The 57,671-nt window shown below is 27.5% G+C and carries 59 protein-coding genes (2 of these 59 only partly in view); all 59 read right to left on the reverse strand.

Annotation, left to right across the window (positions count from 1 at the left end):
* A protein-coding gene (locus AACH12_RS13485; protein ID WP_338535899.1) for a Wadjet anti-phage system protein JetD domain-containing protein crosses the window boundary here: on the reverse strand, nucleotides 1-129 show its beginning. 888 nt of this gene lie to the left of the window's left edge; only the first 129 of its 1,017 coding nucleotides appear in the window; it begins with the start codon at nucleotides 127-129; its stop codon lies off the left edge, out of view.
* Nucleotides 130-230: 101 nt separating this feature from the next.
* A complete protein-coding gene (locus tag AACH12_RS13490) occupies nucleotides 231-533 on the reverse strand; it encodes a nucleotidyltransferase domain-containing protein (protein ID WP_338535900.1) in 303 nt (100 codons plus the stop codon).
* Nucleotides 534-535: 2 nt separating this feature from the next.
* On the reverse strand, nucleotides 536-937 hold the full coding sequence (locus AACH12_RS13495; protein ID WP_338535901.1) for a nucleotidyltransferase substrate binding protein: 402 nt from the start codon (nucleotides 935-937) through the stop codon (nucleotides 536-538).
* 368 nt (nucleotides 938-1,305) lie between these two features.
* Nucleotides 1,306-2,640 carry a hypothetical protein gene (locus AACH12_RS13500; RefSeq protein ID WP_338535902.1) on the reverse strand — a complete coding sequence of 445 codons (1,335 nt, stop codon included), beginning with the start codon at nucleotides 2,638-2,640 and terminating at the stop codon, nucleotides 1,306-1,308.
* On the reverse strand, nucleotides 2,637-4,385 hold the full coding sequence (locus AACH12_RS13505; RefSeq protein ID WP_338535903.1) for a hypothetical protein: 1,749 nt from the start codon (nucleotides 4,383-4,385) through the stop codon (nucleotides 2,637-2,639). Before AACH12_RS13505 ends, AACH12_RS13500 begins: the two co-directional genes overlap by 4 nt.
* 113 nt (nucleotides 4,386-4,498) lie before the next feature.
* Complete coding sequence (locus tag AACH12_RS13510) at nucleotides 4,499-4,978, reverse strand: VanZ family protein (protein ID WP_338535904.1); 480 nt, start codon at nucleotides 4,976-4,978, stop codon at nucleotides 4,499-4,501.
* A 158-nt stretch (nucleotides 4,979-5,136) separates the two neighbouring features.
* Nucleotides 5,137-7,341 (reverse strand): S-layer homology domain-containing protein, encoded by a 2,205-nt coding sequence (locus AACH12_RS13515; protein ID WP_338535905.1) that lies wholly within the window; start codon nucleotides 7,339-7,341, stop codon nucleotides 5,137-5,139.
* Between the two features lie 188 nt (nucleotides 7,342-7,529).
* Nucleotides 7,530-7,721, reverse strand: coding sequence for a hypothetical protein (locus AACH12_RS13520; RefSeq protein ID WP_338535906.1), 192 nt, complete (start codon nucleotides 7,719-7,721; stop codon nucleotides 7,530-7,532).
* A gap of 86 nt (nucleotides 7,722-7,807) precedes the next feature.
* Entirely contained in the window at nucleotides 7,808-8,002 is a 195-nt protein-coding gene (locus AACH12_RS13525) for a hypothetical protein (protein ID WP_338535907.1), read from the reverse strand.
* Between the two features lie 368 nt (nucleotides 8,003-8,370).
* Nucleotides 8,371-8,655 carry an SEC-C metal-binding domain-containing protein gene (locus AACH12_RS13530; RefSeq protein ID WP_338535908.1) on the reverse strand — a complete coding sequence of 95 codons (285 nt, stop codon included), beginning with the start codon at nucleotides 8,653-8,655 and terminating at the stop codon, nucleotides 8,371-8,373.
* A gap of 512 nt (nucleotides 8,656-9,167) precedes the next feature.
* Nucleotides 9,168-9,485 (reverse strand): type II toxin-antitoxin system RelE/ParE family toxin, encoded by a 318-nt coding sequence (locus AACH12_RS13535; RefSeq protein ID WP_338535909.1) that lies wholly within the window; start codon nucleotides 9,483-9,485, stop codon nucleotides 9,168-9,170.
* 1 nt (nucleotide 9,486) lies between these two features.
* Entirely contained in the window at nucleotides 9,487-9,744 is a 258-nt protein-coding gene (locus tag AACH12_RS13540; protein WP_338535910.1) for a type II toxin-antitoxin system Phd/YefM family antitoxin, read from the reverse strand.
* A 256-nt stretch (nucleotides 9,745-10,000) separates the two neighbouring features.
* Nucleotides 10,001-11,230 carry an ATP-binding protein gene (locus AACH12_RS13545; RefSeq protein WP_338535911.1) on the reverse strand — a complete coding sequence of 410 codons (1,230 nt, stop codon included), beginning with the start codon at nucleotides 11,228-11,230 and terminating at the stop codon, nucleotides 10,001-10,003.
* A 256-nt stretch (nucleotides 11,231-11,486) separates the two neighbouring features.
* The gene (locus AACH12_RS13550; protein ID WP_338535912.1) at nucleotides 11,487-11,861 is read right to left on the reverse strand and encodes a type II toxin-antitoxin system PemK/MazF family toxin; all 375 of its coding nucleotides are present in this window, start codon (nucleotides 11,859-11,861) and stop codon (nucleotides 11,487-11,489) included.
* A 5-nt stretch (nucleotides 11,862-11,866) separates the two neighbouring features.
* Entirely contained in the window at nucleotides 11,867-12,124 is a 258-nt protein-coding gene (locus AACH12_RS13555; RefSeq protein ID WP_338535913.1) for an AbrB/MazE/SpoVT family DNA-binding domain-containing protein, read from the reverse strand.
* Nucleotides 12,125-12,634: 510 nt separating this feature from the next.
* Nucleotides 12,635-13,246 carry a Panacea domain-containing protein gene (locus tag AACH12_RS13560; protein WP_338535914.1) on the reverse strand — a complete coding sequence of 204 codons (612 nt, stop codon included), beginning with the start codon at nucleotides 13,244-13,246 and terminating at the stop codon, nucleotides 12,635-12,637.
* A gap of 177 nt (nucleotides 13,247-13,423) precedes the next feature.
* The gene (locus tag AACH12_RS13565; RefSeq protein WP_338534919.1) at nucleotides 13,424-14,227 is read right to left on the reverse strand and encodes an ExeA family protein; all 804 of its coding nucleotides are present in this window, start codon (nucleotides 14,225-14,227) and stop codon (nucleotides 13,424-13,426) included.
* Nucleotides 14,227-15,471: a DDE-type integrase/transposase/recombinase gene (locus AACH12_RS13570; protein ID WP_338534918.1), complete on the reverse strand. Its 1,245-nt coding sequence runs from the start codon at nucleotides 15,469-15,471 to the stop codon at nucleotides 14,227-14,229. Before AACH12_RS13570 ends, AACH12_RS13565 begins: the two co-directional genes overlap by 1 nt.
* Nucleotides 15,472-15,535: 64 nt before the next feature.
* The gene (locus AACH12_RS13575) at nucleotides 15,536-16,003 is read right to left on the reverse strand and encodes a DUF6431 domain-containing protein (RefSeq protein ID WP_338534917.1); all 468 of its coding nucleotides are present in this window, start codon (nucleotides 16,001-16,003) and stop codon (nucleotides 15,536-15,538) included.
* Nucleotides 16,004-16,246: 243 nt separating this feature from the next.
* Nucleotides 16,247-16,702, reverse strand: a complete 456-nt coding sequence (locus tag AACH12_RS13580) for a type II toxin-antitoxin system MqsA family antitoxin (protein WP_338535915.1) — start codon at nucleotides 16,700-16,702, stop codon at nucleotides 16,247-16,249.
* Between the two features lie 10 nt (nucleotides 16,703-16,712).
* Nucleotides 16,713-16,880, reverse strand: coding sequence for a hypothetical protein (locus tag AACH12_RS13585; protein WP_338535916.1), 168 nt, complete (start codon nucleotides 16,878-16,880; stop codon nucleotides 16,713-16,715).
* Nucleotides 16,881-17,088: 208 nt separating this feature from the next.
* A complete protein-coding gene (locus AACH12_RS13590) occupies nucleotides 17,089-18,546 on the reverse strand; it encodes an IS1182 family transposase (RefSeq protein WP_338535917.1) in 1,458 nt (485 codons plus the stop codon).
* 137 nt (nucleotides 18,547-18,683) lie between these two features.
* Nucleotides 18,684-19,010, reverse strand: a complete 327-nt coding sequence (locus AACH12_RS13595) for a hypothetical protein (protein WP_338535918.1) — start codon at nucleotides 19,008-19,010, stop codon at nucleotides 18,684-18,686.
* Nucleotides 19,011-19,157: 147 nt separating this feature from the next.
* Nucleotides 19,158-19,226, reverse strand: coding sequence for a VanZ family protein (locus tag AACH12_RS14280; protein WP_422388923.1), 69 nt, complete (start codon nucleotides 19,224-19,226; stop codon nucleotides 19,158-19,160).
* A gap of 811 nt (nucleotides 19,227-20,037) precedes the next feature.
* A complete protein-coding gene (locus AACH12_RS13600; protein WP_338535919.1) occupies nucleotides 20,038-20,754 on the reverse strand; it encodes a YecA family protein in 717 nt (238 codons plus the stop codon).
* Nucleotides 20,755-21,005: 251 nt separating this feature from the next.
* Nucleotides 21,006-21,221, reverse strand: coding sequence for a hypothetical protein (locus AACH12_RS13605; protein WP_338535920.1), 216 nt, complete (start codon nucleotides 21,219-21,221; stop codon nucleotides 21,006-21,008).
* A 392-nt stretch (nucleotides 21,222-21,613) separates the two neighbouring features.
* Complete coding sequence (locus AACH12_RS13610) at nucleotides 21,614-21,898, reverse strand: helix-turn-helix transcriptional regulator (protein ID WP_338535921.1); 285 nt, start codon at nucleotides 21,896-21,898, stop codon at nucleotides 21,614-21,616.
* The gene (locus tag AACH12_RS13615) at nucleotides 21,891-22,256 is read right to left on the reverse strand and encodes a type II toxin-antitoxin system RelE/ParE family toxin (RefSeq protein ID WP_338535922.1); all 366 of its coding nucleotides are present in this window, start codon (nucleotides 22,254-22,256) and stop codon (nucleotides 21,891-21,893) included. Before AACH12_RS13615 ends, AACH12_RS13610 begins: the two co-directional genes overlap by 8 nt.
* Nucleotides 22,257-22,818: 562 nt before the next feature.
* Nucleotides 22,819-23,667 (reverse strand): transposase, encoded by an 849-nt coding sequence (locus AACH12_RS13620; RefSeq protein WP_338535923.1) that lies wholly within the window; start codon nucleotides 23,665-23,667, stop codon nucleotides 22,819-22,821.
* 3 nt (nucleotides 23,668-23,670) lie between these two features.
* On the reverse strand, nucleotides 23,671-24,666 hold the full coding sequence (locus AACH12_RS13625; protein WP_338535924.1) for a DNA-processing protein DprA: 996 nt from the start codon (nucleotides 24,664-24,666) through the stop codon (nucleotides 23,671-23,673).
* Nucleotides 24,667-24,680: 14 nt separating this feature from the next.
* Nucleotides 24,681-26,192: a YifB family Mg chelatase-like AAA ATPase gene (locus tag AACH12_RS13630; RefSeq protein WP_338535925.1), complete on the reverse strand. Its 1,512-nt coding sequence runs from the start codon at nucleotides 26,190-26,192 to the stop codon at nucleotides 24,681-24,683.
* A 277-nt stretch (nucleotides 26,193-26,469) separates the two neighbouring features.
* On the reverse strand, nucleotides 26,470-27,447 hold the full coding sequence (locus tag AACH12_RS13635) for an IS66 family transposase (RefSeq protein ID WP_338535926.1): 978 nt from the start codon (nucleotides 27,445-27,447) through the stop codon (nucleotides 26,470-26,472).
* Nucleotides 27,448-27,522: 75 nt separating this feature from the next.
* Nucleotides 27,523-27,882 carry an IS66 family insertion sequence element accessory protein TnpB gene (gene tnpB / locus AACH12_RS13640; protein WP_338535927.1) on the reverse strand — a complete coding sequence of 120 codons (360 nt, stop codon included), beginning with the start codon at nucleotides 27,880-27,882 and terminating at the stop codon, nucleotides 27,523-27,525.
* Nucleotides 27,876-28,202, reverse strand: a complete 327-nt coding sequence (gene tnpA, locus AACH12_RS13645) for an IS66 family insertion sequence element accessory protein TnpA (protein ID WP_338535928.1) — start codon at nucleotides 28,200-28,202, stop codon at nucleotides 27,876-27,878. The genes tnpB and tnpA overlap by 7 nt, the downstream gene beginning before the upstream one ends.
* Before the next feature lie 50 nt (nucleotides 28,203-28,252).
* The gene (locus tag AACH12_RS13650; RefSeq protein WP_338535929.1) at nucleotides 28,253-28,567 is read right to left on the reverse strand and encodes an Abi family protein; all 315 of its coding nucleotides are present in this window, start codon (nucleotides 28,565-28,567) and stop codon (nucleotides 28,253-28,255) included.
* A gap of 922 nt (nucleotides 28,568-29,489) precedes the next feature.
* Nucleotides 29,490-32,093: an amidohydrolase family protein gene (locus AACH12_RS13655; RefSeq protein ID WP_338535930.1), complete on the reverse strand. Its 2,604-nt coding sequence runs from the start codon at nucleotides 32,091-32,093 to the stop codon at nucleotides 29,490-29,492.
* Nucleotides 32,086-35,508, reverse strand: a complete 3,423-nt coding sequence (locus tag AACH12_RS13660) for a hypothetical protein (protein WP_338535931.1) — start codon at nucleotides 35,506-35,508, stop codon at nucleotides 32,086-32,088. The genes AACH12_RS13655 and AACH12_RS13660 overlap by 8 nt, the downstream gene beginning before the upstream one ends.
* A 546-nt stretch (nucleotides 35,509-36,054) precedes the next feature.
* Complete coding sequence (locus tag AACH12_RS13665; protein WP_338535932.1) at nucleotides 36,055-36,267, reverse strand: hypothetical protein; 213 nt, start codon at nucleotides 36,265-36,267, stop codon at nucleotides 36,055-36,057.
* Nucleotides 36,268-36,677: 410 nt separating this feature from the next.
* Entirely contained in the window at nucleotides 36,678-37,130 is a 453-nt protein-coding gene (locus AACH12_RS13670; RefSeq protein WP_338535933.1) for a NanQ anomerase/TabA/YiaL family protein, read from the reverse strand.
* The gene (locus tag AACH12_RS13675; protein WP_338535934.1) at nucleotides 37,120-38,160 is read right to left on the reverse strand and encodes an N-acetylneuraminate synthase family protein; all 1,041 of its coding nucleotides are present in this window, start codon (nucleotides 38,158-38,160) and stop codon (nucleotides 37,120-37,122) included. Before AACH12_RS13675 ends, AACH12_RS13670 begins: the two co-directional genes overlap by 11 nt.
* Nucleotides 38,160-38,969, reverse strand: a complete 810-nt coding sequence (locus AACH12_RS13680; protein ID WP_338535935.1) for a cytidylyltransferase domain-containing protein — start codon at nucleotides 38,967-38,969, stop codon at nucleotides 38,160-38,162. Before AACH12_RS13680 ends, AACH12_RS13675 begins: the two co-directional genes overlap by 1 nt.
* A gap of 37 nt (nucleotides 38,970-39,006) precedes the next feature.
* Nucleotides 39,007-39,684, reverse strand: coding sequence for a PIG-L deacetylase family protein (locus AACH12_RS13685; protein ID WP_338535936.1), 678 nt, complete (start codon nucleotides 39,682-39,684; stop codon nucleotides 39,007-39,009).
* Nucleotides 39,684-40,574 (reverse strand): formyltransferase family protein, encoded by an 891-nt coding sequence (locus tag AACH12_RS13690; protein ID WP_338535937.1) that lies wholly within the window; start codon nucleotides 40,572-40,574, stop codon nucleotides 39,684-39,686. Before AACH12_RS13690 ends, AACH12_RS13685 begins: the two co-directional genes overlap by 1 nt.
* Before the next feature lie 14 nt (nucleotides 40,575-40,588).
* Nucleotides 40,589-41,749: a UDP-N-acetylglucosamine 2-epimerase gene (gene neuC / locus AACH12_RS13695; protein ID WP_338535938.1), complete on the reverse strand. Its 1,161-nt coding sequence runs from the start codon at nucleotides 41,747-41,749 to the stop codon at nucleotides 40,589-40,591.
* Nucleotides 41,746-42,741 carry an N-acetylneuraminate synthase gene (gene neuB, locus AACH12_RS13700; RefSeq protein ID WP_338535939.1) on the reverse strand — a complete coding sequence of 332 codons (996 nt, stop codon included), beginning with the start codon at nucleotides 42,739-42,741 and terminating at the stop codon, nucleotides 41,746-41,748. The genes neuC and neuB overlap by 4 nt, the downstream gene beginning before the upstream one ends.
* Nucleotides 42,738-43,382, reverse strand: a complete 645-nt coding sequence (locus AACH12_RS13705; RefSeq protein ID WP_338535940.1) for an acetyltransferase — start codon at nucleotides 43,380-43,382, stop codon at nucleotides 42,738-42,740. Before AACH12_RS13705 ends, neuB begins: the two co-directional genes overlap by 4 nt.
* On the reverse strand, nucleotides 43,375-44,418 hold the full coding sequence (locus tag AACH12_RS13710) for a sugar phosphate nucleotidyltransferase (RefSeq protein WP_338535941.1): 1,044 nt from the start codon (nucleotides 44,416-44,418) through the stop codon (nucleotides 43,375-43,377). Before AACH12_RS13710 ends, AACH12_RS13705 begins: the two co-directional genes overlap by 8 nt.
* Nucleotides 44,419-44,443: 25 nt before the next feature.
* Nucleotides 44,444-45,616 carry a LegC family aminotransferase gene (locus tag AACH12_RS13715; RefSeq protein WP_338535942.1) on the reverse strand — a complete coding sequence of 391 codons (1,173 nt, stop codon included), beginning with the start codon at nucleotides 45,614-45,616 and terminating at the stop codon, nucleotides 44,444-44,446.
* A gap of 15 nt (nucleotides 45,617-45,631) precedes the next feature.
* Entirely contained in the window at nucleotides 45,632-46,612 is a 981-nt protein-coding gene (locus tag AACH12_RS13720; RefSeq protein ID WP_338535943.1) for an NAD-dependent 4,6-dehydratase LegB, read from the reverse strand.
* A 147-nt stretch (nucleotides 46,613-46,759) separates the two neighbouring features.
* Nucleotides 46,760-47,899, reverse strand: coding sequence for a hypothetical protein (locus AACH12_RS13725; RefSeq protein ID WP_338535944.1), 1,140 nt, complete (start codon nucleotides 47,897-47,899; stop codon nucleotides 46,760-46,762).
* A gap of 284 nt (nucleotides 47,900-48,183) precedes the next feature.
* Nucleotides 48,184-49,554, reverse strand: coding sequence for a hypothetical protein (locus tag AACH12_RS13730; RefSeq protein WP_338535945.1), 1,371 nt, complete (start codon nucleotides 49,552-49,554; stop codon nucleotides 48,184-48,186).
* A 25-nt stretch (nucleotides 49,555-49,579) separates the two neighbouring features.
* Nucleotides 49,580-51,034: an oligosaccharide flippase family protein gene (locus tag AACH12_RS13735; protein WP_338535946.1), complete on the reverse strand. Its 1,455-nt coding sequence runs from the start codon at nucleotides 51,032-51,034 to the stop codon at nucleotides 49,580-49,582.
* Nucleotides 50,982-51,512, reverse strand: coding sequence for a CatB-related O-acetyltransferase (locus tag AACH12_RS13740; RefSeq protein WP_338535947.1), 531 nt, complete (start codon nucleotides 51,510-51,512; stop codon nucleotides 50,982-50,984). Before AACH12_RS13740 ends, AACH12_RS13735 begins: the two co-directional genes overlap by 53 nt.
* Nucleotides 51,513-51,616: 104 nt before the next feature.
* Nucleotides 51,617-52,996, reverse strand: a complete 1,380-nt coding sequence (locus AACH12_RS13745; RefSeq protein ID WP_338535948.1) for a mannose-1-phosphate guanylyltransferase/mannose-6-phosphate isomerase — start codon at nucleotides 52,994-52,996, stop codon at nucleotides 51,617-51,619.
* Nucleotides 52,997-53,031: 35 nt separating this feature from the next.
* Nucleotides 53,032-53,961, reverse strand: coding sequence for a GDP-L-fucose synthase family protein (locus AACH12_RS13750; protein ID WP_338535949.1), 930 nt, complete (start codon nucleotides 53,959-53,961; stop codon nucleotides 53,032-53,034).
* The gene (locus tag AACH12_RS13755; protein WP_338535950.1) at nucleotides 53,961-55,127 is read right to left on the reverse strand and encodes a DegT/DnrJ/EryC1/StrS family aminotransferase; all 1,167 of its coding nucleotides are present in this window, start codon (nucleotides 55,125-55,127) and stop codon (nucleotides 53,961-53,963) included. The genes AACH12_RS13750 and AACH12_RS13755 overlap by 1 nt, the downstream gene beginning before the upstream one ends.
* A gap of 37 nt (nucleotides 55,128-55,164) precedes the next feature.
* Nucleotides 55,165-56,244, reverse strand: coding sequence for a GDP-mannose 4,6-dehydratase (gene gmd / locus AACH12_RS13760; RefSeq protein WP_338535951.1), 1,080 nt, complete (start codon nucleotides 56,242-56,244; stop codon nucleotides 55,165-55,167).
* A gap of 171 nt (nucleotides 56,245-56,415) precedes the next feature.
* Nucleotides 56,416-57,300, reverse strand: a complete 885-nt coding sequence (locus AACH12_RS13765) for an alpha-1,2-fucosyltransferase (RefSeq protein WP_338535952.1) — start codon at nucleotides 57,298-57,300, stop codon at nucleotides 56,416-56,418.
* A 74-nt stretch (nucleotides 57,301-57,374) separates the two neighbouring features.
* Nucleotides 57,375-57,671, reverse strand: the 3' portion of a protein-coding gene (locus tag AACH12_RS13770; protein WP_338535953.1) for a nucleotide sugar dehydrogenase. Its footprint extends 870 nt past the window's final position; the window shows 297 of its 1,167 coding nt (coding positions 871-1,167); the start codon falls outside the window, past its right edge; its stop codon occupies nucleotides 57,375-57,377.

Consider the following 57,671-nt stretch of genomic DNA (forward strand, 5'->3'; position numbering starts at 1 on the left):
AAGATTTAATATAATATTTGCATAGTCTTTGTAAAGTAAGTTGGCTGGCAAATTTTTTTCGATTTCTATAAGTTTAATCTTTCTTTTTTTATATGCTTTTAAATGTTCTAATATGTTTTTTTCAATCATATATAGCCTCCAAGATTGCTAATGAATTGTTTATCCAATGCCTTAGATTGTGTTTTTCTAAGCTTCATCAGAAGCAAAAATTCACGCTGAAGCCAAGAAATTCATTTATGCCAAATAGATTTACCAACATCATCAATATGAGTTTTTAATTTTTCATTTGAAATATCTTGATAGTTAATTATATCAAGAAAGTAAGGTATAGGATAAACTTCATTTAAATCTTCATTAACTCGTCTTAATATATTTCTATCAACTAAATCTCCTTTTAACGCTAAATCTATATCAGAAGCTTTCTTAAAATTGCCCATCGCACGACTTCCAAAAATAATAACTTCTTCTATTTCTGAATATTTACTAACAGATTTTATTATATAATCTAAATCTCTTTTCAGTAAACCATACATAATTAAATCTCCTTACTTAGTTTTTCATACAATTTTTTTACTTCTGGAAAATATACATTAACAATATCTTTAGCCATTTTCTCAGCTAGTTTTTCATCATAAGTATGAACAGTTAAATTTCTATCTGAAAGCGCATCTATCCAGATATAACCATTATCGATCAATTCCATCTGAAGTGCTTGCTTTATAGTTTCTCTAGGGCTTTTTACATAAAACTCATATGATTCAAGGTAATCTTTCATAACTTTCCAAGCTAGTTCAAATGAGATTTCAAATAACTGAATAATTCCGGCTTGCTCTAATTCATTTTCAATAGGACGCGAAATATATCTATCAAGAAGTCTATATGATTTTTCGAAATTTTCAAATCTCTGTTTCCATCTAATATCTTTATAATTATCCATTTTACAACTCCTTTTAATTCTAAGAAATCCACATATATACTCTTATCATAATTTATTTCTATATGAAAATCAAAATTTTTTCATCATATTCATTGCACTTTACAATAAATACAAATATTTTTATAGGCTCACTTATACAAATCACGACTTTTTAACCGGATCTAATTCAAGAAAACAATTAAAGGAATATATAAAAAGATGTACCTTTATAAAGCTAATAAAATTCATAAAGTAAAGAGTCTTATCAAAAAAAGATAAGACTCTTTACTTTATATCAATTTCCCCATGAATCATCGCTATGACATGTTCAAAAAAAGCTTCTTCCACATTTATTCGCGGCTCTTAATTATTACTTCAACCTACTCATTCTACTTTTTTCTAATTTTTTTAACTAACATAACAATTCCAAAAATAATTAATGCAATTACTAATAAAAATCCAATTAAAAATCCCATAATGCTAGCAGATTTATTAATAGACAAATTAAATTCTTTTCCATAGTCTTCATTATTTTTAGGCATCACTAATAAATAATAAGTTTGATTAGCTTTTAAATCAACATATACATAATCAGAATATCCGCTTTCAAATTTATTGTCTTTTACTGTAAGTAAATCTTTATCTGCTATAACAAAAGAAAGAGGCACTTTTTCAGCATTATTAACATTAAAATCATATTCCCCATCTTGGTCTACTTGAAGCTCATAAATATTAGAAACGCCTCCGCTAATAAGAGTATCTACAATTTTTGCATCAGCTACATTATATTTCTTAAAATTAGTATCATTTGTATTTACTTTTGAAGTATTATTATCATTACTATTTTTAGTATTTGTACTCGCTTCTGGTTTTGTGTCTGTTTCTATAACAGAATCTGATTTATCACTAGAAGATGAATCTGATTCTACACTACTAGCATTACTACTACTTATTGACATATTCTTTATTAAATCTGCATTCTCTTTCACTAAATCTTCTAACTTACTTCCTGTAGCCATATCTAAATTATTTAAAAAATCTTTTTTTGAAATATCTCCATTAATAACATCTACTATGTCTTTTGATCTAGTAGAAATCCTCATAAGTAAATTTCCACTACCGTCTACATAATTAATAGTAACATTTGATATCCAAGGAGCATCTTCAAGCGAAATCAAAGTCATTGCATAGTATTCATTCATAATTTCTTCGTATTTTCCAACATATTCTACATTTAGTTTCACTTCATTTTTATCTACAAAGATACCATCAATATAGGAATCAAAAACACTTAAATCATCATAAAGTTTTTTCTCTGTACTCCTAGTATCTTTAATTATAAAAGTTTCAATAAATTCATTGTCGTCAATTTTACTATCTTCGTAATCTTTAATATCACTAGCTGAAATAACTATATCCATATATGGAAGATAGTTATCATAAAGTTTTAATGTAAGATTATCTATAAGCATCATAGAATATACAGTATCAATAAGATCTACCATATTATATAAAGTCTCTTTATCAAAATAATTTAAATCAAGTTTAAGTGTAAGATCATTTCCGTCAAAATGTGCATCCACCTTGTCTAAATATTCGTACTGCTTAAGTGTATCTTCAATAGCACCTTCTGGATTTACTTCAGCAAAAGAAGCGCCTATACTTAAAACAAAAATAAGTATAATTAAAACAAATTTTAACTTTAATTTATTATCTATTTTCATTTTGCACCACCTTCTTTAAAATAAATTTTATCAGATTTTAAGTAGTATATATAAGTTGCAGCCCTTTCTCTATAAGTTAGAGCTTTAGAATCTTGATTTAAAATTTTATATGACATAAATTTAATTGGTTCCTTAAAAAAATTGCTTTTTCCATCACTAAAAGTTATATAATCATCTCCAGAAACTAAAGCATCTTCTCCTGTATCTCTTATCTTTTCATATGCTGCTTTTACAGCTTCTTTATTGGACATTTTTTTTCTTGACTCAATATAGGTATCAGAAAAAATCCTATACTCTCTTGCAGCCGCTTTTCCAAGAGCTTTTTTCTTTGCATTTGCAAGTTTATCTAACTGATCTTGAACCATTTTCCCAGCAAAACCAGCATTCTTTAAAACATATTCCTTAACAACAGAAAACGTTTCTTCTTTTTCTTCATATCCATTAAAGTCATTATATCCTCTAGCTTCATCTCTAGTCATTTTTAACTTATCTTCAGTTTCTTTAATTTTATCTTCTTTAGTGGTAATCTCATTTTTAACCCAATCAAGTCCAAGTCCTTTAAAATAATCAGCTGGCACGCTACCTATTTTATCTGCAAGTTTCACCTTACTATCAACCATACTATAAACATCTGAAGAAAAATCAATAAGCTTTTTTCTATCAGAATAACTTAAAGAGTCTTCATTTTTTTCAATTTTAACACTTCCATCAATTGATTTCTTTAAAATAATATCTTTATTCTTATTAACTATATCTTCTAAGTTTTTTTCAGTTTTATTAGTAACTTCTTCTTCACCTTCACCGTAATTGTTTTGAATTTCTCCATCAATTGTAAAATAAAAATTAATATCACTAACCATACTAAAATCATCTTGGCTTGCTTCATCTAAAATAGCTTCTTCTTCTTTTGTTAGGCTAATATCTAATGAATCAGTACTAGAAGAATCTACATCACTACTTGAACTTTTAGTATCTACTTTAGCTTTTTCATCCTTTGTATTTGTATTATCCTTTGAAGAATCTAAGCCTGTACTTGAAGTAATTTCTTTACCATTTATAGGTTTTCCATTTTCATCAAGAAGAGGATTGCCATATTGATCATGAGTTGTAACTTCTATTCCTGTAATAGGATTACCGTACATATCAACCATAATTTCATCGTCTTTAGAGTTTTTTTCTTTTGTATCCACTGAACTATTATCTGAGCTATCACTTTCTGTTTTCGTTAAATCAACAATTCCTTCTCCCTCATGATTTTTACCTAATTTCAAATAAAATTTCCCGATAGCCTCATCACCTAAAGTTCCAAGCGTACGAAAACTACCTAGTAAAACATCATCATTTTTTTTCACTAAATCGCAATAAACAGCTGTTTTATCTGTATATTGTTCAGGAATTTTAAAAACTAACTTATTATTACTTATAACCGCTTCATAGGTTTCTTTGTTCAAATAAGCTTGGTCTTCTAATGTTATATGATATTTGCCATTACTTTTTTTAATTTCAACATATATAAGATTCCTCGTATAGGTACCTTTTAAACCCTCTACCAATTGCTCTACTGTAAACACTCCATTTAAATCATCTGCGCTTAGATTTTTTTCAACCATGTTTTCATCTACATTTGTCACATACATCGATCCCGAATAAACACCTATAAAATCATCCCCAACTAAAGCAAATGATATGCTAGACGAAAATATAAAAATAGAAATTAAAAACATTAGTATTAACACCCTTTTCATTTAGCTTCCCCCTTTAAAATTATATTGAATTTTGCACTACCCCTTATCATTTTACCCTATAAAACAATGCATAAAACAAAGTTAATTATGTATCAATTTTTAAAGTACTCGTATTACATAATTTTCGGCCTAGCCTTTAATATCATAATTTTGTAGATTATAATATAGACTAAGATTCCAAAACCTGCGCCCCCTGTATCAATTAAAACATCTTTAATAGCAGGACCTCTTCCGGGCACAAATATTTGATGAAATTCATCTGTCAGTGCATATAAAGCACATAAGACTAACACATATACAATTTGTTTTTTTCCCTTAATTTTTATAGTAGAAAATGCGTTCATAGTAAAAATACCTAAAACAAAATACACAGTGAAATGAGCTAGTTTTCTTACATAATGTTCAAACAATCTAATATCAAAACTATCGCCTGGAAGTATTTTTTTAATTATACCTATTATAAATTTAGTAATACCATTACTTAAATGTCCTGAATCAGTAGCTAGCTGAGAAGAAAATGCAAAAATTACTCCCATCCATAATAAAACTAAAGTCCAAGAAATTATTATATAAATCTTTGATTTTTTATTCATATTAACCTCGTATTTTTCATTATTTGCCATATCCAAGTTTACTAGACTTAATACCTATTATACTATAAAAGAGTTAAACATAAAGTTTAACTCTTTTATAAATAAAATTATTTAATTGTATATTACTTTTTCTTTATTTTAACTAGTAAATTCTAAAATTATTTTTCTCTAAATACAGATCTTTCAATACTACTTGTAGTAAATTGATTCGAATAATCTTTTAAATTTGTAATCTCAATTTTATAGTTTTCATTAGAAGAAGCACCTGTAAATGTTACTATAGCTTCTTTATTATTGTAAACATGAACAGAATTTGCATTAATATACTGCTTGTGATCATCTTTATCAGTATATGAAAGCTTAAACTGTGATGAATTAATAGAATTGTAAATTTCTTCACTAAAGCTAACTTTAACTTTATCTTCAGAAATAAATCTAGCATCTATAGCACTAATATTACCAAATTCACTTGATGTTTTCTTAATAACATATGTCAATGTTCCAGACTGAGAAACACCATAACTATCTTTAATACCACTCACAATACTAATATTGGTATCCGATGACGAACTTATCGGACTACTTAAATAAATAGTGAGTAAATAAGGTTTTGAAGCATCAAATAAAGCTGTTTTTTTACTTACACCTGCAATACTAAGGTTTACTGAAGACGAAAGAACTGGTCTATTAAAATAAACTAAAATTTTACTTCTATTAACAGCACTAGCATAGTCTATAGATATAGGATCACTTTCAGTTGAAGAAACAGCAAATCCATGCTTTTCTTCTTCAATAGTTGAAGCACCAAATCTATCCGTAACACCATCTATAGTCATTTCATATTCCCTATCTTTAATAAAAGAAAGCCATTTAACATCAACTTGTCTTTTACTAGCTTCACCTATACCATCCATAACTACATCAAAAGCTGAAGAATAAACAATATTATTTTTCAAATCCTTTAAACTATAATTAGAAGAATTCATAGCTGAAGTCTTATCTACATCTTCATTAAACAAAATTCTTACATAATTTTTACTAATAGGTTTAACAGAAATAATTTTTAAGCTTGTATTCTCATTTCCATTACCTATAAAAGAAAATTCTTCTCCATCACCACTATCAAGCTTTGTTCCATACACACTCGCTAAATCACCCTTAATTTTTAACACATAAGGAGTGCCAGAAGTCATAAATTTATTTTTTAATCTAATACTTACGCCACTTTTAACCGAGCCAAGTACAGAAGAAGAAATGTTTTTAAAAGTACCATCCACAATTTCTTTACCATCTTGATAAAGAGAATAGTATAAAGGAAGCTCAGCATTAATATTAATAGGCTGAGTAAAGTAAACATCAATTTGACTTTTACTAATAGCTTCAACTTTACTAATTTTAAAATAATCAGACTTAACTATAGGAGCACTGTAAGCTGTAAACTCAGAAGAAATAAGTTTTACAATATTAGTATCTATATCAACAATATTTGATAAATCTACTAAATAGTCTTTATCTTTTTCTTGACTAGAAGTTTCTATACTAATAGTTTTATCACTAAGTTTAATAGACTTAATATCTAAAGTTTTTTCCTTGTTGCCTTTTTCATATACTAAAATCTGATCCTTTTCAAGTTTTGAAAGTTTTTCATTTAAAACAATTTCAATATTATTTAAAGACTTTGCTTTAACACTAACTATCTTTGTCTTTAAAGTATCTACCTTTAGTAAATTTAAATCACTTGCAAGAGACGATGAAACAACATTATTATCAATTAATCTATCAATTGCAGTTTTATATGTACCTTTGATATTAATTTTAAGAGAATTATATAAAACATCTACAACGTTCCCTCTTAAATAATTTGTATTGTCATCAGTTTTAACTGCATAAGTAATGTCCTTAATAAGACCTACATCATATGCCTTTGAATTAACGTTATTCCAATCAAAGTCCGTATAACCTAGCGCCTTAAGTGTCATAGTAAAAAATGCTTTTTCACTCAGATTGTTATCAGGCTTAAACTCTCCATCAGGAAATCCATTAATAATACCATTAGCTTTGCAATATCCAATATACGGAGCATACCAAAGTGCAGAATCAACATCTGCAAATCCTGTATTAATATACTTGTATTTATTGCCTAAGACTTCATTTTCAACTCCTAAAAGTCTAACAATAAAGGCTGCAGCTTCACTTCTTTTAAGCTTGCCATCTAGATTATAACTGTTGCCATCGCCCCTAAGTAAATTAAGTCTATTAAGGTCAATAGCTTCATCACCCGTAGTTTTACTCGCAAATGTAAATGCTGAAAAAGTTAGAAGCAACATTAAAATCATCGTTAAAGAAATACTCTTTTTATACATACTCCACCATCCTTTATTTTCATATCACTTTATTATAACAAAAAATAGAAAATAATTGCACAAATGAAAGTAGCTTGTAACGGTATTGTAAAGATAGGGTTCATTAGACTAGCTTAAATTTCTAATAATTACTTGATTTTATCTGATAAAACATATTTATAGATCATTTTGGTCTATGCTGGGCATCGTTAAAATATATCCACATCAAATAAATCAAGTAAATTTTTTTCTTTAATTATTCTTGACTTTTCTTTTTTTGATTTTTTTATCCAAATTTCAGTTTTACTAATAATAGCTGCTGAAATGAAATCATCAATATCTATAAATTCTTCTTCTAAATTAAAAGATCTCATTATAAGTTTCTGTTTACTTGAAATCATATTTACAATATTCCTCAAAGTTGTTCCTTTATTATCTTCAAAATATTCTCCATTTAAGATTTCTTCTACTTTACATTCTTTTCCCTTTAAATTTTTAATAATTCCTTCTCTACCAATGTTTTTTTAATTTCTATAATCGGATTGCCTTCAAGATACCTCAAAAACCGTCTTACTGTTTTAGAAGCTCTACCTATTTTCTCTATGCTGTTGAAGCTTTTCTCATGTAATTCTTCAAGTTCTCGAATCGTTTTAATTGCATCTTCATGAATCTCTTTTAACAATCTGCTTGAAATAGGTAACTCATTAAGTCGCTTTTTCCCGTACTTTGAAGCTTTAATATATTTAATAATATCTGCAACATGACGATTCGTGTTTTCTTCAATATTTGGATCTAAAATACCAAAACTTCTCTTATTTCCGTTTTGGTGCCACGTTCACTTTAGGTAATAACTTTTTTTAAAATTCTAAACGCCTTGCAATTACTGCGTTATAAATTTGATGTTCGAGTTACTACCGTTTATGTATCTGGTACCCGTAATTTTAACTGATTAATTTTTTATAGCTATAGCAAGAAAAGTTCATAAAAAAAGACCATGATAAACAGCTTGTAAAACTGCAAATCATAGTCTTCTTTTCATCTCGTTCAATTTTATTCTTTCCCCAAGCAGCACTTCTTATATTTCTTACCACTCCCACAAGGACATGGATCATTTCTACCAATCTTGTTTTTCTTAACACTAAAAGGCTTATCTGGAAGTGGCTTTAAGTTTGGCATTTCAAACTTCTCAAATATCTCTTTTGGAGTATAACCATTATTTTCCCAAAGTCTAATATTATTAGAAAGATCCGTAACAAGCCGAATTACTTCATTGACTTGGTTCATATCTTTAAAGCTAATATTTCTACCGATAAATGCATCTAATATAGTTTGCATATCAAGTCCAAATTCACAAAATCCATGGATATCTTCACATAGCCATTCTGCCTTTTCTTCGTCACCCTTAAAAAAATTCTTCTGCAGATAACTCAGCAGGTTATTAACTGTAAAACACCCATCCCTCAGTCTACATATTTGCCAACAAAAATTGAAACTTGCAAGTTAAAGAAAACATCTGTTTTAAACGGTCTATATCACACTTATAAAAAAATAGCTTAAGGTATCGAACTATTTAATAAAAATGATATAAAGATTATTTTCTAACATATTGATAATTAACCTATACCTCATAGATCTTTTTACTATGCCTAAAATTATGTTTCTTAAAATCTCAAACTACTAAAATGGATTTTTAAATTTATTAAGAACTTTTTTTGATGTTTTATTGCTAATTTTAGCATCAAAAATGCTTCGGATTAGTTTTTGAAGTGGACAGGGTACCCGGGATTCCTGTTCCTTCTTTTTTCGGAGGTTTCCCTGGTACCCGTAATTTTACCCGTAATTTCAAATTACAATAGATTCTGCCATATCCACTTGTTATATAAGATTCTCCAAATATAAACAATTAAACGTTCATCCTCACATGTGTAAAATATATTATAGTTTTTTACTCCTACTCGTCTCATCCCGCATGGAATAATAAAATCTTCATCTATTATTAATTTATGCCGCTTAGGCATATTAGATAAATCAACTATAACTCTATAGATTTCATCTACATGATCATTAGCAGCAGCCTTATCAAAAAGTTCTTCAGATATATACTTAGCTATTTCAATAATATCTTTCTGTGCTTTATCAGTTAACTTAATTTTATACAAATCCATATTAATAGCTCTCTTTTATTTTATTAAAAGCTTGATCTAAATCAGTAACTCTTCCATCTCTAATATCTTCTTCTGCTTCCATCAGTAACTTACGTAATTCAAACTTACCTACCAATTTTTCATATGCTTCAATACTCAAAACTGCTAAATCACCTTTACCATTTTTAGTAATATAAACTGGTTCATCGTATTCATGACAAAACTTAGATACCTCACTATACTTATTTCTCAAATCAGAACTTGGTCTTATTACTGGCATATTTGCACCTCCTAGACTATATACATATTATATCACAATAACGATACATTTCAAAAACAAAACAAATGCAGAAAAAGTTACTTCCACATTTATTCATCAATTAATTCTATTCAACTACATTGTAGATTTGCGTTTTAATAACACCAATTAGTTTCAAATTAAATTATTCAGTAATATTTCCGTTTTGGTGCCAGGTACACTTTTGGTAATAACTTTTTTTGAATCTCTAAGCACCTTGCTATTACTGCGTTATAAATTAAATTTTCGAGTTACTACCGTTTATGTACCTGGTACCCGTATTACTTAACCATTCAGCTACGTCTATAACCCGAATTCCCTCATATTGATACTGTTCGTGTCTTGTTCTTGCAATTAACAGCTTAGGATATGCGTCTTTTATTTTAAGTAAGGAATCAACTTCTCGCGCAAAAGTCTTTTCATTAGAAATATCATCAGACACTTGAATATATATCTTTTCATTCTGCTTGACTACAACAAAGTCAATTTCTTTTTTATATAGCACACCTACATAGATTTCATAACCTCTTCTCATTAATTCAAGTGCAACTATATTTTCAATCACTCTACCATAATCAAGATTTCTAGTTCCTAACTTAGCATACCGAAATGCATGATCACTCAGATAATACTTTTCACTAGATGCTAAATATTTTTTCCCACGAATGTCATATCTTCTAACCTTATAAAAGGCAAATGCATTACATAGATAATCAAGATATGAACCAACTGTCTTATGATTAATTCTATTCACATTTTTTGTAAGAGTATCTGCTATCTTTCTTAATGATGTCAAATTTGAAATATTATCCATCATAAATTCAGCAATTTTATCCATTAGAACAATATTTCTAATTTTGTACTTTTGCCTAATATCCCGTAAAATTAACGTGTCAAATATATCCGCAAGATACTTATACTTATCTTCCTGATTTTTATATAAATATGAACCTGACATTCCACCTTCTTTCATGTATCGATCAAATGCCGTTTGAATATCTGTCATTTTATAATATCTCAGATATTCAGAAAACGAAAACGGAAATATTTCTATTTCATAAGTACGACCTGTAAATAATGTCGCTAAATCACTACTCAATAAGAATGCATTGGATCCGGTAACACAAATATCGTATTTCTCAGTAGAATACAAGCTATTTATAGTCAATTCAAACTGCTCACACATTTGTACTTCATCAATAAATACATAGTTTTCTTTCTTTTTATCATATCTATCTTCAATATAATCGTTTAATACATGATATTCTTTAAGTCCCTCAAACTTCAAATTTGTAAGATCTATATAAATAATATTAGAACCCAACTCATTCTCTTCAATCCAACCAATATATTCTTCCAATAGTTTCGACTTTCCAGAACGTCTTACACCAGTAATTACTTTTATATCAGGTGTCCCTTTTAAACTTATTAACCTATTTAAATAACTTTCTCTATCTATTAACTTCATTGTATCACCGCCTTCATGAACATTATACCATTCCTTTTCCCAAAATCAATTTAATTTCATAATTGGGAAACACAAACTCTCTTAAGTTGCCTGGGACTACTAATTTTCATGTTAACACCTGTTTCTGATAATCTAATAATGACATTATTTTAATTCAACTATTTCCTAAATATAGTATTAACAACCATTCCAAAATTCAACTTCTCTTATTTCCGTTTTGGTCCACGTACACTTTAGGTAATAACTTTTTTAAAATTTATAATTCAAGTAATTTTTCATATATAGCATTAAATATAACATTACATTTTTTCAATATTTCTTTGGGAATTTTTTCTATAAATTCATATTCTCTTTCACTTAAATCTAAAACCTTAATTTGATCCATTAATATATTCCCTTTAGTTTTAATATTATATTCGTTCAAATTTACTCTAGTAAAAAATGTACTTGTTGAATTTGTTATTGGTACTACTGTTACTATACCATTTAATTCTTTCTGAGTAATAGGATCTGATATTACAAGTCCTGGTCTATAACCTTTCTGTTCATGACCTTTTGATGGCGAAAAATTAATCTTTATTATATCTCCCATTTCTAAATTATTATAATCATTTTTATTTAATTTTGTCATAATATTTACCACAATTCTTTTCCAACATTATTACCCCAATCAATACTATCTTTAGGATTTGTTTTTTCACCTTTGGACTTTTCTGCCAAAAGTTCAAATTTAGTTTTTGCTTGTTTCTTATTTAATATAAGTTTATTTCCTTCTACATCCATATTAAAACTTATTTTTTCAAAATTATTACTATCAATATTCAATTCTTCTAATATTGCCTTTGGTATACGAATAGCTGCACTATTACCCCATTTAGATAAATTAGTATTCATTTATAACACCTCTTTTTAATTATTTTAATCCTCTATTTAAGTTTAGTATATACCTGTATATACTTATTGTCAAAAATATTCTTTATTCCTTTCATCTGAATTTGATGATTTTTTATAAAATTAACTCCTCCCTAAATGTAGTATTAACAACCTATTCAAAAAAATAAATGCAGAAAAAGTTACTTCCACATTTATTCATTAATTAATTTTATTTAACTAAATCTACACACATTGAAATTACTACAGTACAACACTCACTCTAAAATTCAACTTCTCTTATTTCCGTTTTGGTGCCAGGTACACTTTAGGTAATAACTTTTTTTAAAATTCTAAACGCCTTGCAATTACTGCGTTATAAATTTGATTTTCGAGTTACTACCGTTTATGTACCTGGTACCCGTAATGTTTTTCAATTCTTTTGATGTTTTATTGCTAATTTTAGCATCAAAAATGCTTCGAATTAGTTTTTGAAGTGAACAACCATTTATATGATGAGCTTTAGAGTTTAGATTAATTTATGGTTAGTTTCTCAGCAAAAGAAAATGAGATGATACAATTACTATCAGTACATTTGTAAGCTTCCTCATCATGCATTTTCTCTACGATTTCATCCGTTCTCATATTCCCAAATTCAGATATAATTGAATCTAATGCTTCAATTTCTGATTGAGTTAGTTCTTTAATTTCAAATCCTGGAGTCGGTTTAAACTTATAACCGATGTACTCCCCATAAGATACGGTGTCAAAAACAACCCCATCCAACATAACAATCTGATCATAACCTTCCGGTACAGCTCCCATCGGTAATGCATTATAAGCTAAGCCACTAATAGATGATCCATATCTCTTAAAGTGAAGATTATCAGAATACCAAAGCATTTTCATAAGCTTTACTTTATGAAGACTGACTACATTTGCCGCAAGATAGTTAATCATCTCTACAACCTTATTAAGGTTAAGCTTTACTCTTCCGGTGATAATATCATCTTCAAAATCTGCATATATAGCCTGTATTGAATCAATTAAATATTGATTTCTTTTTTTCATATATTGAACACTAGCTTCATGGTAGTATTTGTTAAATGCCTTTTCTTTAATACGATCTTTAGCTCGTTTCAGCATCTCTAAATGTTGATTGTCAAATTATTTGATGTTGGATTCTTCAAATTAAATTACGTTAAAAATAGCTAAAAAAATAGCATATTCAAATTTATTGATGTAGCTTATTCATGTTAAATAATGTGTTTTAAAATGAAATAAAACCATGATTAAATAACTAAATCATAGTTTTATTATTTTTTATCCTAATTCAGTTTCATTAACCGCCATCATTACAATATCGTTATTAATATCTGTAATATTTTGATTATTACCTATTAATAAGCATGCATTACATATTTTATTAATAATTCTTGGTATACCATTTGAAGAGTTAATTATGCCTTCTAAGGCTCCTTCACTAAAAATATTTACATGACAATTAGCTCCGATGAGTTTATTTTTTATATAGCTTCTAGCTTCTTCTTTATTTAGTCCATCTAAATGATAATTCATAGTTATTCTTTGTCTTAGCGGTTCGTGTGATACTAATCTAAGAGTATTATTTATATTTGGAAGTCCAACTAATAATACAACTGCACGATCTTTTGAATCCATTTCAAAATTGAAAAGAATTTTCAAATCATTTAGTATACCATTATTAATGTAATTTGCTTCATCAATAATAATAACCGGAGTTATGCGTTTTTCAACAGCGTATCTAGTAATTTCATTTTGAATTATCTTAAAATTATCATTTTTTCTCATCATTGGCTCTAAACCTAATTGCTGAGCTAAATTTTTATAAAATTCAGCTACAGTTAGAGTTGATAATGAACTATAAATAACCTTAAAAAGTGAAGGATTTAGTATTTTAGACCAACTTCTTATAATAGTTGTTTTACCTTTTCCAGGTGATCCTGTAATAAGACCAAATCCTCTAGTTTCAAGTAGTATATTAAGTCTTAACAAAGTTTCTTTGTATTCAGATGTTTCAATTATTATTTCTTTACTATTTTTTATAAATGGGTTAAAATCTAACCCAAAACGACTTGTATAATCCATTAATTTTTTCCTCCTGTTAATTTAACTTTTTCACGTTTGATTTTAGAATTTTCATGCTTATTTAGTAACTTAATAGGCGTTAAATCTCCTGTATATTTATCTAATATAAAAATATTTTTCATATCAGGTGAATACCTTAAAGTAATTCTTTGTTTAGAAAATCTATAATGCACTTCATATTCCACTTCATTAATTACAACTACATTATCTGTTGAAACTCGCCGCTCTATTTCAAGTAGAAAACTTTTATAAATATGATCTTCACTTAATCTTTTGATAAGCGCTGATTCACTAAAAAAACGGTCCATTGGTGATAATCCGTTTAAAGAACTATGAATCTTTTGATTGTAAGATTTTACATATATTAAAAGTGATAAACGAAGATCCTCGAGTGATGAAAAATCATTCATGTTAAGTCCACTCATCCACTGTTGTTTAAGGGTTTTAAAGAACCTTTCTACCTTAGCTTTTCCAGTTGGTGTATAAGGTGGATTGTAGTTAAGCGTTGAACCAATGCGAGCAGCAAGTAAGGTGATTTGCTTATTTTTATATGAAGATCCATTATCAAAATTTAGTCGTTTTGGTCTTCCATATTTTGAAACTGCAGATTTTAGTACAGACATTACATTAACTGTATTATCATTAAAAAATACGTCAATACCAGTTATCATACGTGAAGCATCATCTAACATAGCAATAATCCACACTTTATGTTTTTTCCTATTAATCATTAAGTAAGGTCCAACACTGCTGTCACCACACCATACTTCATTGATATGAGGACGCTCATATCTTCTCATATCCTTATTATTGGTATAAAGATTATTTTTATTTAATTGATTTACATATCTATTAATTGTTGAAAGTGAAATTTCACCTTTGTTAATAGTGCCATTACTAATTAACTTTTGATGAATTAATGTAGCAGGAATTCTTGGATATTCACTTTTAAGATAGTTAATTTGCTCTATCATATCATCATCAAGTTTTCTTGATTGACCTGTATCATTACGCCTTTTAGGCATTAGACCATCAAAACCATATTTTTGATAACTATAGTACCAACGCTCTATAGTTGTAGCCGAAATAATAGTATCCATGCCCCTCGGATTGGTATAAGTGTTATGAGAGGCATCACGAAAAAAAGCCTTATTAGATTTCGAATCATCACATGTTCCGCTAATTAATGGAGCAAGAATGCTATACCTAAAAAGTGCAATTTTTTGCTTATCATCGTTATTCATTAAAAAATCCTCCTGTATTTATAAGTTTATTAGGAGTATAAATCATTAAAAAGTAAGCGTAAAACTAAGTTATGTGGGTGTTATTAAATAAAATATTTGAAGTGCTTTTAATTTGCATAAACTGTCTATTATATTTTTTAAAAGACATAATAGTTGTAAATTTATGATTTATTGGTATCTTAAAAACAGCTAATCGCTCTCTCCAGTGCCGATTGAACTGACGAATAATATATCTAATGTTACTTTCATCAATAAGTAAGTTGTTGATCATAATATTTTCGAAAGGTAATTTTTTTAAATAAGTCTGAATAACTGTGATAATATCCTTTAATAATATTTGAGAATAAGGAACAATCCAACTTGGTAGAACTGATTCAGTTTTACCACAACATTTACAGATTAATCTTAGAATTTTTAGTTCGTATAATTTACCAGAAATTTTAATAAAACGTTTATAATAGGCGTGTTTAATAAGACAGCCCTTTTGGCCACAGCTACAAGAAAGGCGATGAAACGGTAAATGATCAATCATCGTATTATAAGAATTTTGTGAAAAAGACTTGATTATTGTAGAAAAAATAGTTATCATAATATATGTCTTACTTATGAAAATCCTATGGATTTACGTAAGCATTTAGAAAGGCAGAAGAAACTTTCGAAGGGCTCTTCTGTCTTTTTTCCTTTCTTAATTATTTTATGATAGCATAACATAAAAAGGGCCTATATTAAATAATCTGATTAAAATTTAGTCAATTATTTAATGTAGGTCCTTTGTTTATTTTGAAGAATAATAAGTGTTATAATAGTAAATAAAATGCCTATCTACATCTAAAAACCACTTTGGGTCCGAATCAATCTTTCTAAGCACATCATCATGAGCACGATCCTGGACCTGATGATTTTCATATCTTGTAATGGTTGCCCTTCCCCAATCAAGAATCTCTGAGAAGTCTTTCTGACTTACACCATATTTTTCTCTTATATTAATAATCTCACTCGATGTTAATAATCCTACCTTTTTACGATATGCATCTTTCATTGAAAGGCTATTTGCCTTGATCATTTCTTCCGTTTCTAGATATTCATCTGCATGAAAGCAGTATTCATAGATAGATTTGAATTCAACTTCTTCTCCCTTGTAGATTTCATTATCAATCACTTCTACTGTATCTACTTCATGCTCTTCCATACAAATTAAACATAACTTCTTTTCACTTTTAATTTTTTTCATTATCTTCACCTCAACTTTTCCTATATGGAAAGTCAGATTCTTTAAAATCTCTTTCAGAAAAATGGAAGGACATCACCAAAATAAAACTATCACCATTAGCATGTGCTATACTTACTAATTCTACTCTTATTTTAATATATACATCTTCACCTGAATACTCTTTTCCAAAAACCCGCATTTCAGATTTCTTTGGAAATCTTATGTCTTTTACTGTTTAAATATATTCTTCAACAGTCAAATAAGGAGGCCACTGAAAAACAAGCACTATTTATTATAATTATTATCAATAAAAATAAAACCACAGAAAATTTGATTTAATATCATTTTTTTCTGTGGTTTTTCTATATCTTTACAAATGAAATTATGTATTCAAGTTTTTTTAGTTATTATTTCTTCTTTAGAGTTAATATTCTCTTTACATTTATTGTAAATATTGTTAATGCCCCTTGCATTTGTATGCCTAATAGACCTGACGATGTCGCTACATCATAGCCATGTTTATGTTTTATTTCGCTATTTTTTGCTTCTATTTTGTATCGTTCCTTATATCGTTTTTTGAAGTATTCACTATTTTCAAATTCTATTTGATTTTTATGTAGTTCTGATTTAATTGTGACGGAATACGATTTGCTTTTTGCACCTTCTTTGTAGCATCCAGAAGATTTTGAACATCTTTTACATTTTTCTACATCAAAATAATATGTAGTTACTTGATTCGCACTTTGATTTTTTTTACCTGTCCTTGCTTTTCTAATTGCGATATGACCCGCTGGACATATAAACATACCTGCATCTTTGTTAAATTCAAATTCATCTTCTTTTTTTCTATTTCCTTTTGATACCGAAGGATTTAATTTTGATATTAATTTTATTTCTTTTTCTTTTGCGAATTCTATATTATCTTTTCCTGAATATGCTGCATCAGCTAATATTTCTTCTACTTCCATACCAGCTTTTTCACTTTTTTCTACTAACTCTTTTAAGTATTTACCATCAGCTTTTTCTCCAGTTGTTATTACTGCACCAGTTATAATTCGTTCATCGCTCATTGCAAGATGTGACTTATATCCAAAAAATGAAGAGTCAGCTGTTTTATGTCCTATTTTTGCGTCTTCATCTTTTGAACGTTTTAACTCTTCGGTATCATCTTTTATTCCTTCCTTTAAATAATTTAATCTTTCTTTGACTTTTGGAAATAGTGATATTTTTTCTAAAGAAGATACAGCATTTGATAATTTTTCGCAGTATTCAATAACATCTTCAAGAATTCCACTTGTCACTTTTTTTGGAAATTTATCTTTTACTGATTCATCTATAGCATAGACTTCTTTTCTAAGTAATTTAGCACGTTCTAATAATTCCTCTCTTGCAGACTTTTGATTATATCTAGCTTTAGTATGTGTTGCATCAAGAATAATAGTTTTACTTTTAAGAACGCCTTCTTTTATTGCTATCTGTACAGTTTTGTTAATCAATAAATCAAGTAGATTCATATCTTTTAATCTTAATTTTCTAAATTTAGTCAATGAACTAGGATTAATTAAATTAGTTTCCTCAGGAGCGAGATTTAAAAAATACTTAAATGAAAGATCTGTTAATGACCTATTTACAACATCTACGTCTGAAATTTTATAAATTGTTTTTAAAAGTAAATATTTAAACATTAATATTGGATCTTTAGCACCACGCCCTTGATCTAAACTATAATATGGAAGTAATTCGTCATAAACGAATGAAAAATCCACTAAATCATTAATTTGTCTTAAAAAATTATCTTTAGAAACTAAAATGTCATATAGTTCCATATATTTACTTAATATAAATTCTTGTTGTCCTTTAATCATAATTAAATCCTTTCGCTATTTTATTCTATATATAATAATTCAACATAAGTAGCGAAACTCCTTTTTGAAATTTAAAAAAAATAAAAAAAAATCATTATCACAATTTCAATGTGATAATGATTCGTTATAATACTTTTTCAGTGGCCTCTCAAATAAGTGAGCTCCTTTTTTAGTGCATCAACTTCATCTTCATCTGGAAACAGCTGTGCCATGGTATAACGATTCGTGTACTTCTTATCTCTTCCCTCATCAACCTTTCGATTTTTTTGAAAATTAATTCTTACAGAACCACTTTTTATTGCATATTTCAATCGGTCTAAATAGGTTTGAACTTCCATTTTAGATTCAATACGTTTTTTCTGATTATCTTTGCTCATCTTTATTATAACACTCCCTGCTACCACAGTCAATATTTTTGGTATCAATTGATTCCAATTTCTATTTAAAAATTTTACCGTAGACAAAATTCTTTAAAATACACTAATTATATTGTATATCATTTAGTAAAGATGTTCTATAGAAAATCAGATTTATTCTTCATAACATAAGACAAACCCACTAAGTAGCTTGATAATTCCTATCTACCAACTCAGTGGGTTTTTATCACTCCATCAAATGAATACATCCTTCACTCCAGGGCCTCTATTTGGAACAAAAAACTGATGTAGTTCGTCACTCACTGCATGGAATCATTCGCCAAGAACTAACCAATCATATTATCCCATTCAATGAAAGGCATCTACATAGGCTATTGGATGAGTACATAAATAAATACTACAATACCCATAGAACACATCAGGGGATTAACAGTAAAACACCCATACCTCAGCCTACATATTTGCCAACAAAACTTGAAACTTGCAGGTTAACTAAAACTCCTATTTTAAACGGTCTATATCATACTTATAAAAAAATAGCTTAAGGTATAGAACTATTTAATAAAAATGATATAAAGATTATTTTCAATATATGGTAATTAACCTATGACTCATAGGTATTTTTGTTGTGCCTAAATTTATGTTTCTTAAAATCTCAAACTACTAAAATCAGTTTCTAAATTTATTAGAGACTCTTTTTTTATGAAATATTTCTAATTTTTCCTTAAGATACCCATCGGATTAGTTTTTGAAGTGGACAAGTATTAACAACCATTTCAAAAAAATAAATGCAGCAGAAAAAGTTACTTCCACATTTATTCATTAATTAATTTTATTTAACTACATCTACACGCATTGAAATTACTACAGTACAACACTCACTCTAAAATTCAACTTCTCTTATTTCCGTTTTGGTACCACGTACACTTTAGGTAATAACTTTTTTTGAATCTCTAAACACCTTGCAATGACTGCGTTATAAATTCAATTTTCAAGTTACTACCGTTTATGCACCTGGTACCCGTAATTATAGCAAGAAAAGTGCATAAAAAAAGACCATAATAAGCAGCTTATAAAACTGCCAATCATAGTCTTCATTTCATCTCATTCAATTTCATTCTTTCCCCAAACAGCACTTCTTATATTTCTTTCCACTCCCACATGGACATGGATCATTTCTACCAATCTTGTTTTTCTTAACACTAAAAGGCTTATCTGGAAGTGACTTTAAGTTTGGTTTTTCAAACTTCTCAAATATCTCCTTTGGAGTATAACCATTATTTTCCCATATCCTGATATTATTAGAAAGCTCCATAACAAGCTGAATCACTTCATTGATTTGGTTCATATCTTTAAAGGTAATATTTCTACCGATAAATGCATCTAATATAGTTTGCATATCAAGTCCAAATTCACAAAATCCATGGATATCTTCACATATCCATTCAGCTTTTTCTTCGTCACCCTTAAAAAAATTCTTCTGCAAATAACTCAGCAGGTTATTATACTCTTTAGATTTCTCAAAGTAACTCTCATCAACATATTTTAGAAGTTCATCTTTCACAGGAACATAATATGGCTTATCATCTTTCTTTTTAAGCAACAACTCAAACTCATTATTTTCCAAAATAGCTTCATGAACAAAGTAATCTTGGTGAGAACAGATGAATACATTTTTCAACTCTTTTAATGGATTGTCCAGAAACTCTTCAACATCAGATAAAGTAATTTGATATTCATTCTGTCTATTAAAGATATCCATTACTTTATCCTTGTGCACTAATCCATAAAGATTTGATAATGCGATTATATATTCTGTTAATTGATTCATTGCTTCAACTCCTTGTTCAATTAATGTTGATGAACGTTTCCGATGTCCATATATTTTTCTCTATCAAATTCGTATGTCTAAATCAACATAGTTCCCCAATTCACTTTTACACCCCGTTGTTATTTATTAATTTAGCGTCGGGTGAATGTGGAAGGTTTGCTAAACCTTCTCCAGTAGGAATCTCACCCACTATAAAACACGCCCTTATCTTGGCGCACCACCTGGTACCCGGTAGTAATATTAATACTCCACTATAATTCATCTATTTTATTTAATCTACTATCACATCTTAAACAAAGTTGTACTAATTCTCCATCTCTTTGCTCTTCATAACTGCATTGGTCACAATAATTTTTCATACACTTTGAGCAGTAATAAATTTTATTTACAAGTTCTTCTGTCCTTTGACTTATTTCTCCTACTTGAGCACCACAGAACATACATTGTGATTTATAATTTTCATTCATTTAAAATACCTTTCTAGTATAAATATTTATAAAAACATCTGTTTTGAACGATTTATATCATACTTATAACAAAGTAGCATAATCACCTTTTAAGAAAAAACTTAAAATCTTTTTTAAATTTCCAAATAAACTGTACAAAAGTTACTTCCACATTTATTCATTAATTAATTTTATTTAACTAAATCTACACACATTGAAAATACTACAGTACAACACTCACTCTAAAATTCAACTTCTCTTATTTCCGTTTTGGTGCCACGTACACTTTAGGTAATAACTTTTTTCGAATTTCTAAACACCTTGCAATGACTGCGTTATAAATTCAATTTTCCAGTTACTACCGTTTATGTACCTGAGTACCCGGTATTCACCTGTTACCCAGAATTGTAATTTTATCTTATTTCAATATGCACTTCTTTTCCTAAACTTCTTGCAATTTTTACTAAAAAATCAAGAGACGGATTATAAGATCCACCTTCAAATCTTGAAATATTAGATTTCTGAGTTCCTACTCGGAAAGCCAACTCTTCTTGAGTAATATGCTGTACATTTCTAACTTCAATAATTTGTGATATAACTTCATAACGTGGTTTTAATTTTTCATATTCAATTTGAAATTCTTCATCCTTCATCAATTGATCTTTAATCAAATCAAATTTTACACCTGCTTTATTCATAACTAGACCTTCTTTCATAATCGACTTTATATTTTCTTGCCCTTACTAATTCACGTTCTGGTGTCTTAATAGATTTTTTTATAAATCCATTTAATAATACAAACCCATTCTCTTTAAAACTAAAATAAAATATACGTGATATGTCTGATGCAAACTTAATACGTAATTCATAGATTCCTTTGTTATTATTTCCTTTTAAAGATTTAACATAAGGCTCTCTGAGACGTGGACCATGTGTCTTTAATAATTCTATTTCACTATATGCTTTCGCCCTCATCTTCGGTTGGAGAGATAAGAGAAAACTCATGACTGGAACATCTCCATTTTCTTTTCTATAAAATTCTACATCATAATCCACTCACATACCTCCTGATATAATATTTTTACTTTTTTCATCTTTAATGTTATCATATATGATAACATTATGCAAAACAAATCACTCTCATTGCAAATAAAAACAACTTTTTTAAGCACATAACTATATATTTTCTGATTTATTAATGATCTTATATATATTACTTTTACAATAATATATAACAGAAAGTCTTATTGTTTCTGATAATCTAATAATGACATTATATGATATACTTTCACCACCTCTTTCAAAAAACAAAATAAATGTAGAAAAAGTTACTTCCACATTTATTCATCAATTAATTTTATTCAACTACATATATACACATTGAAATTACTGCAATACAACACTCACTCTAAAATTCAACTTCTTTTATTTCCGTTTTGGTGCCACGTACACTTTAGGTAATAACTTTTTTTAAATCTCTAAACACTTTGCAATGACTGCGTTATAAATTTGATTTTCGAGTTACTACCGTTTATGTACCGGGTACCCGGGATTTCAAAGTCACTTGACTCATCCATAAAATAATCTATAGGGCATCCAAAAAGCTCCAGTAAATTTACTAGAGCCTGCTATCCTTGGATGCTGCGTTTCCTAATATTTCTGTTTTGGTACCGGGTGCACAGGACTTTCCCGTAATTAGTCTGATTGACCTTACGCTCATATTTAAACAAAGTGCTATTTCTTTTATTGAATATCCTCTTTTAAAATATTCCATAATAAACGCATTTTTTATTTCAATTATTTTTTTAGATCTATTTTTATTTTTTATTTTATTATAAACATTACTACTATTTGATAATTCCTTAATAAATACATCTAATTCTTCTATATGTTTGTCTTCTAAAGAAAGCTTTTCATATTTATTAATATAACTATTATTAATAATATCTTTATATATAGTCATTGCACTAGAACTACTATTACTGATTTTTTTTAGCATTTCTTTTCTATCTACTATTATCGATCTTTTATTTACAATTTCTAAATGCGCTCCCCATTTATATTCATTTGGATTTTTAACAAGATTTGCTTTAACTGGGTTAAATGCAATATAACAAATAAGTTTAAGATAATATTCTCTATTATTAACATCTCTTATTGATAACCTACCATCAAATATGGTTCCAGTGCGATTATACTTTTTATTAAAATATTTACTATAAGCTAAATTAATTGATCTCATTATTTTATCAATAGATATATCCATCATTTCCACAAGTAAGTGATAGTGATTATCCATAAGTACAAAATATAATAATTTAAACGGCATTTCCAATTTTGTTTTATTAAGAATTCCATAAAACATAGATTTGTCTAACTGATCATTAAAAATATAAGTTTTATTATTTCCTCTTTTTATTATATGATAAATTGCACCTGAAAAATAATTTCTACTTTTTCTCCCCATATTCTACCACCCATTATACTGCCATTTATTTGCTTTTTTATTTATCCATCTATTTAATTCTAAATTAATTAGTTCATTTTCAATATCAATTGTAGTTATTTTTAATTTTTTAGCTAAGTCACTTGTAGTTAATGAAGATTTTGTTAATTCTTTAATAATAAAATTGCTTTTAATATCTATTTTTTCAATATTATTTACTACTATATAATCTTCTGCATTATTTTTTATTAAAGAATTATTTCCAGCACATTTTAAAGAATCTGTACCTTTTATTGACCATATTTTCTTTCCTTGATTTTTTGCATAATTTGCAGTAATTAAAGATCCACTTTTTAAACTTGCTTCAACTACTATTATTTCGTCTGAAAATAGGCTTAAAAGTTCGTTTCTTTTATAAAAGTTATATTTGAATGGTTTTACACCTACAGGAAAAGGCGACACAACTGCATATTTTTCAGCAATTTTTTCCATAAACGCTGTATGTTCTTTTGGATAACACATATCCAGTCCATGAGCTAAAAAAGCCATTGTATAATTATTATGTTTATATGAATATCTGTGTGCTTCATAATCTATACCAAATGCTAAACCACTATTAATACATATTTCTTTATTCATTAAACTTTCACATATTTTTTCTGTATAATAATAACCACTTCCAGATATATTTCTTGTTCCAACTATTGCAATACTTTTTTTATTTGTTAATTCCCCTTTATAATAAATAACAAAATTACCAGCAATCATTTTATTATTTCGCTTATAAGTTGCAATTTTTATGCCTAATTTATTGCTTTCATGCAAAATTATTTTTGATTTTTCCAAAGAAAGTTGCCTACTAATAATAAAAAAAATTTCTTTAAATTCAGTTAAATTATATTCATTTGAATTTGTAATATTATAAATTATTTTTGGATCTTTATATTTTTCTATTATCTTTAATTTTTCTTTACTAGATATTTTTTTTAATTCTTGAAACCAAATCCAATATAATTCCATAATTACCTCAATTATTATTTATCAAAATCTCTAGCCATAAGAGCCGAAACAATATCTTGTTTTCTTATATTCATAGCACTATCTAAATCTGCAAAAGTCCTAGCTATATTCATAATTTTATTATATGCTCTAGCACTAAACTGATATCTATTAAATGATTTTTCTAAAAGTTCATTTGTTTCGTTATCTAACTTACAGAATTCTTTATTATGTAAAATTTCCATTTCTCCATTAGTTCTAATACCTTTAATATTTTTAAATCTTTCTTGTTGAATATTTCTTGCTAAAACAACTTTCTCTTTTAATTCGCTTGAAGTTATTCTATTAATATTTGATTCCTTAGAAAATAAATCTGTTTTAGTCATATATTTTTGAATATCTAGTCTATCTAATATAGGCCCAGAAATTCTTTGCTTATATTTTCTCACTTCATATACAGAACATTTACATTTATCCAATCCATAATACCCACATGGACACGGATTCATAGCTGCAACAAGCATAAAATTAGATGGAAAAGTATTAGTTTGTCTAACGCGAGCTACAGTTACAAATCTATCTTCTAAAGGCTGACGAAGTGATTCAAGTGTTTTTCTTGAAAATTCGGGGAATTCATCTAAAAATAAAACACCATTATGTGCTAATGAAATTTCACCTGGCATTGCATTTCTTCCTCCACCAATAATTGCGCTTACAGAAGTATTGTAGTGTGGTGATCTAAACGGCCTTTGAATAGATTCTTCACTTTCTTTTAATGTGCCTGAAACACTATGTATTGACATTACCTCTAATAACTCTTCCTCGGTTAAAGATGGTAAAATTGTTGGTATTCTTTTTGCTATCATTGATTTTCCACATCCTGGTGGACCAATTAATAAGATGTTATGATTTCCTGCAGCCGCTACAGTAACATATTTTATTACTTCTTCATTACCTATAACATCTGAAAAATCAATGTTATTTTTGCTGATATTTTCCTTATTTTTAATAATTATTTCTTTATAATACAATCTTTTTTCAATCCATTTTATTACTTCTTCAATAGAATCAAGTCCTATTAAAGTTATTCCTTTTACATTTGATGCTTCTCTTATTAAGGACTTTGGTAGAACAACTTTTTTAAAGCCACATCTTTTAGCTGCAATTACCATTGGAAGTACACCACTAAAATAATTTAAATAACCAGTTAAACTAATTTCACCTAAAAAAGCAACTTCGTTCAAATTTATACCTCTAGGTACTAATTGTTCAGATTCAAGTAGTAAACCTATAAACATTGGTAAATCATAATAAGTGCCACTTTTTTTGATATCACTAGGTGATAAATTTACAATTATTTTCTTTTTAGGAAATATACAATTAATTTGATCAAAGGCTGATTCTATTCTATCCTTTGCCTCTTTTACTGAAATATCTCCAAGTCCAACTATATTCATTACAGTTATGCCACTTAATATTTTTACTTGTACTTCTACTGCATATCCTTCAATTCCAGAAATTCCTATAGAATTTATTATAGTAGCCATCAACGTCACCTTTCAAGATTAAATACTTATAATACAATTTTAACCTTTATTTTCCAAATTGTCAACAAAAAAATTTACTTACACATTTATTTATTAATTAATTTTATTCAACTACATCTACACACATTGAAATTACTACAGTACAACACTCGATCTAAAATTCAACTCCTCTTATTTCCGTTTTGGTGCCAGGTACACTTTAGGTAATAACTTTTTTTGAATCTCTAAACACTTTGCTATTACTGCGTTATAAATTTGATTTTCGAGTTACTACCGTTTATGTACCTGGTACCCGTATTGAAAATATTTTAGGATGTTTATTAGCTCTAGATGCCTTATAATCATAAAGATATATTTGATTTTTCCCTAATTTGGCTGAAGCATAAAGCCACATATAATTCTTTTTACTATCCTTTTCGTCGATTACTTGAAGAGTAGTTTCATCAGCGTGAACTATATCTTCTTTTAATAACTCTTCATGTAAACGATCATAAAATATTTTCAAATGATCATTCGATGCTGAAACAATCCATTTAGCCATGTTTTGTCTTGATATATCTATTCCAAAATTATTAAATTCTTTCTCTTGACGGTATAATGGGAGTGCTTTACTGTATTTATTATTAATAATAAATGCAAGTAATGATAGACTTACCATACTTCCTTTTAAAATAGGATTTGGCATTTTAGCTCTTATAATAGTTCCACTTGTACCTTCATTATCACAATATCTACAAGCATATACTTGTTTTACATGATGAACTATTTTCACCTGAGCAGGAATGATTTTAAATTCTTTTCTTATTTCAGTCTTCATTTCATGTAATTTATTAGAACACTTTGGACATATTTTTTCTTCATCTGAAAGAGTATAATAAATTTTTTCAACCTCAAGATCATCATATGTTTTTCTTTTTTTAGAGCGCGCAGCTTTTCTCTTGCTTATTATTTCTTCGGCAACCGGCTCTTTAGATTCTTTTTGAGAAAGTTTTTCTGCCTCATTAAATATTGAAATTTGCTCTGGATTAATTTTTTCACTAGAAGATCCATACTTTTTACTAGCATTTAATCTAAGCATCTCTTCATAGTATTTAACTTTAGCTTCCAGTATTTCATTTTCTTCCTCTAAAATATTAACTTTTTTCGAAAGATTATTATTCTCATTTTCCAAAAAAGTTGATTTTTCTTTAAAAAAGTTTGTATTATATTCACTTGTATTTTCATTGTTTTTAAGTTTGCTTTTATTAGTTTTCATATGTATATTATAACATTTTTTTCATGATAATTCTACTAAAAACGTTATAATATCAACGTTTTTAGCTTGTTTTTTTTATATAATTTGTCTTGCTTTTATTTCTTTATATGCATTTTTTTGATTCATACTTAAACCATCTAAAAGCCATCTGAATTCTCTTGAAGTTACTTTTAATACTTCTGCGTTATCATCTTTACTTGGCCATAAAAAAACATCACTTTCCAATCTTTTATAGTGAAGCCAAAATCCATTATGATCCCATTGAAGTATTTTTAACTTATCCTTTTTTCTATTACAAAACACAAATAAACTTTTTGAAAAAGGATCTAACTTAAAAGTTTCCATAACTATTAATGAAAGTCCATTAATAGATTTCCTTAAATCTGTAGTTCCATTTGCTATATATACATTTATATCAGAATTTATATTTAACATAATTTCTTTAATACCTTAATTATATTTTCAAATGTTATTAAATCAAAATTTTCATTAACTTCAATAGTAGCAGAATATATTTTTACTTTAAATGCAGATGATTTATTAGTAGAGCTAATTTCTTCAAGTTTTGTCCATGAAGATTTATTAGTTTTGTCAGTAAATGTATTATTCTTTTTATTATATTTACTAGCCCAATATCTAAATGTAGTGAAAATCAAATCATTTTTTACACAATATTGTTTCATTGAAAATTCACTATTTTTATATTTCTCAATTCTCTCAAACCACATTTTTTCTTTTTCTAATGATTTTTTCAAGATACTATCCTCCATTTTTATTAATATAGGAATATTATCTCATAGTTATTTTAAAAATTGTATGTGTGGTGGAATTGACGTTTACTTTCAAACTTTAATAATACACTTAATAATATTAATCTTAAGTCTCTATCATATAGATATAATGTATTTAATTCTTCAAATTTACAATTTTCAACATATTCTTCTGGATTAAGTATTACTCCATTTAAATATCTTTTAAGAAATGGTTTTTTATACCCATTAACCACATTGTAATAATTTTCCTTAGAAAGTATCGTTTTTGCTGATTCAACATCATCAATATGAAGTTTTCTAGCTTTTAATCTATCTATTTGTTCATCTAATGTTAGAAATGGCTTCATTAATAACTCCTCCTAAAAATAAAAATAGCCCTACCGCTGACGGTAAAGGCTTGATCTGTAAATCAATTATAACATATCCAAATATAAATACAATAGTTTTTTTTACTAACTATTCCTTTATATGATGTAGTATTAACAACCATTTCAAAAAAATAAATGCAGCAGAAAAAGTTACTTCCACATTTATTCATTAATTAATTTTATTTAACTACATCTACACGCATTGAAATTACTACAGTACAACACTCACTCTAAAATTTAACTTCTCTTATTTCCGTTTTGGTGCCAGGTACACTTTAGGTAATAACTTTTTTTGAATCTCTAAACAGCTTGCAATGACTGCGTTATAAATTTGATTTTCGAGTTACTACCGTTTATGTACCTGGTACCCGTATTGTTCCTTAAATGAAGTTTTAAAACCATTCCAAAAACCAAAACAAATGCAGAAAAAGTTACTTCCACATTTATTCATCAATTAATTTTATTCAACTACATCTACACACATTGAAATTACTACCGTACAACACTCACCCTAAAATTAAACTTCTCTTATTTCCGTTTTGGTGCCACGTACACTTTAGGTAATAACTTTTTTCGAATCTCTAAACATCTTGCAATTACTGCGTTATAAATTTGATTTTCGAGTTACTACCGTTTATGTACCTGGTACCCGTAATTGTTATAACAAAAAATAGAAAATAATTGCACAAATGAAAGTAGCTTGTAACGGTATTGTAAAGATAGGGTTCATTAGACTAGCTTAAATTTCTAATAATTACTTGATTTTATCTGATAAAACATATTTATAGACCATTTTGGTATCAGGCGAATTTTTCGGAAATAGCTTTTATAATCAATTTTTAGTTGTTTCTATTTTTGTAATCAGCATACATAATTTATCTAAGCATCGTTATTAAATAAACTACATCATATTCAAATCACTAATTATTTCTTTAATTTCTTTTATTCTCTCATTAATAGTTAACTCTCTATTATCTACAAAACTAGATTCTAATCCCCATTCTCTAATTTTATCTATCCACGAAAGAATTGTTTCTCTTGAATAACCTTGATATTGCAAAGTATAAAAAATATATCCAATTTCATTACTTACTGTAGAATTAAAAATTGATGGATCATCAGAATTAATAGAAATCATTAAACTAGTATCTTTAGTACTTTTATCTACTAACCCTGTTCTATTTAATGTTATTATAGGATGACTATATAATCTTTCCATTCCCGAAATCGATAAATTCGAAGTTGGATTCGTTTCAATAATTACCCCTTTATCATTAATTTTTTTTCTCATTTTTTTTTGTAACTCAGCGATTGCCAAACATTCTTCTTTATATACTTTAACTTGTATTATTTCATACATTTTTTCCAAATAACACTTACAATGATTTGCATAAATTATTTTATTTGAATTCCATGAAACACTATTATAATTTTCTCTAAAAACACAATTATTTTCCGAGTTTTTTTCAATTGAACAAAACTCATTTATTTCTTGAATATCAGGTTCAAATTTAGAAAATTTATCTTGATACGCTTCCCAAAGAACTTGTAAAGTTATACCACTAGCATTACCATATATTTTTTTTGCACATTCTAAAATTTTTCTTTCTAAACTTATATCATCAACTAAATTAGTAACACTGTAATAATTACTATTTGTACCCCAAATCCATATAAGATTTTCTAAATGTTCAATTCTAGGCATAAATACAACTGAATTGGATTCAATCCATTTGCTAGCATCTATTCCAAGAGATATGCCATGTCCAATTCTATCACCTGCATGATATCCTAAATATTCTACTACTTCATAAATATGACGCAGGCCAGATACAATATGCCTATATTCTTCACCAACATGATAAGTAAATCCTAAAGTTTTTACATCATATGAATTCAAATTACCGCCATTAACAACAGTACTATTTTTGCTATCTCTTAAATTTTGATAAACAGGTGCAAATACCCATGGTTCCGTCAAATTTTCTCCACTTGCAGTATCAATTCCAACTATGTAGTACGACATTTTATTATATTTATTTCTAATTTCTCTAATTATATCTGCAGTATTTTTATACTCCTTGATTATATTTCCGTAAAAAAGATTTTCATTTTTAAAAATCAGATCGTTATTCTCTGTTTCTTTAAAAAAACACTTTTCTAAAGGTACATTTTCTTCTGTTTTTATTAAATGAAAAACAATCCCTATAATCGGAAGTCTGGATTTAACATTTTTGTTATCTTCTAATATTTTCAAATATACTTTGAAAAAAACTTTTAATTTTTTAATTATATCTTTTTTACTTTTTCCTGGTGCAACTCTAATTTCAATTTTTTTTAAAACATTACTTTTAATTTGTGTAACAATATTACTATAAAGATTTTCTACATCATTTTCAAAAACATTAACTACTTTACTATATTTCTCATTTCTAAAAAAATCTAACCCTTCCTCATCATTATTTTGAGTCACTTCTACATAAACTTCGTTTTTTATTCTAATATATTGCCAAAATAAATCATTAAATAAGTTATCATTACCAATTCTTGTTTTATTCAAACCTAAAAAAACAAATTCTTTTTCAATATATAGTCTTTTCGACTTATCTCTAGAACTATTTACAAATATATCCCAAAAACTTTCAAGCACACTTTTATAATGTTCGATATTGTAAGTGTCTCCAGTTATAAAATTTGAAATTAAACTCAATATACTTATCTTCTTAATTAAATTTTCTTTACCATTTAAAAGTTCTTGTACACTTAAATTATCACTATTCCTTAACGAATAATCTAGTATATATCTTATTAAAATAGCCATTTTGAGTTTATTAAAAACTACACCATTAATCTGTTTGTTTAACTTATTCTTAGTTTTATTTTCAATATCATTTAACAATGCATTCCAAAGAACTCCAAAGTTATATCCTGCATTTATATGAATATGATTTTCACTTACACCTTTTGATAATATTTTGTCCAACTGACTATCGCCAATAGATATAATCCAATTAAAATTCTTTAGATGAATTATATCTTTCATACCATTATCTAACAAATAAGTAGCAACTAATAAATCAGAAGTTTGAAATCTAGAAAAAGAATTCCATAACTCTATTTTTTCCAAATTTTCAAGCCCATCAATTAAATTACTATTACTAGTTTTCCAATATTTTAAAACAAATTTACCATCTCTATGAGCAATAAAAGTCTTTGTAATATTCGATAATTGAAAATTACAAAACTCATTCATGTTACTATATTTATTCAATTTATACATAGAATAGTACTGATCATATAACATATAAACTTGATCATAAGAATTAATCTTATCTTTTCTTAAATACTTAGTATATTTTATTTTTAACTTTTTACTAATTAAATTTTTTTCATTAAAGGAACTCGTTAGAAAAAGTTTTCTAAATTCTATTATATTATCATACGCAAACTTTTGGAATAAAAGACTAATATTTTCAGACATTAAGTCATATAATTTTTTATTCATTTTCTTTCTCTTCTTTATTTTTCAATTCTTCTAGCATTGATTCTTTAACCTTACTAGTCAAACTATCCCTATAAACTTCCCAAATAAGTTTTTCAGTATTAATTAAAAGAATATTTGAATCATATTTATCTTGAATTTTATTTGCAATAACTGAAAAGTCTTTCTTAATAGAATTGATTTTAATATCACTCGAAATTTTCGACTCTCTATCAATAATTACATCAATATTTTCAATTAATTCATTAAATTCTTTTAATAAAATAAATCCATCACCTAAAAGTTTACTTTTAATGCCTTCAACATTTTCAGTTATGGAATTAGAAGATGAATAGTTTATTATTTCACTTAATTTATTAACATTAATATTTCTCGCATCAACTCTAATACCCATTTTACTTATTATTTTAGAAGCCATTTTCAAATTCTCCATTTTTCTATCAAAACTAACGGTGTTAATTCCGACGTTAGATTTATTAATAGACCTTAATATTGATCTAATTTCAGGTATTATGTAATCATAAAGCTTGGATTTATCATACTCATACATTTCACCATAATTTTCTTTAAAATTCCCCTCTATATCTTCAATTTTTTCTAAATATTCAACTGTATCTTCAATTTTATCTAAGTATTCAATTAAATCTTCATTATTTTCTAAATATTCAATTAAATCTTCATTATTTGTAACAATTTCATATAAATGTTCAACTTTTCTTAAGTACTTACTTATCTCTTCAACTTTTCTTGAAATTTCAGATTCGTTTCCATTCTCTCTCGAAATTTTAATTTTCTCACTAAAATTTCTTAATCTATCATTTACTTCATTTAAACTACTAACAGATAATATTTCAAATATTATCTCATAATTTCTAAGTTTTTTCTTAAAATATATCGTTTTAAATTTATCATAAATATCATTTAACAACACTATCTGTTGTTCTTCAATCGTTGGAATTATTAATTCACTAATATAATATGATTCAATTTGACCTTGAATATACTTTACTAACATAGTTCTACTTCCCTTAACATATTCATTACTGATTGAAATTTTAATTTCTTCATTTTCCATAATTTCCATAATTTCCATAATTTCTTTATTCTCTATAGTCAAATCCTTAAAATAACTATATTCATCTTCTTCAATTTCTTCAATTTTTTCACTTAATTTAATTAAGCCTTCATCATTTTTAAGATTGTCATATCTCGGATTCTCGATAATATTATTATACACATATTTTTCAAAATCTTCTTTTAATAAATCTGAATCCACTCTGACTTTCCAAATTCTTTTTATTACTCTAGTTAAACTACCATTCTCATAAATGTTTTTTTTATATCCAGAAATTTTTTCAAAATATATATTTAATTTATCTAATAGTTCTATATTCTTTTTATACTTATAAAATAATTCATATAATTTTTCGGTTTCAATATTTCCTATATCTTCTTCAATATCAATATCAATATCCATTGAATTTTTATTGTTCTTTATAAATTCTTTTATTTCTCCAATTTTTATTTCTTCTTTTCTTCTATTTTCATCTTCATATTCTTCTTGAAATAAAAATCTGTTTTTATATCTAAAATAAAATAGTTTCATCGCTTCTTCTTCAATTTCCTTAGGCATTTCTATTCTATTCTTATCACTACTTTTAGATTTATTTATTAAATCTTGAAGAATTTTAGAATCATAATCAATGCCTTCGTATTTACTAATTATTTCTTGTAGCTTTTCATTACTATTTGAAGAATTATATAAATCTTTCCAAACATCATCATTAATGTCTTCAAATTCTTTAAGTTCTTTTTTTAAAATCGATTTGTAGCTATTATTATTTAACATTTGATATTGATATTTTATACCAGTAATACTTTTTATTTTTTCGTATATAGTAAATAAAGTTAATTTATTTCCAATACGTGGATACAAATTTCCAGTATACTCATCAGAAAATAAATTATCTAGTAATTTTGACAACATTACATTATTTGAATCTGATTTAGTTATTACTTCAAAAAAATATCCTAATTTTAGAACCATAATATAAAACTTAAGTTCATTTTCATCTTGTAATTTAGTTGGTTCACTTTTAATCGCTGAATTTATTGCAAGATAATTCACAAAACAAGTTATTTCATTCTCATTTTCGCCTCTTTTTACATTGATAAATGCTCTTATTTCTTCACTTCTAGGCTCTAAAATTCTATTAGTTTCTATAATAATATCTAGCATTTTATTTAGTTTCTCAAGATTATTAATCGATTCCATATCTTTTACTAAAAAATTATAAATATTCATTAAACCTCTTGGTCTTGAGTCAAAAATATCCGCTATCACATTTAGAATTTTTTCGTTTTTTTGTTCATCGCTACTATCTAATACTTTTTCCAATAGCAAATTTTTTAAAGTAGTTTTATTTTCTTTATTATTTTTATCAGAATCACTTAATGAAGAAAATTTCATTTTTTCTTCATTAGTAAGTTCTTTTAATCTATATCTATTATTGATAGGCATTACTTTCTTTAACAAATCATAAACATATTTATTAATAGATATATCAGCTTTTTCCCCATATAATTTAAAATCTATAATATTATCTAATACATCATGTTTCTTATAATAAAATAAACTTAAATTTTCCTTCAATTTATTTAAATCAACTGCAATAAATGTTATTATATGTTCACTATCCAAATATTTTAAAATTAAATCAAAAACTTCATTTGCTCTTATAGGATTTAAATCCGCATCATCAAACATAAAAATAACATTAGTTTTCTTGGTTGCATCTAATAATAATCTAATTAATTCTTTAAACTCATCTGCTAAATTTAATTCTGTTGATAAAACATTTTTTACTCCATCAAAATATTCATCTTTTGTTGTAAAATTGTATTTTAAAATACTCCTAAACTCTGGATTTTTTTTATAATATGTAGAAAAGACTTGATGAAATTTTTTTTCCACTTCACTTTTTTTATCATAAATACAATTTATATTTAATTTATTTTTTTTTGAATTCTCAAAATTTATTTTATCAATATTTTTTTCGATATATCCATCTATCTGCAACAAAAGTATTCCAAGCAAATCAATATTTTCATCAACTTTTTCTGGAAGAATAGGTTTAAATATAATATATTTATCATTCTCAACCTTCTCATTATTTAGTAATTTTGAATAGATAGTATGAAATACCGAACTTTTACCACTACCTCTTGGTCCTAAAATACTAATAACATTATTAATACTCTTCTTTAACTTATTATTATTATTATTTTTATCATTTTTTTGTAAAATCACACCGGGTAAATTTTCAATCATACTATTAAAATTAGGAAAAATTTGATCTAATTGATCCTCTTTAAGTACATTCTCACCCACCGTGTTTCTTTCATCTTTATTTTCCATAATTAAATCATTCCTTATTTTTATTTTTGAATACATTCATTTAAAGTATATATTTTATCATTCTAATTAGCAACTAATTTCAATTAATTGCAGCACTAAAGAGTAAATTTTATTATTTTATATTAGAAAAATCACTTTACATTAATTGCCTTTTTTTAAACTAATACTTGAAATCATCACACTTTCTAACTATAATCACGTCACAAAATTCTTACTTATATTTTACATGTTTCGATCTCCTATAGTTCCTTATCTGTTAACTGTCGTCAAAAATTTGCTAATAGATGTTTGTACTCTTTTTTATGCTTAATTTTAGTGTTTTAAAGACTTTTATACCTTCATCATAAATTTGTAGTATTTTATGAGTTATTTGAATTATTAAATAATGCTTTTTCATAGCATTTACATTTGTACTTTTCAAATGTTGTATTTCATATCCATGATTCTTTTGAGTATTAAATCCTTCGTTCTCTATTTTCCAACGTTTTCTTCCTGTTTCAATTATTTTTTTGTCTATTTCTAGACTTGATATATATCTAAAAGTAACTACTGTTTTTTATTATCTATAATTTTTGTTTTCTCTTCTACCAATTCGCCTATACTTAATTTATACAAATTATGATATAAATTATTTACATAAGTATAGTTTTTATTTTTTTCAATAATTATCGTTTTATCTATACCTTTTATAGCTTTAAATTCTTTTATAAATGTTACTATAAAGATGGCTCTTCCGATTAACGGTTTAAATAATGTCAAAAAAAATAACTGATATATAGCTTTATTCTTCGGCTCTATAATAAATGTTGGGGTATAAACCTTACATTTATTATTTTTTTGCAAAAAAATAATGCACTAATCAATCAAATCAGCTAAAATTAAGTCTTCTAAAACATTCAGAAAGAAGATTTGATTGACGTGCATAGTAATTATATCAACAAACTAGAAAGTGTAACAAAAATGAGAAGCATCACTAACATTTGATATCACATAAAGATATGAAAGTATAATATATCTTCCAAAACCAATTATTTTAGATAGTATTGTTATTATCATTATTAGTAATGCCGTTTTTTTCACTATAAATACACCCTTATAGTATACTTACTCAACGCCGTAACACACGATTGTAAGAATATGACAAAATAACACTCTGAAAAAATTCACATTTAGTATATCTTTACTTTCACTACTACTTTCTTTACTTGAGCTTTTTCACAATACTGATTTCCTGGTTTATGAACATCCTGTGGGAATAATATCATAAAATCCCCTGGAAACAATGTAATGAAATCACCATCTGCTCTGCCTAAGGCAACATCAGAATCACAATCATAACAATTTTTAATCTCAAATCTTTCTATATTGCTGTATCCAATTTTTTCGATCCCTTTTGCTATATATTGAATATCTATATACTTTTCGTGTGCTTCCCAAAACCCATCATCTTCATTCTTTGTTTCATATTCTGAAATAATCGCAAATACATCATCCCCAATTACTTGATATTTCCCAGGAGAAATTTTATCAAAATTGGTAGTTAATATATAGTTAATAGCTTCATCCAAGTATTTCCCGATATTTTTATACATACCTATATTCTGGATATTATCAATGATCATTATCTTTCTCCTTTAAATCTTCAATAATTACTTCCTTGTATTTATTTACATCTTTTATGATTGTCTTACCAAAATATTCATTTAACTCATTAAATTTATGTTGTCTTGTTGGTGTCTCGACCCTTTTATGTACAATTGATGATCTTTCTAAAATTTGTTTACTTTCAAGGTCTGACATATATAATGGTACTTTCCTAAAATTTAAGTATTTCTTTTCTCCATCATTTAGTCTCAAATCATTTGATCCAAGTGCTTTGAAGATTATTTCAAGATTTTCTTTTATTGAACATAATCTCTCTATACCAACCCCTGTAATATAGTCCGTTTTTTCTAGACCCTCATCTTTTACATAATGAACTTCTTGAACATTTGCACCAAGTGAATATGACGCATTTATGAGCAGTTCCTTATTCTTTGAATATTCAGTATGATCTGCATAACCAATCTTGCAATTCAATAAATTTTCTAGTACTTTAATCTTACTAAGGTTTACCTTTTCAATATCTGTAGGAAAATTTTGAAAACCATACATCATCAAAATATCCTTAACATTTTTACTCTTAATATACTCTGTAACATCCAAAAGCTCCTGAATTTCAAAACCACTGATACCTAAGATAAAAGTCTTATTAAATTCGTTAGAAAAATCTATAGCATCGTCAAGTAATTCTATATCATTTATACATGCTGAGTGAATTTCTATCGCATCAACTAATTCGTGATTCTTAGCACAAAATTCTACTGATGCTTTATCGTCTGCTAGAATAATTGTATCTAGTTTATTTGATTTTGCTTCAGTTAAAATATCTTTCCAATTATCTTCAGATAAAATCCAGTTTTTTAGTAAATCATATACAGGATGTTCTTCAACCATATATTCGTCTAAATTAATAAGCATATGATATTTAATTGCATCAATTACATTTGGAATATCTTTTGTTTGCTCAAATAAGTAATTGTAATCACCCTCAAATGTATAAGCAGTTTCAGCAATCAAATACGGTTTATTTGAGTAGAATTGTTTTTTCATTAATCTAGCCCTCCATAATATTTCTTTTTAATACTATAAAACTCATCCTCATTTTCTTTAAAATTTCTATTTATCTTTTCAATAACTACCTCAGAACTTGATCTCTGAATTATTTTTGAATTAATTTCTGCTATTTGAGGATTATTATCTAAAAAGTTAATTACGGTAATTAACTCCACATTGTATCCCTCTAGTAATCCTAATTCATCGAATATTTTACTTAGCATTAAGTAATCTAACTCGGTATCCATAGTAAGTCTATAATTTGCCTTTAGAAAACTTGGCATTTCAATCTCTCTTATATTAAAATAATCCTTATGAAAAAGTGATCCCCATATTTCAGTATCCAAAACATTTTTAAAATCACAAACTGTCTGCAAAGCTTCTTTTTTCAGGGCATAGATTCCTGTTCCAAGCATTGCATCCTTAAATCTAAGATAATCGGAATCTGGATTTTCTTTAATTTCACTTACTATTAAGTCAATCAAATACATCGAAAACAAGGTATTATCAGGTGTGATATTTACTATGTAATCAAAATCAAAATATTCAGCTGTATCTTTCAATCTTAGTAGAACATCATCAGGGCTACCTTGAAAATACCTGATGCCTTTCTTTATGCATATTTTACTAATCTCTGAATCAGTATTTAATGCAGTTGTAGCAACTACTACTTCATCTATAGATGTCGAACTCTTTGCTCTATCAATAGCCCATTCTAAAGCACTTTGATTACCTAAATTCATTAGAATTTTTTTCTTAAGCCTAGTAGATTTCAATCTTGCAGGTATTACAAATCCAATTTTCAAAATAATTCCTCCACATTTATGTCATAATATATTTCAACTATAGCTTTATATTTGCCCTCAACAATTCAAAAGCTTCCGCTGCATCTGATCCACACTGTGATCCTCTTAAATATGCCAAGCTTCTTATTGCTTTCTCACTCCTTGGAAAAGGAAATTCACCAATTTCACTTTCATAGATTTTCATAATGCTTAATTTCTCATCAAGATATTGACTAATATCAATATATACATTGGGATTAAACCTCTTTGCTGTAGAATCAATATTGAAATCCGTTTCTGAAATTGTTTCATAATATAAAACTTTTTCAATATATGAATAACGAAACCACTTAGTACAACTAAGTGTTGCTTCTGCTATTGCCTTATGGTCCGTGTGAACATCATTATAAAATGGAGCAAATATAATATTGGGTTTTATCTCATTAAATGCATTCGAAATTTCAGAAACTAACTTACCTTTTGAAATTTCATCTACTCTTGATGTTGGTATTCCAATTTTTTTCACAATATCAAATCCATATCGCTTTGAAACTAAATCAATCTCATTATTTCTGGATTCAATTTTTTCTTTAGAAAAGCCAAATTCCTCAAAAATGTTAGTAACAATCAACCAGTTGATTTTATAACCAATATTTTTCAAAACTAGTAAAGTACCACCACATCCTAGTGTTTCGTCATCCGGATGAGGTGTAATCACTACAGCTGTCTTATTCATTATAAATAGTCACCTACTCTTAAATCTATTCCATCAGATTCTAATATTTTTATTAAACCGTCTCCTGTCTTAACAGTAAAAGATTTGTCGCTATAAACACTTATTACCTTTCCAGGTTCTATATTTTCATATTCACTGTTACTAATTCCAACTATTTCAGTAGACCAAACTTTATAATCACACCCATTTAACTCAAAATGTGCACCAACATAAGGTTTTGATAATCCCCTAACTAGATTGTATATACCCATGGATGTCATTCTAAAATCTATTTTCCCATCGCTTTTACCTCTTTTTCTCCATACATTACCCTCGTTAGGGTTCTGTTTAATAAATGTAATTGAACCTTCAGAAAAAGCTTTAGTAATCTGAATTACTTGCTCTTTAGCTACTTGCATAACCTTATTATACAAAGAATTTGCATCATCTTTTATGTCTATAGGTACTTCAATTTGAGACACCAAATCTCCATTATCTGCTTTTTCATCAATCATAAAAAAAGTTGATGCTGTAGTTTTAACCCCTAGAACCAGCGCCCATATCAAAGGATGTCTTCCCTTATTGTAAGGAAGTTTTGCTGGATGAAATCCTACAGTACCTAATTTTGGAATATTAATAATTTCTTCGCTCAGTAAATATGACCATCCAAAACAATAAATAATATCAGGGGCTTTATTCTTAATAAATTCAAAGGTATCATTATCTCTAGAAGTTTCAGAATACACGTACTCGATATTATTTGAGGCACAGATTGATGCCAAGTCGCAAAAATCCGAGTTAAACTTGCTTTCTTTCTTTGTTATAACTCCGCATATTTCAACTTCATGATTGATTAATTCATTCAATAAGATATATGAACTTTCTACGCTTCCTATAAATAATACCTTCATTTACATTCCTCCGTTTAATTCAAATCATAAAACCTTTTCTTAATATCAATTTTATTATTAAGCAAAAAGTCTTCGATTATTGAAACGATATTGCAAGTAGTGTTATCATTCTCGTATGGGTTTTTAACAAGCTGAATACTTGCCCTAACTTCAGTATCATTACCTTTATCTATTGCATCCGAAATAGAATTAAAATCAGGTGCACAATTTATGATGCTATCAGCCTGAATCCTACCTTTTTGACGATCGCCAATGTTTATCGTTGGTACTTTAAAGCTAGGAACCTCAATTATTCCACTTGATGAATTTCCTATAACCATTTGACAATACCTAATTGCCGTTAAATACCTTTTTAATCCTAGAGATGTTACAGCAACACAGTTTTCCCTATCTTTAACATATTCATCAATCATAGAATTTATTATACGTCCATCTACATCAGAATTTCCTTTTGTAAATATGAAATTCATTTCATCATGCTTTGCAATTGCTTTTAATAGTTCAGATATCTGATGTTCAGAACTTTGATGTTCAAGTGTTACAGGGTGAAATGTAACAACCGCATAAAGCTTATCTAAAGATAGATTAATTGAATTTGATAACTCCTGCTTACTAATATATTCATTTCTCTTAATATTTTCTATTCCAATAGCTCCAACATTAAAAACTCTTGATGGATTTTCACCTAACTGAATCACTCGTTTTCTATACTCTTCAGTACTTGTAAAATGCAAGTAACTCATTTTGCTAATTGAATGTCTTATTGATTCATCAATTAATCCTTCAGTAGCTTCACCACCATATAAATGTGCAATAGGAATTCTTTGATTCATAGCTACTGTTGTAACTGCAAGAGTTTCATATCTATCCCCAAGAACAACCAATAAGTCTGGCATTGACTCACTAAAGTAATCTGCAAACCCAATCATTGCTAATCCCATTGATTTAGATATAGCTGAAGGTGTATCTGCACTTACCAAAATTTCAATTTTCTTATCTATCTCTATGCCGTCATTAATAATTTCTTCATAGGTTAAGCCAAACTCAGGTGAAAGGTGTGCTCCAGTAACAACAACTCTTAAATCTATGTCTTTTCTGTTGACAAAACTTTCAATAACCGGTTTTAACAAACCATATTCTGCTCTAGTTGCAGTTAGTATACATATCTTCTTCATAATTCCACCATCTCATCTTCATCAAAATCTTTTACTGCTTTTGTTCCAATTACTTCGTACCACCTCATAGGACTTATACCACTTCCAGGCCTTTTGACAGTCAAATTATCTTCAGTAAGTAATTCCCCTTTTTTTATTCTGCATTTTGCAACTATGCTTTTACGTACAATTTCCATATTTTTTTTCTCAGAATCGGCTGGTTGCTTTATGCCATTGCCTAAAGCCAATTCAATATTTCTTATTCCGTCGATCATAGCCTTTAGCTCACTAGGCTCTAAACTAGCTTTATGATCAGGACCTTTCATGTTTCTATCTAATGTGAAATGTTTTTCTATAACGTTTGCACCCAAAGCTACAGCGGCAATAGGAATCTCTATTCCTTTAGTATGATCAGAATAACCGACATTTACTTCAAAAGCATCTTTTATTGTGCCCATTGATCTTAAGTTCACATCAATAAACGGTGTTGGATACTCTGTTGTACAATGTAGAACTGTCAATGCTCCTGATCCACTCTCTTGCAATACTTTTATTGCTCTTTTAATGTCTTCCATAGTACTCATTCCAGTAGAAAGTATCACAGGTTTATTAAGCTTAGCAATTTTAACTAAATAGGGTAGGTTTGTAATCTCTCCTGAAGGAATTTTCCATGTACGCATACCTAGACTATCTAGAAAATCAATACTTTCAAAATCAAAAGCTGTGGACATAAATTCAATCTCATTATCAATACAGTATTGATTTAGCTCTTTAAATTCATCAAATGATAATTCGAGTTTCTTAAGCATATCAAGTTGAGATTCTTCAGGCTCAGTCTTCAGTTTTTGATATTCAGCTTTTAAAGCATTTTTTGATACTACATTTTTAGAAACAAAAGTCTGAAACTTTACGCAATCTGATCCTGCATCTTTTGCTGCATCGACTAATTTTTTTGCCAATTTCAAACTTCCATTATGATTTACTCCAGCTTCGGCAATTATGTATACACTCATATTTTTTTGACCTCCCTGCATGGATTTCCATAAGCCATCATATAATTGTCAATATTTTTTAAAACTACACTCCCCATTCCAATAATAGAATGTGTTCCTATGTGAATTCCCTGCTTTACTGTGGAGTTTAATCCAACGTGGGAATTTTCTCCAACAAATACTTCGCCTCCCAGAACAACTCCAGGTGCAATATGTGAAAAAATACCAATCTGGCAGTCGTGCTCAACAATAGCTCCTGAATTGATAATTGCACCCTTTTTGATTAAAGCTCCTGTATTTATCACTGTTTGCTTACCAATAAAAACTCCTTGCTCAATTACTGTATGCACACTTACTTTTGCTGACTTATCAATAATTATAGGAATATCGTAGCCAATTTCACAAAGTAGATTGTAAAGTTTAATACGAAGAATTGGATCTCCTATACTTCCAACCGTTACAAATGCATACCTAAAACCAGCTCTATATAAATTAGTTAAATCATCATCACATCCAACTACAGGAACACCCATAACTGACTTACCAACATTTTCAATCTTATCAACAACCCCGATTTCTGAGTATTCCTTTAATTCAAGAAGGCTATCTAATACTGATTTACAATGTCCTCCTCCACCAATCAAAAGTATTTTTTTACTCATTTTCTAACCTTCTTCTCATCTCTTCCATTTCATCAAGTTGTCCCATGTCCATCCAACTATTTTCGCTTATTGGATAAATACCGATTTTCTCACCTTTAGCTTTATATTGTTCAATGATATCCGGAAACCCAATAGCCGTATCTTCCTCAAGTTCTTCAATAATTTTAGGCTCCACAATGTACATCCCTGTATTTGTAAAAAAAGACATTTCTGGTTTTTCCTTCATGCTTTCTATTTCGCCTGTTTCACTGATTTCAATGACACCATATGGTATTTTTATGTTCTTTAGTGAACAAACCATAGTGATTAAATTCTTTTCCTTCTTATGGTAATTATATATTTTTTCATAATCTTCTTCAATTAAAATATCACAATTAGATAAAATAAATGTTGAGTTGATCTTTCCCTTAAGAAGGCTAAGACCTCCACCTGTACCTAATGGCTTATCTTCATCTATATAGTCAACCTTGTATGCTTTTTCAATTTCATTGAAATAAGCTTTAATCATATTCTTCTTGTGATTAACAACAAGATAAAACTGATCGCCTCCATATCGATTAAAACGGTTCATGATATGCTCAACAATTGGTATTTCTCCAATAGGAATGAGTGGTTTGGGAAGTATTTTGGTGTATGGATACAATCTTTTACCAAGTCCACCTGCCATAATAATAACTGGAACTTCCAAAATTCTCTGTGGTTCAACTTCTTCATCATTCCATAATACTACAGAAAGGATATTATTATTTTTGTCAAGTATCGGAAGTGCTTCAATGGAATGTTTTTTCATAAATTCTTTTGCTTTGATTTTGTCTTCCTCTAACAGATATTTAGGATTGTAGTTTGCAATCTTTCTGACTTTAGTATCTAAGTTTCCTTTCTTTAGTATCCATCTTCTGATGTCACCATCTGTAATAGATGCAACAAAACAACCATTCCTAGTAATAAAAAGTACTTTCTTGGCAACTGAATCCAATTGCTGCATCGCTTCAAGCATTGTTGCTTCTTCATCTATTAAAAATTCTATAACTTCCATTTTCACACCTCTTTTTAAAGGCAATTTACACCACCTCTGGTTGTTTTAAGCATTCAATAACGTAGCTAGCATCTTCTCTAGAAAGACTAGAACTGCATGGGATATTTACTACCTTTTTCAAATATTTTTTTGCTTCATCAATCTTATAAGTTTGACTTCCCTCGTATGGATTTTGGTCACTAATTAATTCCCATATTGGTCTTGCTTGAATATTTTTAGAAGCTAGATATTCGATGATTTGATTTCTATTTAATGCATATTCTTGTTCTACGTATAGCGCATAAAACCAATAATTAGGACGAATTTTACCATTAAAATTTAAAATTCTAAGGCCAGGTATCTCTTGAACTTCATTCTTATAGAAATCATAATTATCTTTCTTCACCTTAATAAAATCTTCAAGTTGTTCCAGCTGTGCAAGTCCTAAGGCTGCTTGAAGATTTGTCATGCGGTAATTATAACCAATTTCATCGTGGGTATAGTAAAGCTCATCACTTTTGGCTTGGGTAGTAAGATGCTTTGCTTTTCTTAGTAACTCCACATTATCTGAAACAATCATGCCACCACCTCCGGTAGTCATGATTTTATTACCATTAAAAGAGTACACACCAATATTTCCAATAGTTCCAGCGTGTTTGCCTTTATATTTACCTTCGATGTAATAAGTACCAATCGCTTCTGTTGCATCTTCAATTACTTTCAAGTTGTACTTATTAGCTAGTTTAATGATACCCTCCATGTTAGCCATGTTTCCAAAAATATGAACGACAATCAAGGCTTTGATGTGCTTTTTAGTTAAATTATTGATGAGTTTACCATCCAAAAAACTACATTCTGTTTCGCAGAAGTCTTTTAACTTGTCAACATCCATAGTAAGTGAGTCATCGCAGTCCATAAAAATAGGTTCTGCGCCGATATACTTTACTGGATTTACTGCTGCGATAAATGTTAGTGTTGGAACAATGACCTCGTCTTCTTTTGTAACACCACAGACTTTAAGTGCAATATGAAGTCCTGACGTACCATTTTGACAAGAAACTGCGCCTTTGCACTTTGCATATTCTGCTACTCTTAATTCAAAATCATTTACATATGGACCACCTGTTGATACCCATTCTGTCTGAACTGCATGTGTTACATATTCAAGCTCATTTCCCTTTAAATTAGGAACGGATAAGGGTATGAATTTTTGACTCATTTTAACACCTCCAAATTAAATATTATAGATATCTGTTTTATATCGCTCTAAATTATGCTTAAAGAATTCGATGGTTTCTGCCAAACCTTGCTCAAACGTATAATTAGGCTTCCAATTAGTCAGTCTCAAGATTTTCTCATTAGAGCCTAAAAGTCTATTTACTTCACTCTTCTCAGGTCTTAATCTCTGATCATCACAAACAATCTTCGCATTTGGATTAATCTGTCTAATCAATTCTTCAGCTAATTGGCCAATAGAAATTTCTTGTTGCGTCGCAATATTGATTTCTTCTCCGATTGTATCACTAGATTTTGAAATTTCAATAAATCCTCTCGCAGTGTCTTTAACATAGTTAAAATCTCTAGTAGGAGTTAAACTACCCAATTTTATTTCTTCTTTCCCAGCAAGTAATTGGGTAATAATTGTAGGTATTACTGCCCTAGCAGATTGCCTTGGACCATATGTATTAAAAGGTCTTACAATCGAAATAGGCATATCAAAACTTCTATAAAAGGACTCCGCTAATCTATCTGCTCCTATTTTTGTTGCAGAATATGGTGATTGACCTTGATAAGCATGATTTTCATCAATAGGAACATATTTTGCAGTGCCATATACTTCTGATGTTGAAGTAACAAGAATTCTTTTAGTTTCTAAATCCCTTGCTGATTGTAATACATTCAATGTTCCTTTAATATTTGTATCAACATATGAATCAGGCGAGTGGTAACTAAAAGGTATTGCAATTAGTGCTGCAAGATGATAAACTTCATCAATTCCTTTCATTGCTTCTCTAACACCATTTGGATCTCGTATGTCTCCTGAAAAAATCTCTAGTTCCCTTACTATTTCTTTTGGTAAAGTATCTAGCCACCCCCAAGAATTAAATGAATTATAGTAAGTAAAAGCTTTTACTTTTTTCCCGTTTTTAACTAACTCTTCAACTAGATGACTTCCAATAAAACCATCCGCACCTGTAACCAAAATATTTTTCATATTTTTCTCCTTCAAAAGTTTTTATTAAATTAATAAACATATCATTATATTATTTAATTTCAATTTCTCCTTGAAATTTTAAATCAATTCTTTTTTAATTGTTACTTCTTTGTTAACTTTTAATTTTTGATTTTGATAATTTATTTATCAATTTATATTTGATATCAATTTAATTTTAGTACTTTTTATAAATAATACTATTAATACCATATATGCATAACCAGTAATTATGTTGTAACTAGTGTAAAATAACGCCACTCCTTCAAACAATGCATAAAATACACATAACAAAAAATAAAATCTATTTTTAGATTTTATAAATGTAATACTTAACATAATAAAAAAAATAAATAACGAAAAAATTCCTGTATCGACTAATATATCCATAAATAAATTGTGTGTATTTGAATACCCCCATGGGTTTATATTTCTAAAAACAATAGGACCTATACCAAAAAACATAATATGTGAATTATTTACTATATAATTTACAGAAAATTCAAAAATTTTTCCTCTAGTAGAAAAAATTGATCCTCCAGCTTGAACGTAATCAAAAAGTTGTTGAAATCTCAGAAAAAAATAATCACTAAATTTTCTATTAATTATTTTTGTTAAAACTAAGGGCATAAAAAATAAAGCTAAATAATATTTTATCTGGGCTTTATTAAGTTTCCTTAAATTAATAATGTCTAAAAATATCCATATCAATGAAATTAATATGGCGCCCTTACTCACAAACATAATTGAATGGATACAGGAATAAATTAAAAAAAATATATAATCTCTGCTTTTTTCTTGCTTTAATAATAACAATAAAGCAAATAATATAAATTGTGCACTATTTCCCCCATAAATACTCATATTACCTCGTACTCTAGAAAAATCAAAAGAATACATAAACATTCTTGATATATAAATTAATGTATTTAAAAAGGCATAAAAATAAACCATTTTTTTAAAAATATCAAAAAATGAATCTATATCTTGTCCTACAGCTATTCCAACTGCTGAAAAAGTAAGTATCATTAACAAATAATACAATAGTTTTAAATCTAAATTTCCACTTAATATTGAAATAGCAGATGATAAAAATACAACAAATATAAATGAGAATACCAAAATAACATTATTGTAAATTTTAATTTTCTTTCCATACATAATTAACAACACAATATAAACACAAATTGTAAGCAACGGTGAATCTTTAAATATAAACATATCTAAAAGCGGAAACAGTGGAATAAATATCAATAAATTTTCAGCAAAATTTTTTTTTATAGTAATCATTTATTTCTCCTAATAAAAAAGTATCTTAATTAAAAAAATAATATAAGTTAATAGCATCTAACTTAGCAAATTTAATGTCCACTATAATTATTCCCTTTATACGAAATTTAATTAGAAACAATGAGAAAAATCATAATAGCATTATTTAATTTTATAAACAAAGTATATCTTGAGCTATTTAGCACTAAGTTTTACATTAAATTTCAAAAATAAATCTTATAAGTGAATTTTAAAATACACACACTTATTTATTGCCTTAAAGATAATTCAAATTTAAAATTATCTTATATTTCTTTTACAAAATTATCAGTCTTTTTAATTTTATCAATTACAAAATTAAAATTCCAATCATACTCAACAAACGTATCTTTAGATATATTTTTTATATATGTAGGATGATCCATAATAAAATCAGATTTCCTAGCATTTCGTGTATCAATTAACAATACTTTTTTACCAATATAATCAGCTTCTAATAAAGTTGTACTATATTCCCCAATAAAGTAATTATAACATATAATTGATTCCCTCCAAGGACTAATATCTAACTTAACTTTATTTTTGAATTGCTCGTTTATGTGTTTTATTAAGCGCTCACTAATCACATTAGGGTGGAATCTTATTGCAATTTCGATATGTTTATGTTTATCCATCAATTCAATTAAATTTATAATTAAATTTATAAAATTTTGATCTAAATTCATTGTTGGAATAACTAATACCTTAATCTTTGTTCGTTTTACATCTTGTATTCTCCTAAGCATATGAACTATAGGAAAACCTATTTCAACAATTTTTTCGTTATGAAAATAAGAATTCTTTTCTCTTAGGGAATCTCTAAATCCCTTATTAAAACATAAAAATGTATCACAAAAATACGCTTGAAATTCTTTAAAATATTCATGGTGAAAATGATAGTTGTTGTCATAATCGGTAAAATTACCATGCTGAATTTCATAAGTTTTAATACCTTTTTTATTTGCGCATTTCACTAATGCTAAATTAGTAATATTATAACCAGCATATAATATAAGTTTATTTGTTTTGATTTTTTTCAACACACTGTCGTAATATTTATAAAAAGTAAAAAATTTCAGTATATCTAAATAAATAAACTCATTACTAATATTATATTCTTCACATAATTCTTCAATAAACGTATTGGTTTTGTACAAATTGAATGTTTTTACTACTAAAGATTTTATCAAAAATATTACATATCCAAAAGAAATACTATAAACATTATTCTCAATTACTCTTTTAGATCCATTATTTTTTAAAGCGGGCCTTAAAATAGTATTATAATTCTTTAAATTTTTTCTAATACTATAAGTATATACATCTCCAAATTCTTGATCATTTCGATCTTGGCATTCTAGTAAAGTATATTTATAATTTATTCTTTTGTATTTAACATTACGAAATATATTAAAAACCATATTTAACATAATTTCAAATTTTTCCTTCTTTGAAGATAATCTTACTTCGTAATCAATTCTATTTTTAGAAAACAAATAATTCCTTATTGAATACCTGACAACTGGCCAAACATATTGACCATTTATTTTTAGTAATTTTATTTCATTGCTGTACTTTTTTTCAATATCCTTTAAAATATTACTCACATTTATTTTTGTATCGTCATTCAATAACATTTACAATATAACGATAGCTCCTCCTTTAAAAATAATTTTTTCTTTTAAAATCAACAATAAAACATAATAAAAAAATACTATTTAATAAAATTGTTAACATACCGCTAAAAAAACTATTAATCAAACTAACAATAAGTGAAAATAGAATAAAATATAGTAATGATACAATGTATATTTTTATAGATACAACATTATTTTCAACAAGTTGTTTGGCAGCATACCAATTTAATATAAATAATATTGTATACGAAATTAATGTCGTAACTGCAGCCACTCTGTAATCAAAAACTCGCAATAAATAATAATTTAAAATAATATTAATAATACTAGCTATAATAGAATTTCTTGCAATTAATATGGTTTTTTTATAAAAATATGAATAATTTGAATATATTATATACCCAAATACAACAGTGTAGCTAATAACAATTATAGGAAATATAGTTATCGCGTCTAAGTATCTATAATCTATAACATAATTCAATAAATAACTCCCATATGTTATTAAAATAGCAGCACTAATAAAAATAAATCCAATAATTCGTTTAAGCTTATTTTCTAAATACTCTTTATTCTCAACGTGTTTGTAAAATATAGGTAGCCACGCTTTGTTTACAGCTATTATTATTACGTTCATAATCATACCTAAATTATAGGCTAATGAATATACACCAGTTTCAGATGTTCCAACAATCGAATTAATCATAAATCTATCTATTTGGCCAAGCACAACATTTGATATTGTATGCAAAATTAAAGGTGCTCCAAATAAAATAGCATACTTCAAGTGTTCAATTTGAGGTCTCCATTTAGTAACTTTAATTAGTCTGTAAATTATATATATGAAAAATATACTACTAGTAAACAAATCTGAATACGATTTACTCATATATCTATAATTATCAATATTAAACAATATAATAATAATACTCACATTTAACATTACATTGTAAATAACAGTAAACTTTGCGTAAATTTTACCGTTTTGATTTGCTTGAAGAAATGCCCTATAGAATTCGTAAAAGACTTTAAAAAAAGCCACTACTGCAGTAATTCGAAGTAAATCCTGTGGAATATTTAATATATTACATATACTATCTGAAAACAAAAAAATTATTACTGTTAAAAAAAAACTATTAAGCGTAATGAATAAAGTGTTTGTTAGTAAAAATTCTAGATAATCATTTTGATTTTCATAAAATCTTCTTATTATAGAACTTGGAATATTAAGACTATAAAGTACTAACAAAATAGGGATAACCGAATATGCTATTGATATATATCCATAATCACTAGGCGAAATGATTCTTGAAATCAATATAATCACCAAAAAATTAACAGTTTTAGAGATAATTTCGCCACCGATATAATAAAAGTATTGACTTGTTAATAGTTTATGAAAATAATTAATGACATCAGGAGTTTTTTTAAATTGATTTCGTAAGTTTATCAATAGCCACTTTAGCATCATCAACGTCATTCTCCCACCATTTTGAGTTTTCTATCTTTTGTATTACATCATCACTAAATCTCATTCGTAATATTCTTCCTGGCACCCCAACTACAATTGCAAATGGTGGTACGTCTTTTGTAACAACTGCACCAGCTCCAATCACTGCTCCTCTTCCGATTGTAACTCCTCTTAATATAACTACGTTTACGCCAATCCATACATCATCACTTATAATTATTGGTTCTTTTACTAAAGATGCATTTTCATAAAATAAAGTATTGGTAGAGATATTAACTAAACTATGTTCTCCCATACCAATAAAAACGTTATTCGCAATTGAAACATAACGACCTATTTGAGCTTGCGTAATCATGCATCTATATCCTATATATGTGTATTTCCCAATAGTTGTATTTTTATCAACATAACTATTAAATTTTATATTTATTTGTTCTTTTCTATACAAATAATACCTAACTAACATTTTAATTATTTTCAATAACATATTACTACTCTCCTAATTTATACAGAGTACAACTAATAAAATAATTTAAAGTTTTACATATAAAAATAAATATTTTTATTGTAATTTATATGAATATCCTAACTTTACTTTCTACCATAATCATCACTAATTCTTATAATATCATCTTCTTCCAAATAATCTCCCATCTGAACTTCAATTATTTCTAAAGTCAATCTTCCAGGATTCTCAAGTCGATGTTTTTGTCCAGGTTTAATAAAGACACTTTCACCAGGAGATAATAATTTTACCACATCTTCAATTGTAATTTTTGCCATTCCATTAACAACAATCCAATGCTCGCTTCTATGATTGTGCATCTGGTAGCTTAACTTCTTACCTTGATTTACCTTAATTCTCTTAATCTTAAATGAATTTTTTTCTTCCTCAAGGATTTTGTAATTACCCCAAGGCCTATAATCTTGCACATGATATTCAATCCTATTATCATTTCTTAATTTAAGTTTATTAACAACTTCTTTAACTTTCTGCGATTGGTCTTTTTTACAAACAAGCAATGCATCTCTATTATCTACTATAATTAAGTCACTAACTCCAACCATTGATACAAGTTTTCCTTTTTCTGAATATATGTAATTATTTTTAGAATCAATTACAATATTATCGCTAGTAACAATATTATAATCTTCGTCTTTACTAAACGCATCAAATATTGCATCAAAACTTCCCAAATCATTCCACCCTATATCAACAGGAACTACAACAATTTTGTTGCTTTTTTCCATAATTCCATAATCAATTGAAATATTCTTTTTTATTCTACTAAAAGATTCTTTAATATTTTTACTATTCATGAATGCATTATGTATTTCTGGAGAATATGTTTTAACTTCACTTAGAAATAACTCCGTATTAAACATAAATATTCCAGCATTCCAAAAATAGCCTTTTGCTACATATGAATTCGCTATTTCATAATTTGGTTTTTCTTTAAATTCCTTAACTTGATAACCATTTAACTTTTCAATACCTGGTGCAATATATCCATATCCCGTATTTGGTCCATCTGGTTTAATACCAAAAGTTATAATCGATTCCTTCGTTAATTCTTTTGAATGCTTAATAATTTCAACAAATTCTTTTTCTTTTTGAATCAAATGATCCGAAGGAAAAACTACAACATTAACATTTCCTCTTTTTGTTATTTCATGTACACCCGCATAAATTGCAGGTAAAGTATTCTTTGATTCAGGTTCTATAATAATATTAGATTCATTATATTCATAACCAAGTTCTTCGATTGCTCCCATAACCAAAAATTTATATTTCTCATTTGTTACAACATAAATATCATCTAATATAGATAATAATAAACTCCTATTAAACGTCTCTTGAAATAAAGAAAGTTTACCTTCTTGTAGCTTTATAAATTGTTTTGGATATCTTTCTCTGCTTAATGGCCAAAGTCTTGTTCCACTTCCACCTGCTAGTATAATTATTTTCATTAAAATCCCTCCAATTAATCAAAATCATTTTTTAATTAAATTTTATGCTCAAGAAACCACTCATATGTTTTTTTTATTCCATCTTTTAATTCTGTTTTGTAAACCCATCCAGCTTCTTTAAGCTTTGAAACATCCATTAATTTTTGAGGCATACCATCAGGTTTTGTAATATCAAATTTCACGTTACCTTTAAATCCAACTATTTCTTTAATTATTCCTGCTAACTCTTTTATACTAACATCCTTGCCTGTTCCAACATTAAAAAAAGCGTTGCCAGAATATGATTCAAATAAATATACACAAGCAGCTGCTAAATCTTCGTTAAACATCAATTCTCTTCTTGCATTTCCCGATCCCCATACTTCTACAAATTTTAAATTTTCTAATTTAGCCACATGAAATTTTCTGATTAATCCCGCAACCACATGTGATTTTTCAGGATCAAAATTATCTCCGATACCATAAACATTACACGGCATTACACTTATAAAATTTGTTCCATATTGCTTATTGTACATTTCACACATTTTTAATCCCGCTATTTTAGCAATTGCATAACCTTCATTAGTAGGCTCCACCTTTCCATCCATAAGATATTCTTCTTTCATCGGCTGAGGTGATAATCTTGGATAAATACAAGAGGAAGCTAAAAACAATAATTTCTTAACCTTATATTTATATGAACTATTTATCACATTACTTTGAATTACTATGTTATCATACAAAAATTCAGCTGGTGCTTTTATATTTGCCATAATACCACCTACTTTTGCTGCTGCTAAAACAACATAATCAGGACGTTCCAACTCAAAATACTTCTCTACATCTAATTGATTTTTTAAATCAAGTTCTTTTGATCCTAATCCTACAATATTAGTATAACCACATTTTTTGAATTCTCTCTCTATTGAAGAGCCAACAAGACCATTACGTCCAGCTATAAATATTTTTGAATTCTTATCCATTAGTTTAACACCTTCATTAATATTTCTATAAGCAAGTTCACTTGCTTTCTATTTTCTTTACTATGGTTTCCAACAAAAAAACCATTTTCATGTATTTTATCTGCATTTTTTAAATCGTTTGAAATCGAATATTCCATATATTTAATCGCACTACTTTTTGTAAAATTTCCTGCTACAATAGGTCTAACTTCAATATTATTTTTCTTTAATTCTGTTACAATTTTATTACGTTTTCCTACGTTATTATCACAAAGAACCATTGCAAAACCAAACCAGGAAGACTGACCCACTTCCTCTTGAAATTTAATACCTTTTATTTTTTTTATACACTTTAAAAAATATTCAGCATTCTTTCTTCGCTGTACAATAATCTCATCAAGCTTTTTCAGCTGTTCTTTACCAATTGCAGCTTCCATTTCAATTGGTCTAAGATTGTATCCAGGAACAATAAAATTAAAACTCTCATAAAAATCGTCTTCGTCTTTAGTATATATTTTACTATCTAAAGGCAAATTTCGTGTCCATCCATGCGCTCTAATAGCCAATAAATAATGATATAATTCCTCATCATCAGTTACAGTTACGCCACCTTCCATAGTACACAAATGATGCGAATAGAAAGTTGAATACGTTCCCAAAAGGCCAAATGTACCTAAGTGTTTATTTTTATATCGGCCACCTAACGCTTCGCAATTGTCCTCTATAAGAATCAAATTATGTCTCTTACAAATTTCTAATATTCTTTCATAATTATTTGGATTTCCTAATAAATTTACAGAAAAAATAGCTTTCGTTTTATCAGTTATTGCATTTTCTAAGTTTGATATATCAATATTCAATGTATTTATATCAATATCCACAAATCTTATTTTAAAATTATATTGTCCAAGTGGAAAGTATGTTGTACTCCATGAAACAGCTGGAACAATCACTTCATCTCCTGCTGATAATCTTTTTGAATATACCAACGCTGCTATAGCTAATAAATTTGCTGAAGAACCCGAATTTGACATTACAGCGTACCTACTTCCAACCTTTTCTGCAAATTTTTCTTCATATTCTTTTACTTCTTTTCCCATTGTAAATCTATTTGACTTAACTACTCTATTTATTGCTTCGATTTCCTTATTTGACCATGTATCATCTGATAATCTATATTCTAACATTTTAAACCTCCTCGATTAAATTATTTTAAAGCGTTGCTTAATCAAAATCTCTTCTAATTTTAGTTTCACGCTCAACAAATTTCATATCACTTTCAACCATTAATTTGACCAATTGTTCGAAATTTGTTTGGGTTGGATTCCATCCAAGTTTATTTTTAGCTTTTTCAGGATTACCTAACAACTGTTCTACTTCGGTTGGTCTAAAATATTTTGGATCAACTTCAACTAAAACCTTTTTAGTTGAAATATTTATGCCTTTTTCATTAACTCCTATTCCCTTCCATTCTAGTTCAATTCCAGCTTTTCTAAAGGCAAGCGTAGTAAATTCTCTAACTGTATGCATTTCACCAGTTGCTATTACAAAATCTTCTGGTTTGTCAGCTTGAAGCATTAACCACATGCATTCTACATAATCTTTTGCATATCCCCAATCCCTTTTTGAATCCATATTTCCAAGATATAATTTTTCTTGAGTTCCTTTTTTAATACGCGCTACGGCCAAAGTTATTTTTCTGGTAACGAAAGTTTCACCACGTCTTTCCGATTCATGATTAAATAAAATGCCATTTACAGCAAACATATTATATGCTTCTCTATAATTTTTAGTAATCCAAAATCCATATAATTTAGCCACTCCATAAGGACTTCTTGGATAAAAAGGTGTTGTTTCGCTTTGTGGCACTTCTTGTACTTTTCCATAAAGTTCGGAAGTAGACGCTTGATAAATACGAGTTTTTTCTTCATAACCTAAAAATCTTACTGCCTCTAATAATCTTAAAGTTCCAATTCCATCAGTATCAGCCGTATACTCAGGTACTTCAAATGAGACTTTAACATGTGACATTGCTGCCAAATTGTAAATCTCATCCGGTTTTATTTCCCTTATCAATCTAATCAAATTTGTTGAATCTGTCATATCCCCATAATGCAATTGGACTTTTCTATTAATATGCATATCTTTCAATAATTCATCTATATATAAATGTTCTATTCTTCCTGTGTTAAAAGATGAACTTCTTCGAATAATACCATGTACTTCATATTCTTTTTTCAATAAAAATTCTGCTAAAAACGACCCATCTTGACCTGTTATTCCTGTTATTAATGCTATTTTCATTATAAAAGCTCCTTTTTCAATCAAATCTTATTTAACAACATTTTTGTTTATTTCATTAAGTAAAATTACACATTTCAATATTCCGTAATATTGTCACACTAACTAAGCCGATTTATTCATTTTATTATAATTCATTTAGAACATCATTTTTAATATTATTATATATATACTTCACATTTTAATCCATGAATCTGGTATAATGTCTATTGGTTTTTCATCCGCAAACCATTTTTTTGGTGCAATTACAATTTTATCAACATTATTTATTAACCAAGCACCCCACCAATAGAAAGTACTATTTACTATAATTGCATGCTTACAAGCCTGCATTATAAACAATTCTTCAACGTCACTTGTTTGATATTCATCATCACGAAAAATAACATTACAATCAAATTTCATATTTTGCTTTACCCAGTCTATATCATTAGAAAATATATAAAAAATAGGGTTCTCTACATGCTTCTTCATAAATTCAATAGATTTATAATAATAATCAATATTCAAATTTCCAAAATGTTTCCTATTTCTTGAAGTTGATAAATAATCACCTCTTCTTATACCTATAAAAACCGCATTTTGGTTTTTTATTCCATCTATTATTACTTCAGTTCTCTCACTAAAATCTTTTTTTAATGTAAGTTCTTTTCTAATTATATGCTCGATTCCATTCATGTATCTCCAAGACTGCCAGTATCCATCTAAATAATCATATTTAAACATTTTTTTAACATTTCTGTATTCTCTATTCATTTCAAAATAATACTTTCTATTTAACATTTTTTCAAAGATTATGCGACTTTTATACACTAAACTCATTGGGTTACCAGTATGCTTAATGAAAAAAAAATTTGACAATTCATGTTCAGTAACAAGATTAAATTTAACATTCAATTTCAGTATCCTTGGGATACGTACACTATCATTCTTCACATTTGTATAATAGGAAAAATCCGCTTTTACATTATCACATTTATATTTTAATTGTAGCGCTCTTAAAAAAGAATACTGAAATAATTGATTTCCTAATCCACCTTTAAATTTTACAATCTTCACGACATACTTCCTCACTTTTTATTATGTAACACAACATTTGTTGTTATACATATTTATTTTGAAATATAAATATATTAATCTCTACTAAACAAGTCCCTAGTATATACCTTATTTTCTACGTCTTTTATTTCATCAACTATTCTATTTGCAACAATAATGTCACTAATTTTTTTAAAATTTTCTAAGTTTCTAACTACTTTAGAATGATAAAATTCATCCGTCTTAAGCGCAGGTTCATACACAACAACCTCAATTCCTCTAGCTTTTATTCTTTTCATAACACCTTGAACTGCAGATTGTCTAAAATTATCTGAATTCATTTTCATTGTCAACCTGTATATCCCAACAATACTAGGATTTCTCTTTATAAC

The organism is Helicovermis profundi (assembly GCF_033097505.1).
GTDB classification, from domain to species: domain Bacteria; phylum Bacillota; class Clostridia; order Peptostreptococcales; family Acidaminobacteraceae; genus Helicovermis; species Helicovermis profundi.

Coding starts and splice junctions, on each gene's coding strand:
- AACH12_RS13490 (WP_338535900.1), bottom strand. CDS start 533: ATGTATGGTTTACTGAAAAGAGATTTAGATTATATAATAAAATCTGTT.
- AACH12_RS13495 (WP_338535901.1), bottom strand. CDS start 937: ATGGATAATTATAAAGATATTAGATGGAAACAGAGATTTGAAAATTTC.
- AACH12_RS13500 (WP_338535902.1), bottom strand. CDS start 2,640: ATGAAAATAGATAATAAATTAAAGTTAAAATTTGTTTTAATTATACTT.
- AACH12_RS13505 (WP_338535903.1), bottom strand. CDS start 4,385: ATGAAAAGGGTGTTAATACTAATGTTTTTAATTTCTATTTTTATATTT.
- AACH12_RS13510 (WP_338535904.1), bottom strand. CDS start 4,978: ATGAATAAAAAATCAAAGATTTATATAATAATTTCTTGGACTTTAGTT.
- AACH12_RS13515 (WP_338535905.1), bottom strand. CDS start 7,341: ATGTATAAAAAGAGTATTTCTTTAACGATGATTTTAATGTTGCTTCTA.
- AACH12_RS13520 (WP_338535906.1), bottom strand. CDS start 7,721: ATGATTTCAAGTAAACAGAAACTTATAATGAGATCTTTTAATTTAGAA.
- AACH12_RS13530 (WP_338535908.1), bottom strand. CDS start 8,655: ATGCAAACTATATTAGATGCATTTATCGGTAGAAATATTAGCTTTAAA.
- AACH12_RS13535 (WP_338535909.1), bottom strand. CDS start 9,485: ATGGATTTGTATAAAATTAAGTTAACTGATAAAGCACAGAAAGATATT.
- AACH12_RS13540 (WP_338535910.1), bottom strand. CDS start 9,744: ATGCCAGTAATAAGACCAAGTTCTGATTTGAGAAATAAGTATAGTGAG.
- AACH12_RS13545 (WP_338535911.1), bottom strand. CDS start 11,230: ATGAAGTTAATAGATAGAGAAAGTTATTTAAATAGGTTAATAAGTTTA.
- AACH12_RS13550 (WP_338535912.1), bottom strand. CDS start 11,861: ATGACAAAATTAAATAAAAATGATTATAATAATTTAGAAATGGGAGAT.
- AACH12_RS13555 (WP_338535913.1), bottom strand. CDS start 12,124: ATGAATACTAATTTATCTAAATGGGGTAATAGTGCAGCTATTCGTATA.
- AACH12_RS13560 (WP_338535914.1), bottom strand. CDS start 13,246: ATGCTGAAACGAGCTAAAGATCGTATTAAAGAAAAGGCATTTAACAAA.
- AACH12_RS13565 (WP_338534919.1), bottom strand. CDS start 14,227: ATGGATTATACAAGTCGTTTTGGGTTAGATTTTAACCCATTTATAAAA.
- AACH12_RS13570 (WP_338534918.1), bottom strand. CDS start 15,471: ATGAATAACGATGATAAGCAAAAAATTGCACTTTTTAGGTATAGCATT.
- AACH12_RS13575 (WP_338534917.1), bottom strand. CDS start 16,003: ATGATTGATCATTTACCGTTTCATCGCCTTTCTTGTAGCTGTGGCCAA.
- AACH12_RS13580 (WP_338535915.1), bottom strand. CDS start 16,702: ATGAAAAAAATTAAAAGTGAAAAGAAGTTATGTTTAATTTGTATGGAA.
- AACH12_RS13585 (WP_338535916.1), bottom strand. CDS start 16,880: ATGCGGGTTTTTGGAAAAGAGTATTCAGGTGAAGATGTATATATTAAA.
- AACH12_RS13590 (WP_338535917.1), bottom strand. CDS start 18,546: ATGATTAAAGGACAACAAGAATTTATATTAAGTAAATATATGGAACTA.
- AACH12_RS13600 (WP_338535919.1), bottom strand. CDS start 20,754: ATGAATCAATTAACAGAATATATAATCGCATTATCAAATCTTTATGGA.
- AACH12_RS13605 (WP_338535920.1), bottom strand. CDS start 21,221: ATGAATGAAAATTATAAATCACAATGTATGTTCTGTGGTGCTCAAGTA.
- AACH12_RS13610 (WP_338535921.1), bottom strand. CDS start 21,898: ATGAATAAAGCAGGTGTAAAATTTGATTTGATTAAAGATCAATTGATG.
- AACH12_RS13620 (WP_338535923.1), bottom strand. CDS start 23,667: ATGGGGAGAAAAAGTAGAAATTATTTTTCAGGTGCAATTTATCATATA.
- AACH12_RS13625 (WP_338535924.1), bottom strand. CDS start 24,666: ATGGAATTATATTGGATTTGGTTTCAAGAATTAAAAAAAATATCTAGT.
- AACH12_RS13630 (WP_338535925.1), bottom strand. CDS start 26,192: ATGGCTACTATAATAAATTCTATAGGAATTTCTGGAATTGAAGGATAT.
- AACH12_RS13635 (WP_338535926.1), bottom strand. CDS start 27,447: ATGAAAACTAATAAAAGCAAACTTAAAAACAATGAAAATACAAGTGAA.
- tnpB (WP_338535927.1), bottom strand. CDS start 27,882: ATGTTAAATATAAATTCTGATATAAATGTATATATAGCAAATGGAACT.
- AACH12_RS13650 (WP_338535929.1), bottom strand. CDS start 28,567: ATGAAGCCATTTCTAACATTAGATGAACAAATAGATAGATTAAAAGCT.
- AACH12_RS13655 (WP_338535930.1), bottom strand. CDS start 32,093: ATGAATAAAAAATTATATGACTTAATGTCTGAAAATATTAGTCTTTTA.
- AACH12_RS13660 (WP_338535931.1), bottom strand. CDS start 35,508: ATGGAAAATAAAGATGAAAGAAACACGGTGGGTGAGAATGTACTTAAA.
- AACH12_RS13670 (WP_338535933.1), bottom strand. CDS start 37,130: ATGATCATTGATAATATCCAGAATATAGGTATGTATAAAAATATCGGG.
- AACH12_RS13675 (WP_338535934.1), bottom strand. CDS start 38,160: ATGAAAAAACAATTCTACTCAAATAAACCGTATTTGATTGCTGAAACT.
- AACH12_RS13685 (WP_338535936.1), bottom strand. CDS start 39,684: ATGAATAAGACAGCTGTAGTGATTACACCTCATCCGGATGACGAAACA.
- AACH12_RS13690 (WP_338535937.1), bottom strand. CDS start 40,574: ATGAAGGTATTATTTATAGGAAGCGTAGAAAGTTCATATATCTTATTG.
- neuC (WP_338535938.1), bottom strand. CDS start 41,749: ATGAAGAAGATATGTATACTAACTGCAACTAGAGCAGAATATGGTTTG.
- neuB (WP_338535939.1), bottom strand. CDS start 42,741: ATGAGTGTATACATAATTGCCGAAGCTGGAGTAAATCATAATGGAAGT.
- AACH12_RS13705 (WP_338535940.1), bottom strand. CDS start 43,382: ATGAGTAAAAAAATACTTTTGATTGGTGGAGGAGGACATTGTAAATCA.
- AACH12_RS13710 (WP_338535941.1), bottom strand. CDS start 44,418: ATGGAAGTTATAGAATTTTTAATAGATGAAGAAGCAACAATGCTTGAA.
- AACH12_RS13715 (WP_338535942.1), bottom strand. CDS start 45,616: ATGAGTCAAAAATTCATACCCTTATCCGTTCCTAATTTAAAGGGAAAT.
- AACH12_RS13720 (WP_338535943.1), bottom strand. CDS start 46,612: ATGAAAAATATTTTGGTTACAGGTGCGGATGGTTTTATTGGAAGTCAT.
- AACH12_RS13725 (WP_338535944.1), bottom strand. CDS start 47,899: ATGATTACTATAAAAAAAAATTTTGCTGAAAATTTATTGATATTTATT.
- AACH12_RS13730 (WP_338535945.1), bottom strand. CDS start 49,554: ATGTTATTGAATGACGATACAAAAATAAATGTGAGTAATATTTTAAAG.
- AACH12_RS13735 (WP_338535946.1), bottom strand. CDS start 51,034: ATGACGTTGATGATGCTAAAGTGGCTATTGATAAACTTACGAAATCAA.
- AACH12_RS13740 (WP_338535947.1), bottom strand. CDS start 51,512: ATGTTATTGAAAATAATTAAAATGTTAGTTAGGTATTATTTGTATAGA.
- AACH12_RS13745 (WP_338535948.1), bottom strand. CDS start 52,996: ATGAAAATAATTATACTAGCAGGTGGAAGTGGAACAAGACTTTGGCCA.
- AACH12_RS13750 (WP_338535949.1), bottom strand. CDS start 53,961: ATGGATAAGAATTCAAAAATATTTATAGCTGGACGTAATGGTCTTGTT.
- AACH12_RS13755 (WP_338535950.1), bottom strand. CDS start 55,127: ATGTTAGAATATAGATTATCAGATGATACATGGTCAAATAAGGAAATC.
- gmd (WP_338535951.1), bottom strand. CDS start 56,244: ATGAAAATAGCATTAATAACAGGAATAACAGGTCAAGATGGGTCGTTT.